At 55.3% G+C, this 47679-nt stretch carries 36 protein-coding genes and 5 tRNA genes; 12 read left to right on the top strand and 29 right to left on the bottom strand.

Annotated elements, in window-relative coordinates; genetic code table 11:
• Positions 1-334: 334 nt before the first annotated feature.
• The 3 genes from dhaK to dhaM all read left to right on the top strand — a co-directional run bounded on the left by dhaK (position 335) and on the right by dhaM (position 2973).
• Positions 335-1327 (top strand): dihydroxyacetone kinase subunit DhaK, encoded by a 993-nt coding sequence (gene dhaK, locus HMPREF0577_RS07730; protein ID WP_004013254.1) that lies wholly within the window; start codon positions 335-337, stop codon positions 1325-1327.
• Positions 1328-1331: 4 nt separating this feature from the next.
• Positions 1332-1955, top strand: coding sequence for a dihydroxyacetone kinase subunit DhaL (gene dhaL / locus HMPREF0577_RS07735; protein WP_004013255.1), 624 nt, complete (start codon positions 1332-1334; stop codon positions 1953-1955).
• Positions 1956-2043: 88 nt separating this feature from the next.
• Positions 2044-2973 (top strand): dihydroxyacetone kinase phosphoryl donor subunit DhaM, encoded by a 930-nt coding sequence (dhaM, locus tag HMPREF0577_RS07740; RefSeq protein WP_004013256.1) that lies wholly within the window; start codon positions 2044-2046, stop codon positions 2971-2973.
• A gap of 175 nt (positions 2974-3148) precedes the next feature.
• On the opposite strand, the gene HMPREF0577_RS07745 is transcribed toward dhaM, so the two are convergent.
• Entirely contained in the window at positions 3149-3523 is a 375-nt protein-coding gene (locus tag HMPREF0577_RS07745; protein WP_004013257.1) for a hypothetical protein, read from the bottom strand.
• A 741-nt stretch (positions 3524-4264) separates the two neighbouring features.
• Here HMPREF0577_RS07745 and HMPREF0577_RS07755 point away from each other — a divergent pair.
• Positions 4265-5764 carry an alpha/beta hydrolase gene (locus HMPREF0577_RS07755; RefSeq protein WP_004013259.1) on the top strand — a complete coding sequence of 500 codons (1500 nt, stop codon included), beginning with the start codon at positions 4265-4267 and terminating at the stop codon, positions 5762-5764.
• Between the two features lie 326 nt (positions 5765-6090).
• On the opposite strand, the gene ppdK is transcribed toward HMPREF0577_RS07755, so the two are convergent.
• The 11 genes from ppdK to HMPREF0577_RS07810 form a co-directional block, all read right to left on the bottom strand.
• Positions 6091-8832, bottom strand: a complete 2742-nt coding sequence (gene ppdK / locus HMPREF0577_RS07760) for a pyruvate, phosphate dikinase (RefSeq protein WP_004013260.1) — start codon at positions 8830-8832, stop codon at positions 6091-6093.
• Positions 8833-9006: 174 nt separating this feature from the next.
• Positions 9007-10836, bottom strand: a complete 1830-nt coding sequence (locus HMPREF0577_RS07765; protein ID WP_004013261.1) for a hypothetical protein — start codon at positions 10834-10836, stop codon at positions 9007-9009.
• Between the two features lie 104 nt (positions 10837-10940).
• Positions 10941-11435, bottom strand: coding sequence for an RNA polymerase sigma factor (locus HMPREF0577_RS07770; protein WP_004013262.1), 495 nt, complete (start codon positions 11433-11435; stop codon positions 10941-10943).
• A gap of 161 nt (positions 11436-11596) precedes the next feature.
• Positions 11597-14344: an ATP-dependent Clp protease ATP-binding subunit gene (locus HMPREF0577_RS07775; protein ID WP_004013263.1), complete on the bottom strand. Its 2748-nt coding sequence runs from the start codon at positions 14342-14344 to the stop codon at positions 11597-11599.
• 81 nt (positions 14345-14425) lie between these two features.
• Entirely contained in the window at positions 14426-14911 is a 486-nt protein-coding gene (dtd, locus tag HMPREF0577_RS07780) for a D-aminoacyl-tRNA deacylase (protein WP_004013265.1), read from the bottom strand.
• Between the two features lie 60 nt (positions 14912-14971).
• Positions 14972-15328, bottom strand: a complete 357-nt coding sequence (locus tag HMPREF0577_RS07785; RefSeq protein ID WP_004013266.1) for a DUF2516 family protein — start codon at positions 15326-15328, stop codon at positions 14972-14974.
• The gene (gene ygfZ, locus HMPREF0577_RS07790) at positions 15325-16572 is read right to left on the bottom strand and encodes a CAF17-like 4Fe-4S cluster assembly/insertion protein YgfZ (protein WP_036342618.1); all 1248 of its coding nucleotides are present in this window, start codon (positions 16570-16572) and stop codon (positions 15325-15327) included. The genes HMPREF0577_RS07785 and ygfZ overlap by 4 nt, the downstream gene beginning before the upstream one ends.
• A gap of 55 nt (positions 16573-16627) precedes the next feature.
• Complete coding sequence (locus HMPREF0577_RS07795; RefSeq protein WP_231282652.1) at positions 16628-17665, bottom strand: beta-carotene 15,15'-monooxygenase; 1038 nt, start codon at positions 17663-17665, stop codon at positions 16628-16630.
• Positions 17666-17923: 258 nt separating this feature from the next.
• On the bottom strand, positions 17924-18943 hold the full coding sequence (locus HMPREF0577_RS07800; RefSeq protein ID WP_004013269.1) for an NUDIX hydrolase: 1020 nt from the start codon (positions 18941-18943) through the stop codon (positions 17924-17926).
• The gene (locus HMPREF0577_RS07805) at positions 18940-21411 is read right to left on the bottom strand and encodes an RNA degradosome polyphosphate kinase (RefSeq protein ID WP_004013270.1); all 2472 of its coding nucleotides are present in this window, start codon (positions 21409-21411) and stop codon (positions 18940-18942) included. The genes HMPREF0577_RS07800 and HMPREF0577_RS07805 overlap by 4 nt, the downstream gene beginning before the upstream one ends.
• Entirely contained in the window at positions 21411-22046 is a 636-nt protein-coding gene (locus HMPREF0577_RS07810) for a hypothetical protein (protein ID WP_004013271.1), read from the bottom strand. Before HMPREF0577_RS07810 ends, HMPREF0577_RS07805 begins: the two co-directional genes overlap by 1 nt.
• Positions 22047-22205: 159 nt before the next feature.
• Here HMPREF0577_RS07810 and HMPREF0577_RS07815 point away from each other — a divergent pair.
• Positions 22206-22278, top strand: a tRNA-Lys gene (locus HMPREF0577_RS07815).
• 206 nt (positions 22279-22484) lie between these two features.
• On the top strand, positions 22485-23099 hold the full coding sequence (locus tag HMPREF0577_RS07820; RefSeq protein ID WP_004013272.1) for an isochorismatase family protein: 615 nt from the start codon (positions 22485-22487) through the stop codon (positions 23097-23099).
• A 71-nt stretch (positions 23100-23170) separates the two neighbouring features.
• Here the strand turns inward: HMPREF0577_RS07820 and HMPREF0577_RS07825 are convergent.
• The 3 genes from HMPREF0577_RS07825 to HMPREF0577_RS07835 form a co-directional block, all read right to left on the bottom strand.
• Positions 23171-23246: transfer RNA gene (locus tag HMPREF0577_RS07825), tRNA-Phe, on the bottom strand.
• A 30-nt stretch (positions 23247-23276) separates the two neighbouring features.
• Positions 23277-23350 (bottom strand) — tRNA-Asp (locus HMPREF0577_RS07830).
• Positions 23351-23378: 28 nt separating this feature from the next.
• Positions 23379-23451: transfer RNA gene (locus HMPREF0577_RS07835), tRNA-Glu, on the bottom strand.
• Between the two features lie 146 nt (positions 23452-23597).
• On the opposite strand from HMPREF0577_RS07835, the gene HMPREF0577_RS07840 reads away from it, so the two are divergent.
• Positions 23598-25211, top strand: coding sequence for a mechanosensitive ion channel family protein (locus tag HMPREF0577_RS07840; RefSeq protein WP_004013999.1), 1614 nt, complete (start codon positions 23598-23600; stop codon positions 25209-25211).
• On the top strand, positions 25208-26311 hold the full coding sequence (locus HMPREF0577_RS07845; protein ID WP_248613760.1) for an endonuclease/exonuclease/phosphatase family protein: 1104 nt from the start codon (positions 25208-25210) through the stop codon (positions 26309-26311). The genes HMPREF0577_RS07840 and HMPREF0577_RS07845 overlap by 4 nt, the downstream gene beginning before the upstream one ends.
• Before the next feature lie 62 nt (positions 26312-26373).
• On the opposite strand, the gene eno is transcribed toward HMPREF0577_RS07845, so the two are convergent.
• The 5 genes from eno to HMPREF0577_RS07870 form a co-directional block, all read right to left on the bottom strand.
• Positions 26374-27654, bottom strand: a complete 1281-nt coding sequence (gene eno / locus HMPREF0577_RS07850) for a phosphopyruvate hydratase (RefSeq protein WP_004013277.1) — start codon at positions 27652-27654, stop codon at positions 26374-26376.
• 174 nt (positions 27655-27828) lie between these two features.
• Positions 27829-28377 carry a hypothetical protein gene (locus tag HMPREF0577_RS07855; protein WP_004013997.1) on the bottom strand — a complete coding sequence of 183 codons (549 nt, stop codon included), beginning with the start codon at positions 28375-28377 and terminating at the stop codon, positions 27829-27831.
• 56 nt (positions 28378-28433) lie between these two features.
• The gene (mfd, locus tag HMPREF0577_RS07860) at positions 28434-31952 is read right to left on the bottom strand and encodes a transcription-repair coupling factor (RefSeq protein WP_004013279.1); all 3519 of its coding nucleotides are present in this window, start codon (positions 31950-31952) and stop codon (positions 28434-28436) included.
• Positions 31953-32006: 54 nt separating this feature from the next.
• Positions 32007-32630: an aminoacyl-tRNA hydrolase gene (gene pth, locus HMPREF0577_RS07865; RefSeq protein WP_004013280.1), complete on the bottom strand. Its 624-nt coding sequence runs from the start codon at positions 32628-32630 to the stop codon at positions 32007-32009.
• A gap of 78 nt (positions 32631-32708) precedes the next feature.
• Entirely contained in the window at positions 32709-33335 is a 627-nt protein-coding gene (locus HMPREF0577_RS07870; RefSeq protein WP_004013281.1) for a 50S ribosomal protein L25/general stress protein Ctc, read from the bottom strand.
• Between the two features lie 266 nt (positions 33336-33601).
• On the opposite strand from HMPREF0577_RS07870, the gene HMPREF0577_RS07880 reads away from it, so the two are divergent.
• Complete coding sequence (locus tag HMPREF0577_RS07880) at positions 33602-34348, top strand: nitroreductase family protein (protein ID WP_004013282.1); 747 nt, start codon at positions 33602-33604, stop codon at positions 34346-34348.
• A 32-nt stretch (positions 34349-34380) separates the two neighbouring features.
• On the opposite strand, the gene HMPREF0577_RS07885 is transcribed toward HMPREF0577_RS07880, so the two are convergent.
• From HMPREF0577_RS07885 to HMPREF0577_RS07895, 3 genes are all read right to left on the bottom strand, one after another.
• Complete coding sequence (locus HMPREF0577_RS07885; protein WP_004013283.1) at positions 34381-35352, bottom strand: ribose-phosphate diphosphokinase; 972 nt, start codon at positions 35350-35352, stop codon at positions 34381-34383.
• Positions 35353-35394: 42 nt separating this feature from the next.
• Positions 35395-36897: a bifunctional UDP-N-acetylglucosamine diphosphorylase/glucosamine-1-phosphate N-acetyltransferase GlmU gene (glmU, locus tag HMPREF0577_RS07890; RefSeq protein ID WP_004013284.1), complete on the bottom strand. Its 1503-nt coding sequence runs from the start codon at positions 36895-36897 to the stop codon at positions 35395-35397.
• 105 nt (positions 36898-37002) lie between these two features.
• A tRNA-Gln gene (locus HMPREF0577_RS07895) sits at positions 37003-37073 on the bottom strand.
• Positions 37074-37219: 146 nt separating this feature from the next.
• On the opposite strand from HMPREF0577_RS07895, the gene HMPREF0577_RS07900 reads away from it, so the two are divergent.
• The gene (locus tag HMPREF0577_RS07900; protein ID WP_004013285.1) at positions 37220-37741 is read left to right on the top strand and encodes a MarR family winged helix-turn-helix transcriptional regulator; all 522 of its coding nucleotides are present in this window, start codon (positions 37220-37222) and stop codon (positions 37739-37741) included.
• Here HMPREF0577_RS07900 and HMPREF0577_RS07905 read toward each other — a convergent pair.
• From HMPREF0577_RS07905 to HMPREF0577_RS07930, 6 genes are all read right to left on the bottom strand, one after another.
• Positions 37735-38754, bottom strand: a complete 1020-nt coding sequence (locus HMPREF0577_RS07905; protein ID WP_218563544.1) for a 4-(cytidine 5'-diphospho)-2-C-methyl-D-erythritol kinase — start codon at positions 38752-38754, stop codon at positions 37735-37737. The genes HMPREF0577_RS07900 and HMPREF0577_RS07905 overlap by 7 nt on opposite strands.
• A gap of 11 nt (positions 38755-38765) precedes the next feature.
• Entirely contained in the window at positions 38766-39677 is a 912-nt protein-coding gene (rsmA, locus tag HMPREF0577_RS07910; RefSeq protein WP_004013287.1) for a 16S rRNA (adenine(1518)-N(6)/adenine(1519)-N(6))-dimethyltransferase RsmA, read from the bottom strand.
• Positions 39678-39699: 22 nt separating this feature from the next.
• Positions 39700-40872 (bottom strand): resuscitation-promoting factor, encoded by a 1173-nt coding sequence (locus tag HMPREF0577_RS07915; RefSeq protein ID WP_004013288.1) that lies wholly within the window; start codon positions 40870-40872, stop codon positions 39700-39702.
• 83 nt (positions 40873-40955) lie between these two features.
• On the bottom strand, positions 40956-41936 hold the full coding sequence (locus HMPREF0577_RS07920) for a TatD family hydrolase (RefSeq protein WP_004013289.1): 981 nt from the start codon (positions 41934-41936) through the stop codon (positions 40956-40958).
• A 7-nt stretch (positions 41937-41943) separates the two neighbouring features.
• Positions 41944-43758 (bottom strand): methionine--tRNA ligase, encoded by a 1815-nt coding sequence (gene metG, locus HMPREF0577_RS07925; RefSeq protein ID WP_004013290.1) that lies wholly within the window; start codon positions 43756-43758, stop codon positions 41944-41946.
• Between the two features lie 15 nt (positions 43759-43773).
• A complete protein-coding gene (locus HMPREF0577_RS07930; RefSeq protein WP_004013992.1) occupies positions 43774-45552 on the bottom strand; it encodes a dolichyl-phosphate-mannose--protein mannosyltransferase in 1779 nt (592 codons plus the stop codon).
• 74 nt (positions 45553-45626) lie between these two features.
• Between HMPREF0577_RS07930 and rsmI the strand changes: the two genes are divergently transcribed.
• The gene (rsmI, locus tag HMPREF0577_RS07935) at positions 45627-46499 is read left to right on the top strand and encodes a 16S rRNA (cytidine(1402)-2'-O)-methyltransferase (RefSeq protein WP_004013292.1); all 873 of its coding nucleotides are present in this window, start codon (positions 45627-45629) and stop codon (positions 46497-46499) included.
• Between the two features lie 74 nt (positions 46500-46573).
• Positions 46574-47419 (top strand): Sir2 family NAD-dependent protein deacetylase, encoded by an 846-nt coding sequence (locus HMPREF0577_RS07940; protein WP_004013293.1) that lies wholly within the window; start codon positions 46574-46576, stop codon positions 47417-47419.
• Positions 47420-47679: the final 260 nt, after the last annotated feature.

Below are 47679 nucleotides of genomic sequence, written 5' to 3' on the forward strand. Positions count from 1 at the left end.
GGAATTCCGACAAACTGACGACTGGAATCCAAATAAATTGGCGACTAGATTTACGCTAAATTGACGACTAGCACCTCATGACCCCCAGAAACCCCCGCCGCACCGGCCGATGTACCGGAATCGGGACAAAATGCACAAAATACGCCCAAAAAACCGAGCTTTTAAGCAAATTCTCCCGACTCCGGTACACCCCAGCCACCAGCACCCCCAAAAAATTCCCGCAGACCAAAACCCCAAGACAAAATCCCGTTTTGCCGCTAATCTAAAGAAGGGGCAAGACCCACTCTCCGTTCCGGAGAGGAATCAACGAAGATACTCTAAATAAGGGGGACAAATGAAGAAACTAATCAACGGCGTCGAAGACGTCATCACGGATACTTTACGTGGGGTAGCCGCAGCCGACCCGCGTGTTGAAGTGGACGCAGACTTGAAGGTCATCTATCGCAAGGCGATGAAGTCCGGCAAGGTCGGCCTGGTGTCCGGCGGCGGTTCGGGTCATGAGCCGCTGCACGGGGGCTATGTCGGACACGGTATGTTGGACGCGGCCGCAGCCGGTGAGGTATTCACTTCCCCCACCCCGGAGCAAGTCCTGCTGGCCACCCAAAAGGCCGACCAAGGCGCGGGTGTGTTGCATATTGTCAAGAACTATACCGGCGATGTGATGAACTTCGATATGGCTGCCGAAATGGCCGACGCCGAGGACATCAAGGTGAAGTCCATTGTGGTCGCCGATGATGTGGCGGTGCAAGACTCGCTTTACACGGCCGGGAGGCGCGGAGTTGGCCTGACGGTGTTGGTTGAAAAAATCGTGGGCGCGGCCGCCGAAGCGGGTCGTGACCTGGATGGTTGCCTGGCGGTGGCACAGAAAGTCTGTGACCGGGGTCGTTCCATGGGTATGGCGTTGACCAGTTGCACGGTTCCCGCTGTGGGGCATCCGACCTTTGACCTGCCCGCTGACGAGATGGAAATCGGCATCGGGATTCACGGCGAGCCGGGACGCGAACGCGTCAAGCTGGAGGATGCCAAGTCGATTGCCCGACGCCTGGTAGAGCCGATTCTTGAGGACTACGATTTCAGCGGCGACCCGGTGATTGTGTTGATGAACGGCATGGGCGGCACGCCCCTGTCAGAATTATATTTGATGTACGCCGAGGTCAAAGCCCTGTTGGACACGAAGGGTATCGAAGTGGCACGCGTGTTGGTGGGTAACTATATAACCAGCCTGGACATGGCGGGCTGCTCGGTAACTTTGCTGTCGGCAGATACGGAGTTGTTGGAACTGTTTGATGCTCCGGTGGACACCGCCGGGTTGCGTTGGGGGATGTAAGTTCATGAGTAGCTTCTCTATAGACACCGCGAAAGCCTGGATGCAGGCCTATGCCCAGGTGTTAGAAGAAAACAAGGAATATCTCACCGAGTTGGACTCGGCTATTGGGGACGCGGATCACGGCACCAATATGGCACGCGGCATGAACGCGGCGGTGGAACCCGCGAATCTCGACCAGCCGGATTTGGCTACTTTATTCAAAAAGGTCGGCCTGGCTTTGGTTTCCAAGGTCGGCGGCACAGCTGGTCCGCTCTATGGCACATTCTTTATGCGGGCTGCCAAGGAAACCGGGGATGCGGGAAGCCTGGACGCTGCCGGTTTGTCGCGCGTGTTGCACGCCGGATTGCAAGGGGTGTTGGATCGCGGCAAGGCCGAGCTACAGGACAAAACCATGGTCGATGCTATGACCCCCGCCCTGGAGGCTTTCGATGCGGCGGCGGCCACAGGCTTGACGGCGGCCGCCACCGCTGCCGGAAAAGCCGCCCGCGCTGGTGCCGAGGCCACCACGCCACTGCTGGCACGCAAAGGGCGTGCGTCCTATCTGGGTGAACGCTCGGTGGGACACCAAGATCCGGGGGCTACTTCCAGCGCGTATCTCTTCGAGACGCTTGCGAAAGTCGTAAGCTAAACCAGAACCGTTTCGGGGTGTCCGCTGGTGGTTCCGGTGGGCACCCCGGTATTTAGCGCCAAATCATAACTGTTAGCAAGGAGGAATAATGACTCAGGTCGGTCTGGTGGTTGTCTCGCATTCCCGCGCCTTGGCCGAGGCCGCCGTGGAGCTGGCTCTCATTATGGTGCACGGGGATAAACCGCCGCTAGAAATCGCCGCTGGCACGGATGATGGTGGTTTCGGTACAGACGCGGTGGCGGTGATGGAGGCCATAATGTCTGCTAACCAAGGCGATGGGGTCGCGGTGTTTACCGACTTGGGTTCCGCGTTGACCTCCACGGATATGGCTCTGGAAATGCTAGCGGACATGGGAGAAGAAATCGAGGTGCGCGTGTTGCCAGCGCCTTTTGTCGAGGGGCTGACCGCCGCCGTGGTTCGGGCGGCTCTCGGGTCAGACCTCGACACGATAGAGTCCGAGGCGGTAAACAGCTTGGCTCCAAAGTTGGAACACTTGGGGGTAGCGGAGCCGCCGGTTGCGGGAGCGTTGCCAGGCGCGGCGTCATTAGGCGCCAGCGATTCGGAAGCCCCTCATGAAACCCCACCTGACGCCCAACAGCTTGTCCAAGTGGTGAACCGGGACGGGCTGCACGCCCGCCCCGCTGCGGCTGTGGCTTCCCTGGCGCAAACTTTCCCTGGTGAAGTCATGCTGGATAAATCCGGGCGCCGTGCCAACGCTAAGAGTCCCATCAGTATCGCCACTCTCGCGGTGGCTTGCGGGGATAATGTCCAGGTTTTGGGCTACGGGGAACAAGCCGAGGCGGCCGTGACAGCCATAACCAAGCTAATCGCCAGCGGTTTTGGCGAGGAACGCGGCAAAATCCCCCTCCCAGACACCACCTCTAATTCCACCCCGGACACGACCCCGGCGGCTGTCCCGGCCGCAGAACCCGACTCAAAGCCAGGAACAAACACTCCAACCCCGCCACGCCCCGTCTGGCACGCCCCTTGGGAAACCCCCACAGCCCTAAAACAATAAAATCAGCGACAAAACCCAAGGTCAAAGACCATCGACCCGCGCTGCCTCCAGGGTATTGCCAGAGTCCGGTGCCCTGCCGACGCGAATATCTCGACCAGGAACTTCAAGGTCGGGAGCTAGGCGTGGTTAAAACCTGGGGAAAATCCGCACCACCTCGAAATTCATACTGAATTCTTCATAAGGATTGTATTTTCTTTGCTGAAATCAAATATGCTATTCCCAGCGCCACGGAAATAATCAGAAAACCAACCGCATAATAAACGTAGGTAATAGTTGCAGGGCTTGTGCCCCATACTACAATCACACCTAAGAACAATCCCCAAGAAATTCGGGAAAGGTGCAACAACAGGGCTTGTTTTCGCCAAGCAGTATAAAGATAAGCCAAGAACATAAAGAACCCTGCAACAATCGCGAAAATACGACCCGCCAAATCCGCGTGGGCACAGGCCAAAACCAGCAAAGCAAATGATACGATAGTTATAAACCCTGCTGCAGACCCATCCAGAAATTCCCGATCCCCAGGCTGTAGAATATCTTTTTTCTTACTCATGCCATTCACACCCTTTCTCTCATTGGGGCTTTACCGTATACGTGTATCCGCCATTGGATCCGAAAGAAGGCAGAAATTCGGCCACAATCACCACACCGCTCCCGCCAGCGGCAGCATATGCCACTTCTCCCATGGACATTGTTATCAGCTTAACTACAGCTAACAGTTTGCTTATCTCGGCATTATTAATTTTCGAGGTAACTTGACTAGAACTGTACTTTGATAGCAGCTGCGGGGAGGCTTGAGCACTTATGGGACATGTTTGGCTAAAGCAAAGACTCAGAACCAACGTTGACACAAAAGCGGTTTTCTTCAGCGAAATCATTCCAATTATCCTCCGTGTTGTTATCGTTAGGGGACTTGGACACCCGCGACGCAAGACCGCCTACAAGTTGGATAAAATGTACCATACGGTGTTGTGACTGTCAACGCTTCGATGTGTATTTTATGCATGTTGAGATTGAAATAAGGCTGACCTTGCTTTATTGGTATTTATTTTGTCAGGTCATTTTCAATAAGAGAGATTATGCGCCATGTCTGCATGTAAACGAGTGTACTTCGAAGTTCCGACGAAGAACACGGAGAGATACCCGCGTCCGCCCACACGTATCCTCCCCTGTCCCAGATGCGCCGAGCTCAAACCCAATCCGCCCCCCGCCACCCCCCGTCTGGCACGCCCCTTGGGAATCTTAAAGCCGCTATTCCCCCAAAACACACCCTGGATTCGGTAAAATCAGGGGCGTGCAATATCATCCTGACTTTCTCGGTGCTGGGTTCGAGGCCGCCCGCCTAGACTTGGAACCAGACCAGTTTTCCACGCGTAGTATCACCCTGACCCGATATCTGCCAGCCAAAGACCCCAAGGCCGCACTACCAGACCGGGTCGTGCCAGACAATCTCGTGGTGGGGGGCGCCCCGAGCACTGATTCTTTTACAGTCCTGCCACCAGAGGCTTCCCCCCAACAGCCCGGGGAACCCGGCACTTGCTATCACGAGTCCAGCACTCGCAAGGGCGAGCTACCGCCACCCTTGGCCAAGCCCCTGACGCAAGCCCAGCAGCAAGACCCAGCATGTCTCCGCGAATACCTGAGCCGGGAACTGGACGGCCGGGATTTGCACACCGCCACCAAATGGCAGCTGGCGTCCAGCGACCCGAAATTTGTGCTGGTTTATGTCCACGGTTGGAATGATTACTTCTACCAATCACACCTGGCGCGGATGTTCAACCACCTGGGTGGGGCGTTTTACGCGCTTGACCTGCACCGTTATGGGCGTAACACGCCCCAGTGGCAGGGCAAGCCGTGGAATGGTTACACCGAAGATTTCACGAATTACGACCCGGAGCTAAATTGGGCGGTGGCTCATGCCCGCGAGGAGCATCCCGGTTTGCCGCTGCTGGTCATGGGACATTCTATGGGTGGGCTGGTGGTTTCGGGTTGGGCGGCGCGCCACCACAATGATTTCGATGGCCTTATTTTCAACTCGCCGTGGCTGGTTCACGATGTCAGTGGTGTCCCAGCCGGCGAGCAGTTACGGCGGCTTTTCGCGGATTATGGGCGGGCGAAACGCTTTGCTTTGCCCCAAGGCCCCGACATGGTGTATTCGGATTCCTTGGTGGGCTACCGGGCTATCGGCTCGCCGCTGCCGCGTCGCTTGGTGCCTTTCCAAAATGATCCGAGCGTGGCGGGGTGGATAATCAACCCCAAGTGGCGGATTTTGACGGGTGCCCCGATGGTGACGGGCTGGATTTCGGCGGTGTTCCAAGCCCATCGCTGGCTTGTCACCGAGGCTACGTTCCCGGATAAACCGGTGTTGTGTCTCAGCGGGAATCACCGCTTGGATTCCCGCTACCAGGCCGAAGTCACGCGAGTGGATGCTATCATGAAGCAGCGTCGTGATTTACGACGCACCCAGCATGGTGACTCTCCGTGGCGGCGTTTCTGGCAGGATAACGCCGCTTGGCTTCAAGACCCCTTCCGCACTGCGCGTTCTGTCCCCGGCGTGGATTCCGGCCAGCCGTACGCCTCAGCTTTGGTGGGTTGGACCGAGGCGGCACGCCACACCGACACGGTTTTGAACGGGGAGCTGATTGGGCAACGCGCCCGGGAATTGTTCGGGGATAACCTCACGTTCCGGTTGCTGTCGGGTTACCACGATTTGACTTTGTCCCAGCCGCTGGAGCGGGCACAGTTCTTTGCGGGAATCTCGGATTGGTTGGCCGCCTCCGGTATCCTCGACTGAGGTTTCCCGTCAAAGGGTGGCGTTTCGGGCACCAGTCGGGGTGGCTTGACTGGGTAGCTGCGCCGCGACCGCCGCTCCCGGCGGATTTCGGGTTTCCTTTCGGCTTCATGAGGTGCCAGCCAAAATTGTCGGCATCTCACCGGTTCTGTCTGCGCAACTCTAAACTTTTTGTGCCACTTAGTTTATCGGCTCTTTTTCGGCAAGAAAGCTTGCGCGCTGTGCCTACAAGGAAAAGGCATGCTACTGGGGCTTAGGCACCTCGCTTAGAATTGGTTTCCCCGCAGGCGGTGCCGGCGGGGAAACCAATTAACTCCTCATGAAACCGATTAAACCGACTTCAAGAAATCATCCGTCGAGGAATCACCCCCGGCTTTTTCGGCCACCGCCGCGCGACCTGCCTCGAGGCGAGCCACCGGCACCCGGAAAGGCGAGCAGGACACATAGTTCACGCCTACCCGGTGGAAGAACTGAATCGAGAGCGGATCGCCGCCGTGCTCCCCACAGATACCCATGGACAAATCCGGCTTCGTGGAGCGACCCCGCGCCACGCCTTCGGCGATAACCCGGCCGACCCCGTGCACGTCGATGGATTCAAAGGGGGATACTCCAAAGATTCCGGCCTCGACATACTGGGGGAAGAACACGCCTTCCACGTCATCACGGCTGAACCCCCAGGTGGTCTGGGTCAAATCGTTGGTACCGAAGCTAAAGAAATCGGCTTCTTTCGCTATGGTTTCGGCGGTCATCGCGGCGCGCGGCAGCTCAATCATGCAGCCGACCGGAACCTCGAATTGCACTCCGTATTCGGCCTGCACCGACTTGATGACTTCTTCGGCCTCATCACGCACAATCTGGAGCTCGCGGGTGGAACCAATCAGCGGCACCATAATCTCGGGATGCGGATTCTTGCCTTCCTTCTTCAGCTCGCAGGCCGCTTGTACCAGGGCGCGCATCTGCATCTGGAACAGACCCGGCAGGTAGATACCCAAACGTACCCCGCGCAAGCCCAACATCGGGTTGGCTTCGTGCATGCGGCGCACCGCTTGCAGCATCTTCGTATCGGCCTCGGGCAGTTCCTGGCCTTGGGCACGTGCCACGGCTTCCTTTACTTCCAGACCCAACAAATCCGGCAGGAATTCGTGCAGCGGCGGGTCAATCAAACGCACCGTCATGTGTTTGCCGTCCATGATTTGCAGCATTTCTTTAAAGTCACCCTTCTGCAGGGGCTCCAAAGCGTCCAAGGCTGCCTGGCGCTCCGTCGAGCCTTCCGGCGAGAGGATTAGTCGTTCCACCAAGGGGCGGCGATCGCCGAGGAACATGTGCTCGGTGCGGCACAGCCCAATGCCTTCCGCGCCGAAAGATAACGCCCGTCGGGTGTCTTGAGGGTTGTCAGCATTAGTGCGCACTAACAGTTTACGTACCCGATCAGCGTGGGTCATGGCGCGATCTACGGCTTTAATCAAGTCGATGTCATCCTCGTCGGCTGCCATTTTCAAGGCGGCCTCTAGGCCGTGGGACAGATAGGTGGTAACCGGGGAATCCATCACTGGGACTTTACCGAGGAATACTTCCCCGGTAGAACCGTCGATGGAAATCTCGTCGCCTTCACGCAGTACCTTGTCGCCCACGGTTGCGGTCTTCTCCACCGCGTCCACGGCAATGTTTTCCGCACCTACCACAGCGGTTTTGCCCATGCCACGCGCCACCACTGCTGCGTGTGAGGTTTTCCCGCCCCGAGAGGTCAACACGCCATTAGCTGCCACCATGCCGCGTAGGTCATCGGGATTGGTTTCCCGGCGCACCAAAATACAGGGAACCCCAGCTTTTTCCGAGGCTTCGGCCGCGTCATTATCGAAGACAATTTTGCCAAAGGCAGCGCCGGGCGAAGCCGCCATGCCCTTGGTGAATACCGCCGGTTTGGCCGAAGCATCGAACATGGGGAACATCAGGTTTTGTAACTGTTCGCCGGTGACACGGGTCAAAGCTTCATCGGTGGTAATCAGGCCTTCATCAACCAGCTGCGAGGCGATACGGAAAGCCGCCCCTGCGGTGCGTTTGCCAACCCGGACTTGCAGCATCCACAGTTTGCCACGCTCGATAGTGAATTCGATATCACACATGTCCTGGTAGTGGGTTTCCAGGCGACGCATAATGCCGAGTAGTTCGTCATAGGATTTTTTGTCGTGTTTCTCCAGGTCTGTCAGGGCTTCAGTGTTGCGGATACCCGCCACCACGTCTTCGCCTTGGGCATTCATTAGGATGTCGCCGTAAACCCCGGGGCGTCCCGAGGAGGGGTCGCGGGTAAAGCACACCCCGGTACCGGAGTCTTCACCCATATTGCCAAACACCATGGTCACAATGTTGACGGCAGTGCCCAGTTCGTGGGGGATGCGTTCACGCCGGCGGTAAATCCGGGCGCGTTCCGAATTCCAAGAGCGGAATACGGCCTCGATGGCCATATCCAGCTGGACGCGCGGCTCTTGTGGGAAGGGTGTGCCGGTTTCTCGTTGGACAATGGCTTTGAATTGTTCGGTCAGTTCTTTCAAGTCCTCAGTGGTCAAATCGGTATCAGCCTTGGTGCCGCGCTGATGCTTCATCGAGTCGAGCGCGTCCGAGAATAAATCCCCATCGATGTCTTGCACGGTTTTACCAAACATTTGAATCAAACGGCGGTACGAATCCCAAGCAAAGCGTTCATTGCCGGACTTAGCGGCCAATCCCAGCACGGATTTATCGTTCAATCCCACATTCAAAACGGTTTCCATCATGCCAGGCATCGAGAATTTCGCCCCGGAACGTACCGAAACCAACAGCGGATCCTCGGGGGCTCCCAGCCTCCGTCCCACATTTGCTTCAACTTCCCGTAAAGCCTTGGTGACTTGGACGGTCATCTCTTCGGGAACCGTACCGTCGCGCAAATATGCCCGGCAAGCATCAGTGGTGATGGTGAATCCGGGAGGAACTGGCAATCCCAGGTTGTTCATTTCGGCCAGGTTTGCGCCCTTGCCACCCAAAAGATCCTTCTGATCTTTATTGCCTTCCTCGAATCGGTAAACATATTTAGGCATAAATTAAGCCTCCATTATCGTCGTGTTTTGTGCGCCAAACGCGCCGCTCCCATCCTAACAATTTTTGGCGCTCTCGCCTATACGATACAAAAAGCTCTTTACGCAATCTTTACTTTGTGGTTCTGTCTGGCTCTAACGAATCCCGTTAGCCCCTCTATGCCCGACTCGGATTGCCTACTGTGTTTGCTTTCCGACACTCGTTACGGCCAGCACTGTCCACACTCGCCCCTGAGTGTCAACCAGGTGATAAACCGGCATGGAGACGATACTGCCGTCTTTTTGCTTTACAGGCGCATTAGCTAGCTTTGCTTCCACCAATTCGATTTTGCCGACAATTTTTGCTGGGGCTTTACCCAGCGGGTCGAATACGTCTATCGGACCGAATTTCGGGTCGTTTAGTCGTTCCACTGCTTGTTTTTCAGAGATAACCTGATAGTCCCCTACTTTGGTTTCTCTACCAAGATTGGCTCGAATCGAGGCCAGTCCTTTGGAGGAAACCACGGCTCTCCAGGTTTGAGTCTGGGTTTGTCCCGGCATTTTAACGGGCACATCAACAGTGGTCAGGCCGTCTTTTTGGACTGCCCCGACCTGAGTGCTCACCACGGTAGCGCCTAAGGATTTGGCCACCTTGTTAACTTCTTCCACAGCCTGTTGCGCGGAGGGGGCTTCCCCGGCCACTTTCATCACGCAGTTGGCGGGACTCGGAGAGGGCGACTGGGTCACCTGTGATTCCGCTATATCGGTCTGGTCTGGAGTGGTAAGGTTTTCTGCGGTTTCATGAGGTGCTGGCTCGCTCGGCGGTTCTGTGTCCGAATTCCGGCGGGTCAAAACCCGCAGTTCACCAATCTCAACGGCTTCATCTCTCGGGGCTATACCCGGGTAATAGTTGTAAACCTGGGTCTCGCCAGAAGCCACGCCAGGAGCCTCGGTTTCTTTCCCCGGTTTATCCGGATTAGTGGAAGTCCCGTGAGTGACAGTACTGTTAGGATTCGCCATACCGGGACGCACTGCCGGGGGCACGGCCTCGGTGGGGGTTTCTGTTGGCGTCACCTGCGGTTGCTTCGGAGTCGGTTTTACTTCCGGCAGTTCCGGGCGTGGCACCGGTTCCCCCTTGGGAGGTATTTTCGGGTTGGTCGGGCGATTCGACGGCGACGTATTTCCCCCGGAATTCCCGGATGGTTGTGTTGAAGAGCTGGGTTTCGGACTTTCGTTGCGCCTGCCCAGTTCCACATTTCCATCCCCGGGGGTTACCGGCACGCACTCCATCCGCAAAGCGGCGGGATTACTGAAGTCTAACGAGGTTAACTCACCCACGGTCACGGTCAGAACGGCTCCGCTGGTGTCTTTCACGATGAATCCGGATTCGTTCTTTTTAACCGCACCTTTAATTCCCAGAGAATCAGCTACTTTCTGGATTTTCCCAGAGGAAACCTCCGCGCCTTGGCTCAACCGGTAGACCGGAGCCTTGGTCGTGGCGGTCGAGAAATCTTCGGCCGCTACAAAGTCGACTTCACCGACTTCGGAAAGTCGTTCGGCCGCTCCCGGAATCGCGGGACGCAGTTTCGCTGCTTCCAAGCGAGGTGAACTTTGGTAGGTTGGTCGTCCGGAATCCTCGGGGTGTGGAACTGTGGTGTCCCCTTGACCGAGTGTTGCCCAGCCGGTCAATCCCACTGCGGTAACGGTGGCTGCAGCACTTAACCCCCACCACCACGAGTGTTTCGAGGCACCGGCGCGCGGATGTAGCGCCACCACATTATCGGAGGCAACAGTTTCAGCTTCAACTACCCCAGCGTTCGCTGCTGGCGTAAATTCTAAACCTTGTGCTGACATTTTCGCAGCTATCTTCGCCCGCAAAGCCGTTATATCAATTTCGAGATTCTGGGCAGGGTCAAGCTCACTTAGGGCATGAAGTCCCTCGGTGTGGCTTTCGCGGTGTTCCACGTCCCTGTCCTTTCTTGCTATCTCTAGGTTTTCTCGGTTCGGCTTGGGCGTTGGCGGATTCATGAGGTGCTAGCCGTAATATGCTCAAAACTTCTAGTACCCAGCTCTCCTGTTTCTCAAGCCTTGCAATTAGTATCTGTAAGCAACACGGCGTTTCTTACAGGCGATTAAGTATTCCGTGCTATCGCCTCTTCCAGTCGTTTCCGCGCCCGTGACAGTGCCACATCAGCGGCGTTTCGAGACACTCCCAGATAATCCGCCAGGGCTTGTCCGGTCAGCCCTTCCCAGGCAACAGCGAGAATGATTTCTCGGTCGCGCTCGGAGAGTTCTGCCAGCACGGTGCGCATCCCCTGGTTTTCCATCACCAAGCTCGCTGGGTCATTGCTATCCACCGAGTCCAGGCTCTCCGTAGCATCCCCCAGCGGCAAAGATTTCTTTTTCCTAAACCAGTTGGATAGAGTCAACCCGGCGGTCTTGTACAGCCAAGGCAGCTCTGCGCCGTCAGGGACTTCATCTCTTTTGCGCCACAGCACCACAAAAGTTTCTGCCGCTAAATCTTCGGCTTCCGCGTAAGCACCACGCCGGTACAAGAATTTGACTATGGCCTTACCATGTTCAGAGAATACCGACTCGAACCACTGTTCATCATGCGCGGCGGTCATCTAGAGAAATCCTCCGTAAACAGGTACCAGGGGTCGAAAGGCTCAAATCCAAAGCCTACCTACATTTCTAGGTATTTTACCGTTTTATGACCTAGCTGCTCAATCGTTTGGAGCTAGATTCTCCAAACGATTGAGCGCCTGCGTTCACTCAAGTCCGATGCCTAGCTTGGTTCACCAGTACTTCCCGGCATTCCACCGCTACCACTATTGTCCTCAGAGGTGTCCCCAGCGTTTTCCGGCTGGGATTGGGGACTCGCCGGACTCCCCACTGTCACCGCTTGAGAGTCTTCAGCTTGTTGCGCGGCGAGTTCAGCTTCCCGAATGGTGGCGGCAGTTACATCCTCAAGTCGGTGACGCTTCGAGGCACGCCCTTCGGGCAAGCCGTCTTGACCAGTGAAAGTGAAGGTGGCGGCATCGTCGAATTCCCAGTCGATACCGTTTACCTTGTCCTCCGAAGCATGTTTGATAAACTTCGGATCCACATCGGCAAGCACCGTCTGTCCTTCGTGCAGCTCGTTGAACAGGATTTTTTCGGACAACACGTCTTCGATTTCGCGTTGCACTGCCCGACGCAAGGGGCGCGCCCCCAGAGTCTTATCAAATCCCTTGTACGCCAGCAAAGCTCGAGCCTCCGGGGTCAGTTTGATAGCCATGCCTTGTTCCAGCATCCGATCATCGAGTTTCTTAATCATCAAATCGACAATCTTGAGGATTTCCTCCTTTTGCAGCTGCGGGAACACTACGACTTCATCTACACGGTTCAAGAATTCGGGGCGGAAATGCTGTTTGAGTTCTTCTTGTACTTTGCCTTTCATCCGCTGGTAGTCGGTGGCCAGCTCCCCGCTAGCTTGGAAACCGGTCAACACCCCCTTGTTGATGTCGCGGGTACCCAAGTTCGTGGTCATGATGATAATCGTGTTCTTGAAATCCACCAAGCGCCCTTGGGAATCGGTAAGGTGGCCTTCCTCCAACACCTGCAGCAGCGAGTTGAAAATATCGGGGTGAGCCTTTTCTACTTCGTCAAACAACACCACGCTAAAGGGTTTACGGCGCACCTTTTCTGTCAGCTGCCCGCCTTCATCGTAACCTACGTACCCAGGCGGGGAGCCAAACAAACGTGACGCGGTGTGCTTCTCGGAGAATTCAGACATATCGAGTTGAATCAAAGCATTTTCGTCCCCGAACAGGAACTCTGCCAGCGCCTTGGCCAGCTCGGTCTTACCTACCCCGGTGGGGCCTGCGAATATAAACGAACCGCCGGGACGCTTGGGGTCTTTCAAACCGGCACGAGTACGGCGAATCGACTGGGACACAGCTTTCACCGCTTCGTTTTGACCAATAATCCGCTTATGCAGTTCGTCTTCCATGCGCAACAGCTTCGATGACTCCGCTTGGGTCAGCTTAAACACGGGAATTCCGGTGGCCATCGCCAAGACTTCAGCAATCTGCTCCGCATCGACCACTAACTTGGTTTTATCTTCACCCGAACGCCACTGTTCTTCCTTTTCGGCGCGTTCCGAAGCCAGCTTCTTTTCTTCGTCGCGCAGGCTCGCGGCTTTCTCGAAGTCCTGAGCATCGATAGCAGCCTCTTTCGCACGTCGGGTTTTCGCAATTTTCTCGTCTACTTCTTTGAGTTCCGGGGGGGCAGTCATTCGCTGAATACGCAGGCGTGCCCCCGCCTCGTCAATCAGATCGATAGCTTTGTCCGGCAAGAACCGGTCGGAAATATAGCGGTCGGCCAACTGCGCGGCACTAGCAACTGCCGCGTCGGTAATCATCACCCGGTGGTGGGATTCATACCGGTCGCGCAGCCCCTTCAAGATTGCCACGGTTTCTTCCACGCTGGGTTCCTCGACTCTAACAGGCTGAAAGCGCCGTTCCAAAGCAGAGTCTTTCTCAATGTACTTGCGGTATTCTTCCAGGGTGGTTGCTCCGATGGTTTGCAGTTCCCCGCGCGCCAGAATCGGTTTCAAGATGGACGCCGCATCTATAGCACCTTCAGCCGCGCCGGCACCTACCAAAGTGTGAATCTCGTCAATAAACAGGATAATGTCACCGCGAGTACGGATTTCTTTCAGAACTTTTTTCAACCGTTCTTCGAAATCACCGCGGTACCGCGAACCCGCGACTAATGAACCCATGTCCAAAGAATAAAGCTGCTTGTCCTTCAGGGTTTCGGGTACATCCCCACGCACAATACTTTGGGCCAGACCTTCAACTACAGCGGTTTTACCGACCCCGGGTTCACCCACCAAAACCGGATTGTTCTTGGTGCGACGCGACAGAATCTGCATCACCCGCTCCATCTCTTTGGTGCGCCCAATAACGGGGTCAAGTTTGTTTTCTTGCGCTGCCTGGGTCAAGTTGCGCCCAAATTGATCCAGCAGCGCCGAGTTGCCGCCCCGGGGGTTGTCGGCACGACCCCCGCCAACGCCAACCACGTCACGGTCACTACCCGGCGCATTTCCTCCCTGGAATCCACTGAGCAATTCGATAACAGTTTGGCGCACGGTGTTCAAATCCGCCCCCAGGTTCACCAACACCTGCGAGGCCACCCCGTCACCCTCGCGCAGCAAACCCAGCAGAATATGTTCGGTGCCAATATAGTTGTGCCCCAGCTGTAAGGCTTCACGCATCGAGTATTCCAAAACTTTTCGCGCCCTCGGAGTAAAGGGAATGTGCCCGGTGGTGGGTTGTTCGCCTTCCCCAATAATCTCAATAACTTGGGCACGCACAGCCTCGAGGGAAATCCCCATGGTTTCCAGGGCACGCGCGGCTATCCCGTCACCCTCATGAATCAAGCCCAACAGTAAATGTTCGGTGCCAATATAGTTTTGGTTCAAGCGCCTGGCTTCGTCTTGCGCCAACACCACCACGCGACGCGCCCGATCCGTAAATCTTTCAAACATTGGTTCCCCTCGTTTCTCTCACTTACACTCTAAGCCACCGCGCGGTGCTTTGCCGGCCTTGTTCACTACTGGCGGAGCGCTCTAAAACTCCAACAGTATGGTAAAAGGACCGTCATTGGTAAAGCTAAGCTGCATATCCGCCCCGAATACACCTCGTTCCACGCGCATCCCCATGCTTTCTAGCGCGACGCAGACCTCTTCTACCAGTGGGGCTGCGGTTTCCCCTGGAGCGGCACGAACCCATGAGGGGCGGTTACCTTTGCGGGCATCTCCGTAGAGCGTAAACTGACTGACGACCAGTACTGGCAGTCCCAAATCCAGGGCGGAAACTTCTTTGCCGCGCGCCTCGGCCAGTTTTTCCGAACCGGCCACATCCGTGTCATAGGCTCCCGGACCATCAAAAATTCGCAAATTAGCTACTTTACGTGCCACGGTCTGAGCCTCTTTCGGGGTATCTGTCGGGGTGACGCCCACCAATACCACCAGTCCTGGCCCTTCAAAACTGCCAGAAACCTTCCCTTCTACACTGCAACTCGCGCCTTGGGCACGTTGCACCACCGCTCGCATCTTGCCTCCTGTACTGCACTAATTCCCAATCCGAACGAGTGATTCCCCGCCCAATCCACTTTACCAGGGGGTGGGAGGCCGATTATTCGTGCCTCTCCCACCTCGGCGGTTTTGCCGCCAATACGTCACGGCGGGACGCACATCGGCTAGGTACACCCCCGGAATTATCAACGCTGTTAAAGCCCCAAACAATCCCACAGGACCAGCGGGAGTGAGTGCCAGAAAAGAAATCACTACAGCCAAACCATTCAGCAAGGCCCAAAAGTTACGGGTTCGTTTCCCTTCTGAAATAAAAGCTTGCTCCGGGGTGGTCAGCGTGTGATACAAGGCATAGCCAGACAGCACCATCACCACCGCTACCAAGGCAAACACCAGCCACATTTGCACATAGTTGATGATTCCGAACAGGCTTATCATTGCTTGTTTCCTTTCATTCCGATACCAATCCCCCGCTTGCCCTGCGGGGTAGTGCCTTTCCCGAAATTCCCTAAACCACCCAGTTTCCGTCCGTTTCCCCCGCGATGTGCCCGCATCCCTAGACCGGTGGCAAGCTTGGTGGCATCGAAACGTTTCGGGTTGTCCCCGCTGGGGTTCACGATTATAGTTTGCGCCGCGCGCACGGGATTTCCCTCCGGCCCAATCAGTTCCAGCAGCGCCTCGGGGTCGGTTTGCCGTTTCACCACGCCCAGAGCAATCTGACCGTCAGTGGGGTGATACGCCACCGAGGTCAAATTCCCCACCGGTTCTCCCGTCATAGCGAGTCGCAACTCAGTTCCTATCCGAGGCAACTCCTCGCTTGTCCCGTCTAAATCCAGAAACACCAGCCGGCGGGGTGGCCTCCCCCGGTTCACCAGTTTCGCGACGGTTTCTTGGCCGGTATAGCAGCCTTTATTCAAGGACACCGCGCTGCGCAGCCAATCGAGTTCGTGGGGCAGCATTCCAGGCATCCCTTCGCGTCCCAGTCGGGGTCGCCACCGGGCAATCCTCACGGCTTCCCATACCCCTAAATCCGCTTCTACCAGGTGGTTTGCCGCAGCCTGAGCTTCGAAGGTGGGGATGTTTTCCGGGGGTATCACGGCGAGGATTCTTTTTTCGGGTTCATGAGGTGCCAGCCCGGGATGCGATGCTTCGGGAAGAGTATAGACCGTGGTCTCTCCTACGGGTCGCGGCCAGGGGTCAATCCACACCACCTTCGCGAGTTCACCCAGACTGGCACCTAATGAACCCGCCAACACCACCGCCCCAGTGTCGCGCAATCCTAGCGAGGAACCCAGAAACCCGAGCACCACAAATTCTTGGCTACAATCAGTAATTTCCACCTTGCTTCGGAACCGCATTGCGTCCAGGAAAACCCGGGTAGCCTCGGGTACTTCCGTTAAAATCCAGGTATTATGACCGTCATCAACCAGGTAAAAAGCCAGTTCAATGCGCCCTTGCACATCTAGAACCAGGGCTTCGCTACCAACCCCTGGGGCGAGCCCAGCCAGCTTCTGGGTGGTAACGGTTTCCAGCCAGGATAACCTCGAATCACCGCTGACTCGTATCACTCCCAGGGGTACCCGCACAAAACCTGAACCGGTCAGGAGCTCATGGCCGCCACGATAGCCCGCCGACACTGGTAACCCTGGCCAGTCACGGTTTACTTGCGGATAAATTTCCACCTGTTCTCCCCTTTGTTTCCTAGAGTTCCCGTTTCTGTCCGACGATTTACTGATTTCAAGGCAAAACCGAGCCTTCCCCCACCAGCAGTCGAGCCAGTACATACACCGGAATCCCGGCCGCTAAAACCGGGATTAATGCCTGCGAGAAAACCGCACTGATAGTGGCCGGAGCCATGTCGGCACTAAACATCACCGTCAGCGACGCAAACATCAAACCGATTACGAGTCCCAGTACCACCCCAGAGGCTATAGCTGCAGGCAAGGCAGACAGGTGTTCCCCGGTGAAAATCATAAGATTTTCACGCATAACACTATACCAAACCATGATGAGTATCCCAGCGATAGCTCCGAAGAGCATAGAAAATGCCAGGGTGGTTCCCGCACGCGCTTTGACACTCCAGTTGGCGCTAATCCCCATTCCGGCGCATCCGCCCAACAAGGTTAAAGCGGCAGGAACCAGCAAGAAAAACCACATCGCATCCTTTTCCAGGACAATCCACGCCCCGCTGGTAGAGACCACCAGTAAACCCGCCACATTTCCCGACACAGATAACAGCAAATCGTGGCGGGGATAACGCCACATTTCAACTCCAAAAGCCGCCACTATCCCCAGCCCCACTATTTCAGTCACTATCGAAAAATCCCCGAAAGTTCTCGCGGCAAGTACCACGAGGATTCCCACCCCTCCAACCAGAGCCGCCGTAGCAGTGGGAGCCGGCAGGCGAATCAGGCGAGCCCACCCGAAAGCAAAACTCACCACACCAATGGCAGTTGCTACCGTCAAGATTTCGCGGGGCAACAAAAACAGTACCGCCAATAACAGGCACGCCACAGCAGTGACGATTTCAGGATGGGCACACAACACCCGACCCACGAGACTCTCAGGAACTTTCGGCAGCTTCTCCAGATGCGCCTGGGCGTGAACGCTGCGTCGGTCGCGCCGTTTAATTACCACCGTGTCGGTCATAGCTGGGCTTTGTGGACTTGGTTTCACCACATTTCGTGACGCTGATTCAGAACTTTGCTGATTGTCATACCCCGTTGCATCCGGACGGGGCACGGCCGACGGTTGGAACGGGGTTGCAGCATTCATGTTCAGATTATTTCACACAATCGTTGGGGTTTCACCTTTGGCGAAACGCTGGAGAGCCGGTTCTAAAAACTTCGCAGGCTCCAGTTACCTGGAGCCTGCGCGACATCAGCACCGCAAAGCGCCTGTCGGCGCGAAGGCCGCTCGTAGCGGCAGTTAATGGAGCCCGGGGCTTTCGCGACACCGATGTCTTGATTAAAAGATACCCCACTGTGGAGTGTTTCGCCAGTGCTTTGAAAAATAAATTAAAAACTGTGGGGTTTAACCTGACAATTCTTGTTCTAAAGGCGCTAGCGGTAAATACCGTTCCATTCCCAGTAACTTTGCTTCGCCTGCCTGCGAGTACCCAAAGTGCGACACCATGATTTCAGCCAAACCCAGTGGACTCCAATTGGCTTCCCTTTTACCCCGAAAGCTCTCGCCAGCTGTCTGTTGTATTTGGGCTACGAGAGACTCTAAAACGGGACGGTGACTGCAAATCACAACCCCGCTACTCATGAGCCCTTGGGAAACACAAGCTGACAGTAAAGCCTGCGCCGTTTCCGGATGCGACGCAAAGCCCGCCTCGCTAAGTGCCGCCGTATATTCAGCGGCGATTCCAGTCGCCTCCAGGTATGGTTCCACGCTAAGCGCGGCGCGTTTCCATGGCGAGGTCACTACCCGAGACACTCCGAAAGCCGCCAACACGGGCACCATGTCTCGAGCTTGTCGGCATCCCTTTTTCCGCAACGGTCGCAGGGCGTCATCGCCCGCCCAGTCCTCGCGAGCCTTAGCCTTGGCGTGACGAAACAGTACCACCGGCGCACTGCAGCCCCACCCGGCAGCTAGCAACTGCCCGGCGCGCCGAGCTAAACCCCGATCAAACTCTTGGGTCAATAGCTGCGCGGCCTGGTCAATTCCTACCCAACGCACTTCGTCGATTTCTTTTTTAGAAGCCGGATGGACGTGGGGACGAGCCCGCAGAGCGGGCGTGTCACGCGGAGCGGCCAGCCAGTAGGTAACCTGCTTGTCGATGCCGTCCACCGGATAGTTAGTCACTGCCAGGCGCGAGCCCAGGCACACCTGATAGCCAGTTTCTTCTGCTATCTCGCGTACGGCCGCAGCCGGAAGCATCTCATCGGATTCAAGTTTGCCTTTCGGGAAGGACCAATCGTCGTATTTCGGACGGTGCACCACCAGAATCTCGAAACCTACAGGTTCGGGAGCCGGACGCCACACAATCCCTCCGGCTGCGTAAATTCCATAGCGGCGTGTACACCGGGGGTGGGACGAATCTGTCATGGACAGTTTCTCCCTACCACGCGTGACGAAGTCTGTGCCATCAGGGTTTCTTGAATGTCTTCGAGGCGGTTGCCGGCATCGTCGGCAGTAACACGCACCCACTGCTGGTCGGGCATGAGTCGCCAGGAAGATGTCAGGTCAGACACACCTTTACGCACCACTTCTATCAGGTATTTGACCTGCTCCGGGTTGATTATACGTACCAAGGCTTCCACGCGACGATCGAGGTTGCGGTGCATCAAATCCGCCGAACCAATCCACACCTGCGGATTGCCATCATTAGCGAAGGCATAGACCCGAGAGTGTTCCAGAAAACGCCCCAAAATTGACACGACGCGGATGTTTTCGGAAAGTCCCGGGATTCCCGGTTTCAGCGAACAAATCCCGCGAACCTGGACATCGACTGGCACCCCGGCCTGCGAGGCGCGATAGAGCGCATCGGTCATGCGCTCATCCACTATTGAATTCGCTTTGAACAGAATCCAGGCGGGTTTACCAGCCTGGTGGTTGGCAATTTCTTGTTCTATCCCGGCCAGTAGCCCGTCACGGATGGAACGTGGCGCCACCAGCAAACGGTGGAAAGTCGAACGTGGTGCATAGCCAGAGAGCTGGTTGAATAAACGGGTCAAGTCTTGGGCCACATCGCGGTTGACTGTCAACAAACCAAGATCTTCATAGCCACGCGCGGTTTTGGGATGATAGTTACCGGTGCCCACGTGACAGTAACGTTTCAAACCGTCGGGTTCTTGACGCACCACCAGGCACAGTTTGCAGTGGGTTTTCAGCCCTACCATGCCATAGACCACGTGTACCCCGTAGCGTTCCATTTTGCGAGCCCAGCTAATGTTCGCGGCCTCATCAAAACGCGCTTTTATTTCCACAATCGCCACGACCTGTTTTCCGGCGCGCGCCGCATCAATTAGGGCCTGAACAATTGGGGAATCCCCCGAGGTTCGATACAGGGTTTGCTTGATAGCCAACACATTGGGGTCATTGGCAGCTTGCACCACGAACTGTTGCACCGAGGTAGCAAAAGAGTCATAGGGCAGGTGAATCAGTACGTCGTGCTCACGAATCGCCGCGAACAAATCCTGGGATTTAGCGGATTCTTTCTCGGCCAAACCCGCTGGAGTCACCGGAACATAGGGGGGATACTTCAGTTCGGGAATATCCAAATTATGAAGATCGTTGAGCCCACGTAAGTCCAACGGGCCGGCCAAACGAAACACATCCGAGGCACCTATCTCGAGATTTTCGGTCAAGAAATCCAAGATATAGGCTGGCATTTTCTCGGTTACTTCCAGGCGTACCGCCGGTCCAAACCGACGTTTAGCCAGTTCGGATTCCATCGCGGTCAAGATGTTTTCCGCATCGTCTTCTTCTACTTCCAAGTCTTCGTTGCGGGTAACCCTGAAAGGATGAGATTCCACTATTTCCATCCCCGGGAACAGGTGGTCAAGATGGGCAGCAATAATCTGCTCCATGGGTACAAAATTGACAGCCTCTCCACTCAGAATTCGCTCTGACGGGTCATTTTCCACGCCCTGTTCGCTTAACGGTACAAAACGCGGCAACTGCGCTGGTACCTTCAGGCGAGCAAAGTGATCCTTGCCGGAGCTAGGATTTCGCACCAGAATCGCTAGGTTCAGAGCCAAACCGGAGATAAAAGGAAAAGGGTGAGCCGGATCTATAGCCAGAGGCGACAGAATCGGGAACACCTGGTTGCGAAAATACCGGTGCAGGGCGTTTTTCTGAGTGTCGTTGAGTGCCTCCCAGTCGGTAATCACCAATCCGGCCTTATCGAGTTCCGGACGGATAGTTTCTTGAAAGTAGTGATACACATTTCCGGTCATCTCATGGGAACGACGGCTGATTTCGCCTTCTAGCTGCCTCGGGGTTAACCCCGAGGATGACACGGTGGCAAATCCGGCGGCGATACGACGTTTCAGTCCGGCGACTCGCACCATATAGAACTCGTCGAGGTTGGAACAGTAAATCGTTAAAAACCAAGCACGTTCCAACAGCTTTAGCTGCTCGTCTTGCGCTTGTTCGAAAACCCGTTGATTGAAAGCCAACCAGCTTAGCTCTCTATCAGCGAAACGTCCCTTGGGGAGTCTCGGCATTCCTTTGGCGGTCAGTCCCGGTTCAGTTTGCAGCTGCAGGGGCGGATGGTCTTGAACTTTGGTTGAAATGTTCCCTCGACTGCTGGTCAAGGCATCCGTGCTGGCTATTGCCACAGACTGGGGCGGACTTTTTACTGATTCGTTTTGTTCTGGTTCCACAAAATCGGCATCATCGTATTCCTGGGATCCCGCAAAAACAGAGGCATCTTTAGGGAACATCTCTTCTGCCTTAGCACCTTCGAAAGGGAATTTACGTTCCTCCTCGACCCGGGTACCAGCCGGGGCTTCCGACAGCCCGGGCGGGGTGGCAAGTTCCGTTTCGGGATTGTCGTGATTTTCACTCATTAGCGCAAACGTCCTTCCCGGTAGAGGGTGGCGGAGTCAAAGAGTTCCTGAGCGGTGTTCATCAGGGCGTCGTCTCGCATCGTGACGGGATTAGCCAGGGGATTGGTGGGGTCTTCTTTCATCCACACTTCTTCACTGGCGGCCAACACTCGTAACACGGCTTGGGATTCTTCCAAGAAATCTGCAAAATCACCGGTGAAATCTCCAGTCATAATAGTGCCCAGACGTTTGTGCCACCCCAGAAAATCCAAGGTGCGCGCCCCCTGAACATCAATGAATTGAGAGAGTTTCGGGCTGGTCAAGCCCTGTTGGAAACGCCTGGACACGCCTTGGGGAAAACGTTTTATCCATTCATCTATCAACAGTAGCCGCCACAGGGTACCCGGCAAGGTTTCCGCCGGGGAATGCGACCACAGTTCCGCCAGGTCGTCAATCCCGTGGGTTTTCAGATAGCTCAACAGGCGCTCGCGGGTTTCCGCATCGGGGTCAGACCATTCTTCCCGGGGTGCTTTAATCAAAATACGTGCAGAGGTGTGCGCGGATTCACTAGACAGGGCGGGGTCTTCCTCACCTTCCAAATATTCCAGGGTCTCAGGGTCAATGATTGCGGGTCGGCGGGGTTTTCTCGTCTCCATAGGTCTTTCCTCCTGTGTCTAAAGCCTGGTTCAATTATGCGAGATTTTACTCAGATATGGGTGATTTTAGCTGCCCAAGAAATCTCAACCTGCATTTTTTACCCCCAAAATTTTGCCTCCAGTTTTGTTCCGCCAAACTTTCCGCTATAATCTTTCTTCGGGCCTATAGCTCAGTTGGTAGAGCAGCGGACTTTTAATCCGTGGGTCGGGGGTTCGAGCCCCCCTGGGCCTACTAAATGGATAAAATCACAGGTCAAAGCATTTCAAGGTCACGAAAACGGGGAAACACCCCAAACCTAAAGAACAACTAGATAAGCGACACTTAGCCTGCGGTTATGCTGAAATGTGTGCAAGTCCCCGGTTTCCCTTGTCTGAACCTACAATTCTTTTTCCCGAAACACCTATAATGGTGGCGAGCGAGAAACGGGAGGAATACCAATGGAAGAGAAATCCAGGAAACGTGCTTTACTGATTGTGGACGTACAGCCGACTTTTTGTGAAGGGGGAGCTCTCGCTTGTAAAGGCGGCAACGCCGTAGCCGAGAGAATCGCAGATTTCGTTACCGAAAATCAAGATGAATACGTTTTGCTCGTCACCACGCAAGATTGGCATATTAATCCGGGTTCTCACTTTTCCGATGACCCAGATTTCGTTGATTCCTGGCCTCCTCACGGGGTGGCGGGCACCCCTGAGGCCGAAGTTCACGATGCCATCGCCGCCTTACCAATCGATGAATCCGTGAAAAAAGGCCAATACGCGGCGGCTTACTCCGGATTTGAAGGGATTAACAAAGATGGTGCCACTTTGGAGGAAATTCTGCGCGCCGCCGAAATCACCGAAGTGGACATCGTGGGGATTGCGGAATCGCACTGTGTCAAGGACACGGCTCTGGATGCCATTGATTTAGGGTGGCCGACCCGGGTATTTTCTGATTTGACAATCCCGGTATCCGAGGAACTCGGCCAGGCTGCCCGCGAGGAAATGCGCGCGGCCGGTATTGACCAAATCCCCAGCGACGAGGCCTTTACAGAAATCCAACCGCTCCAGAAATAACCTGTAACCCAGGTTAGATGCCATCCAAAAACCGTCAGGTTAACCTAAAAAGTCCCGCCAGGCGGGACTTTTGGTGGCTCCGACCGGCGTCGATCCGGTGACCTAACGATTTTCAGTCGTTCGCTCTGCCAACTGAGCTACAGAGCCAGCAGTTCGAGCGATTTACACTCAAACCTGCGACCCTGACGGGACTTGAACCCGCGACCTCCGCCGTGACAGGGCGGCGCGCTAACCAACTGCGCTACAGGGCCTAACGCTTGCAGTCTTTACAGACTGCGGTACTCCCAACGGGATTTGAACCCGTGTTGCCGCCGTGAAAGGGCGGAGTCCTAGGCCGCTAGACGATAGGAGCGTCGCCTAACCTTTCGGATTAGGACTTGAAATAGTTTAAGGCATAAATCCCTTTTACGCAAAATCGAGTCCAGAGCCCACCCGTTACACAGCGCGCCCCGGGGCTTTCAAAGTCCTTTTCCCCCGGAAAACTGCTAGGTTTTAGGTATGTGTTTTTGGCCCGTTTCCCCATTGTTTCCCGGAGGATTAACTACTAGTGGAGACACTCCCAAAGTACCTCCACAGCCAAATCCCACCCCCACCACCCCAGTTGACCAGGTAATCGAGGCCTCCATAGACGTGGTGGCTGCACTTATATCCTGTTCAACCGGGGCGTTCATCATGCTGGTATCCACCCAATTAACGTGGTTTTTCTTACGACGGCTGGGTAGACTACATCCTTTCATCAAATACTTCGAACGCCGTTCACGTATTTCGGGCAGTATCGCGGCTTTCTTGCTGGGAGTGCATCTGGGCTGGTTGTGGTCGATGCACGGGGTTCCTGGCGCGTGGATAGATTTGGTGGGTCACACCCTGTTGATTATCACAATTCTGGGAGTTACCTGGTGGTTAATGCGCCTGTGCGCGGTACTCGAAGACCTCACCCGAACGCATCGCGAGAATGACAAAAAACCCAGCCGTCTCCTGACCCAAGCCCAGGTGTTGCATCGGGTACTCCAGGCCTTTTTCGCGGTGACCGGGGCGAGCGTAATCGCGCTTTCTTTCCCCCAGGCGCGCGTTGCAATGGGCTCGGTCTTGGCTTCGGCGGGGATTATCTCACTGATTGCTGGTATCGCCGCCCAGGGGTTATTGGCGAACATGTTCGCCGGAGTCCAGATTGCTTTTTCAGACTCGATTCGAGTCGGTGATTTGGTGGTGGTTCATGGCGAGTCGGGCACCATCGAGGAAATCACCTTGACCTACGTGGTGGTGTTGATGTGGGATGGGCGGCGCCTAATCTTGCCGTCCAAAAAGTTCACCGAAGATGCCTTTGAGAACTGGACAAAACGCGATGCCCAGCTACTGGGTACGGTCGAAATTCACGCGGATTGGCGTCTACCAGTGCCGTCTTTACGTAACGAGGTAGATCGTCTCTTGAATGACACTGATTTGTGGGATGGCCGCACTGCAAACGTCCAGGTGACAGATTCTTCGGCGGATGGCATGGTGGTTCGGGTTGCGGTCAGCGCCCCAAATTCGGGGGACTTATGGGATTTGCGTTGTTACCTGCGTGAACACTTAATTGATTGGATTCAAGCGGAGGCTCCCTATGCGCTCCCACGACAGCGTTTGGAACCCCAGCAGGTTGAAACGGTGTCTTTACCGGCGGATAAAATTGCGATGGAACGTCAGCTGCGATACTCGGTTATCGCCGAGAATCACGCGCAAAACGCACGTCGTCGCGAAGAGGCCGCCGAGGCACGCAAGGAAGCTGCTTATGCCACGGATCCTTATGGTGAGCCAATTCTCGAACAGTATGCTCGCAAATTGCTGGATAAGCGACGTTCTTGGCGCGCCAAAGCGCGGGATTTGGATCTCTCTACAGCCGAGACTGATGAATGTACCGATGATAGTGCCGCCGCCTTTGACGCCTCTGACTTGGCGCAAACGAAGGTATTCTCCCCCACCACCACGATTTCCACGGAACGTTTTTATTCGGGTTCCCCGGATGCCGAAAAGCGCCGCGAAAAACTCACCGGCGCAAGTCGCGATTCTAAATCTACGTCGAATTCCGAACTAGCGTCTCATGAATCCGAAACTTCATCCAAGGACGCGCCGTGACTAACCCAAAGTCTAACCCCGGAAACCGCAAGAAGCTCCCCGCCGCTTTACGCATGAAGCTGCGCCGGTTCCCGCTACCCGAACAAGTAACTCCCACCCCGCTAGCGTCAACGGATTACCTACGGATTGTTACTTTCAATCTGCACCACGGCAAGCCCCCGAGTGGATGGCCAGATGCGGATTTAGGGGGGTTGGTGGCACCTGCAAAGCAGCACAGCACCCCTCGTCAGTGGTGGGCTCACTTTCTGGCCAGTATGTTTGGACCGAGCACCGCTTCGGCGCGAGCCGTAAACGCGGCTGGCGCCTTAGAGGACACAGCAGCGGTGTTGCGAGAGCTACGCCCGGATATTATTTGTCTGCAAGAAGTCGACAAGGGACAGCGTCGTTCCGGCTACTTACCGGAAGCCGAGTTCCTGGCTAATGCGATAGGCATGCCATATTGGCGCATGACAGCGGCTTTTGCGGGTGCCATGTCCGGACTGCGCCGTCGGCCGGTGCATACGAATATTACCCGCGAGAACGGCTACGGTATCGCAATGCTCTCGCGCTGGCCGGTGAAATCTTGGCATGTGAAACGTCTGGGACGCGCCCGGTGGAGTTTACAGTGGGGTTCGGGGTTTTGGCGCGGATTTTCCAAGGGGTTTCTGACGGGTTTGAAGTCCCTACCGGCGGCGATGCCTGGGGTGCGCCTGATTCCCGGTGAAATGCGTGTTTTGCAAGCCGCCCTGATTTTGACGCCTTTCGGTACCATCGCAGTGGGGAACACCCATCTAGACACCCATCGGGGTACGGCACAAAGTCAGTTGCGTCGAGCCTGGCGTTCCGTGTTGGAATTATCGCGGCATTCAGGAGTGTTGACGGGGGATTTCAACTTGTATGCGGATGATGCCGCAGCCGCTTTAGGTCTTCTAGATCAGACAATGCGTCCCTCTTGGCACGGAGCGACCCAATCTTTTCCAGTCAAGGTTCCCCAAAAAACTTTTAATCAGTTGCTAGCGGCGGGCTGGGTGCCGGTAGCCGCACCCCGGGCGCTGCGGCTACCGGTTTCTAATCACTTGGCGGTGATCTATGACCTCAAACCTCGCCCGGTGACCCACTAGGCAAAAATGAACCGCCAGGTAATCCTGGCGGCTCATTTTTATGATTGCGTACAACTACCAATCTAGGCCGAGAAACGCGGGAAGGCATCTCGACCGGCATAAACTGCGGCTTCTTCGAGGAAGTCCTCGATGCGAAGCAGCTCATTGTACTTGGCGACGCGCTCGGTACGAGCCGGAGCCCCGGTTTTGATTTGCCCAGCGTTGGTAGCCACTGCCAGGTGTGCAATGGTGGTGTCTTCGGTTTCACCGGAACGGTGCGAGGTCATGGAATGGTAGCGGGCGCGGTGCGCCATCTCTACGGCGTCCAGGGTTTCAGTCAGCGAACCAATCTGGTTTACCTTCACCAACAGGGCATTGGCCACGTGGTTGTCGATACCTCGTTTGAGGCGCTCCGGGTTGGTGACAAACAGGTCGTCGCCCACCAGCTGCACCTTGTCGCCAATTTCGGCGGTCAGTTGCTTCCATGCTTCCCATTCTTCTTCCGAGAGGGGATCCTCGATGGAAACAATCGGGTATTTGGCAATGAGTTTCTCGTAGTATTTCACCATAAAGTCGGTGTCGCGGCCTTCACCTTCGAACTGGTACTTGCCGTCCTTAAAGAACTCAGAGGAGGCCACGTCTAGTGCCAAAGCGACATCTTTGCCGGGCTGGTAGCCGGCCTTAGAGATAGCGTCCACAATCAAGTCGAGAGCCTCGGCATTGGAATCGAGGTTGGGGGCGAAACCGCCTTCATCACCCAGACCAGTCGCCAAGCCCTTGTCTTTCAGCACGCCTTTGAGGGCGTGATAGACCTCGGCGCCCATCCGCAGCGCTTCTTTGAAGGAAGCGGCTCCGAGAGGCGCAATCATGAATTCTTGGATGTCCACATTGGAATCCGCGTGCGAACCACCATTCAAAATGTTCATCATCGGAACCGGCAGGACATGCGCATTGGGACCGCCCAGATAGGCGAAGAGCTGCTGGTCGAGAGAGGCCGCGCTGGCATGAGCCGCCACGAGCGATACTCCCAGGATGGCGTTGGCACCGAGCTTGCCCTTGTTGGGGGTACCGTCGAGATTAATCATGGCCTGGTCAATGGCACGTTGATCCAAGGAATCCATGCCAATGATTTCGGGCGCAATAGTCTCGTTCACAGCGGCGACAGCCTTTTGTACGCCTTTCCCAAGGTAACGAGACTTATCCCCGTCACGCAGTTCCACCGCCTCGAATTGTCCGGTAGAAGCCCCGGAAGGAACCGAGGCGCGGGCAAAGGTGCCGTCTTCCAACTCCATTTCTACTTCCACCGTGGGGTTGCCACGGGAATCGAGGATTTCACGACCATAGATGCTTTCAATGATTGCCAATTTAACTCCTAGCTGTCAGGATTCTTCACAGGCCAGAATTTTCTCCGACCCGGTTCTATTCTCGTGCATTTTTCCGGTTTTGACCAGCAGTAACCAATCAAAATCACGTACTTCTCACCATATTCCTCACAGCCCAGCCTTTTTTGGCCGAAAGTCCCAAGATTTATCGATGCTTTACTCTTGGGGAGTTTCCATGCGCGGCTGAGCCTGCCGTTGTTGAATCTGTTGCTCTAGAATACTCAGTCCGTATTGTTCTCGAGCCGAGCGCTCCACCCCGGGATTCCCTAAGGAGTTGAAAATCGTGTTCAAAAAGGCAGCGGTTTTCGGGTTGGTGACGGGCAGTCCCAGGTTTTGGGCTACTGCCGGATTGGCTGCCGCCTGGCATAGGCTCAGGGTCAGCACGTTTTTGGTCTGGACGGACAGTTCGGTTCCCGCCGGTATTTCAAAGTCTTTCACCGGGATATCTTCCCACGTTGGGCAGTGTTTCAAAGCTTCTTTGCCCCCATGTTTCAAGGCCAGCAGGGACTGCAGTACGGTGGCCCGATCCACCAGTGAAATCTGAGCCAGCTCGGCAGAGACTTGCCCCAGCTCCGCTTCGGTGATTTCTCCAGCCTGGCTCACGGCCGCCACTCCCGGTTTGGCCTCGCAGCCACTCAGAGTCATCCCTAATGCTGCTATCGCGACCCCGGTCGCTACTGCTTGAAATACCCGTTTGTGTTTCACTGTGTCTCCTTGCCTCTAACCTTTGTTTCTAGCTATTGACATCTCGGCCAATTTTATCAAAAAGGCTTTATTATCGCCGAAATAACCCCGCTAACCCAATCCATCAGTTCCACATCTACCACGGGAGTTTCCGACAGCCCCTCGCGTTTTACTGGTTTGGGGATGAACAGTTCACGAGTCGCCAGTTTGATTATGGCTCCGGGATGCAATCGCTTCAGCCTAGCTAATTGGGAATCGGCCAGTTCAACTGGCGTGAAACGAATAAACTTCCCCCGCACCCCAATCTCGCGCAGCCCGTATTTCCGCGCCAAATTTCGCAGTTTAGCCAGCTCTCCTAACCGCTGTACGGAACTGGGTGGCCGCCCGTAGCGGTCATCCATCTCGTCGAGCAGCTGATCAATTTCTTCGTCCAAGGTGGCGTTGGACAGGCGGGTATAGGCATCGAGGCGCAGCGATTGGGCTTCGAGATAATCTTCGGGAATATAGGCATCGACGGGAATCTCCAGGTTCACAGCAGTATCCTCGGCTGGTTCTTCCCCGTTATAGGCAGCGACAGCTTCACCAACCATGCGCACATACAGGTCGAATCCTATAGAGGCGATATGCCCGGATTGTTCGCCGCCAAGTAAATTGCCTGCCCCCCGAATCTCCAAGTCTTTTTGGGCAATGGCCATTCCTGCCCCGAGGCTCGTATTCGAGCCGATGGTTTTCAACCGCTCAAAAGCCGTTTCGCTCAAGGTATCTCCGCCAGGATAAAGGAAATACGCATAGCCGCGTTCTCGCCCGCGTCCCACGCGTCCCCGTAACTGATGCAGTTGCGACAGTCCCATCCGCTCCGCCCGGTCGATAATAATCGTATTCGCGTTTGTAACGTCCAGTCCATTTTCCACGATGGTGGTGGACACCAACACGTCGAATTCTTGGTTCCAGAAATCCATCATGACTTGTTCCAGCTGGGTTTCGGGCATCTGGCCGTGCCCTACCCGAATGCGAGCCTCCGGTACCAGTGACTGCAAATGCTTGGCCACCCGGGCAATGTCTTGTACTCGGTTGTGAACATAAAACACTTGACCGTCACGTAACATTTCGCGTCTAATGGCCGCCGCAACTTGTCGGTCTGAATACGCCCCCACATAGGTCAAAACGGGGTGACGTTCTTCGGGTGGGGTAGTCAGAGTGGACAAGCCACGAATCCCGGTAATCGCCATCTCCAGGGTGCGTGGAATCGGCGTGGCGCTCATAGCCAACACGTCCACATTGGTGCGCAGCGCTTTCAAAGCTTCTTTGTGCTCCACTCCGAAGCGTTGCTCTTCGTCTATAACCACCAGACCTAGGTCTTTGAAGCGAACTTTTCCCGACAAAAGCGCGTGGGTGCCTACAACTACCTCGATTTTCCCGTCCGCCAAATCTGCTTTGATACGTGTGGCTTCTTTGACGGTGGTGAAGCGTGATAGTGCTGCCACCGTAATCGGGAAGGCAGCGAAGCGGTTTTGAAATGTCTCCAAATGCTGGCTGACCAGCAGTGTGGTCGGGGCAAGCACCGCGACTTGTTTCCCGTCTTGCACGGCTTTAAAGGCTGCGCGCACCGCGATTTCGGTTTTCCCGTACCCCACGTCTCCGCACAGCAGCCGATCCATGGGCACCGGTTTTTCCATATCGGCTTTGACTTCATCGATGGTGGTCAACTGGTCGGGGGTTTCGACATACTCAAAGGAATCCTCCAACTCGCGCTGCCAGGGTGTGTCGGGGCTAAATGCGTGGCCTTTACTGGATTGACGCACCGCATAAAGTCGCACCAGCTCCCGGGCGATATCTTTGACGGCTTTCCGGGCTTTCTGTTTGGCTTTGTTCCAATCCGTTCCCCCCATCTTGGACAGCGTCGGGGTTTCCCCTCCCACGTATTTCGACAGCATATCGAGGGAATCAGTGGGAACCCACAGTAAATCTTTGGATCCTTGGCGTTGGGAAGGGGCATATTCCAACACCACGTATTCGCGCGAGGTGGCTTTATTCCCTTTTCCGATAGTGCGTTTTTCCAGTTTCACGAACCGTCCGATACCGTGTTGGGCGTGTACCACGTATTCGCCGGGGCTGAGGCTGAGCGGATCGATGGTTTTACGCCGCCGCGTGGGCAGTTTTACTTTCTGCTCGTGGTGGCGCGCTTGGCGTTTCCCCAAGGCCTCGGCTTCGCTAATCACCAGCAGTTTCGCCTCTGCCAGCGCAAATCCTTCTGTAATCGGCGCAACGGTGACCCAGGTTTTCCCACTGCGTTCGGGTTCGGCATCAAGGTCAGCGCTAACTTGAGCGGGGATGTCATTTTCTGCTAACAGCCTGTGGAGACGTTGCACCATTCCGTTGCTGGTGGCGGCAATCACCACGGTCCAGTGTTCTCGCGCTCGTTCCCGGATTGTACTGATTATTCCAGTTGCTCCGGTGGTGGGGAGTGGTACGGTTTCGGCTCCGCTGGTAGTGGCGGATTCATGAGTCGCAAATGGGGATATTCGCAAGGTTTTCATTCCTGCCTTGGCTTCGGATACACGCAGGGCATCCAAGTCGAGGAAAGAGGCGGTGTTTATCTCAAGGGGAATCTCGGATCCATCAGCGGCGGCCGACCAGGAAGCGGCTAAAAATTCCGCCGTGGTCTCGCCCAGTTCCACGGCGCGCGCCTCGAGTCGGGGTAAATCGGTGGCGACCAGTCTCGCGCCGGGTGGCAGTAGTTCGAAGAGTGGCTTCATCTCGGCCCCCAGTAAAGCACCGAGTGATTCTAAACCTTCGGAGTATATTCCTTGCGCCGCTAGGTTAAGAATCTCGGCAGCCTGGGGCAGTTGTGCAGCTAGACTGGCGGCGTGAACACGTGCGGTTTCGTCGAGGAGGAACTCGCGACACGCTGGAGCAGTGACCGATTGGAACTCTTGGTTAAAAGTGCGCTGATCGGAAACCGCAAAGGGACGGATGGAATCGATTTCATCCCCAAAAAGTTCGATGCGCACCGGGTGAGGGCTAACCGCAGAAAACACATCCACGATTCCGCCACGCAAAGAGTACTGACCTCGAGTCACAACTAATTCGGTACGTTCATAGCCCAAAGCCGCGAGGTCTCGAGACATCTCGTCGCGGCCGTAAGCCTTTCCGACCTGGGCTTTAAACAGTGGATAGCTAAGAATTTTTGTGTTGACCGGAGCCAACGCGGCGCGCATGGGTACCACCAGGAATTTGATGGGATTGTGTTCGGCGCTTTCCCCCACCTCCGAGTTTGTACCTTCTGTTCCAAAAGCTTCCGGGTGGGTGAGTCGATGCAGTGCCCAGATGCGACGTGCCATCGTGTCGGTGCGGGGCGAGAGTCTTTCATGGGGCAGGGTTTCCCAATCTGGGAAAACTTCTACCCCCCGAGTCCAACAGGATAAATCCCGAGCTAATTCTTCGGCTCCTCGTCCGCTAGGTGTCAAGATTACAGTTAAAGCAAGCGGAGGTAGTCCGGCTATAAGCGGGGCATAAAACCCGCTGGGTGCCACTATTTCCGAAGCCGCTTGATATGCCTGGCTCGGTATGAGGTCTAATAGCCCCCTTAAACTCATGGCTTCACCCTACTGTGTTTTCGATTTTTTCTTAAAGTAATCCCGGGCATTTCTTCAGGGATTGCCTAGGTGCAACCGCGCTTGTGCCTTAGCTAAGCCACTTTCGGCAACATCGTTGATACATTGTACCGCTCGGTCAAAAAATTCCTCAAGGTTAGCTTTTTCGGATTTCGGAAATCGTCCCAACACCCAGTTCACCACGTCCCCGCCTAGCTCGCGGCTAGGGGGGCGCCCCACCCCGATACGCAGCCGCGCAAAGTCTTTAGTTCCCAGCGTTTGCTGGATGGATTTCAGCCCGTTATGCCCTCCGTTCGAGCCCCCCACTTTAAGTTTGGCACAACGAAAGTTGAGGTCGATATCGTCGTGTACCACCACAAGATGTGCCGTGTCTATCTGATAGAACTTCAACAGCTGCCCCACCACCGGTCCGGAGGTATTCATATAGGTACCGGTATGTGCCACGATAACTTGCGGCGCGTCGATGCCGTATCCCAGGCGAATATCGGCCACTTTCGCCATGGCACCCCCGCGTCCCAGACTCTGGTTGCGATATTTTCCTCCGACACTTTCAACGAAACGGTCAGTGACCATATATCCGCAGTTGTGGCGAGTCTGGGCATATTCGATTCCAGGGTTGCCCAATCCGACCACGAGCCACGCGCCCTTCCCGTCTTCCATACGGGAAGGGTCTAAACGCGGCTCGTGTTTTGGGCTCATTTTGTATCAACTGGTACAGTTTTAGCCAAGCGTATCGCCCTACTCGGCTTCCCCAGCTCCCTCAGTTGCAGCGGCGTCTTCAGCCCCAGCGGCTTCTTCTCCACTGGATTCAGGAACCGCAACCTCTTGTGGGACAGCCACCGAGAGTACCACGGTTTCGCCATCGGTAACTGCCTCGACACCGGCGGGTAGTTTCATCTCAGAGACCAGCAATACCTCGCCGTCCTGCATGCCGTCTACATTCACCTCGATGGTTTCGGGGATATCTACCACTGGTGCCAGGACTTCGACGTGGAGTAAATCCAGGTTCGCTACGGTGCCCACGGCGGGTTCTCCGACTATCACCACAGGAACCTCCACATTGACTTTTTCGTCGGCCTTCACCAACAGCAGGTCGAGGTGCATGAGGCTACGCTTCACGGGATGGCGCTGAATGTCTTTAACCAAAACCATAGCCGGCTTCTTCAAGCCCTCCAAGGATATAACCGCGTTGGGGTTGTCCTTTACCAGCAAAAACGTGTCGTGGTATGGCAAAACGACATGTACCGGATCTGCCCCGTGGCCATAAACCACGGCGGGAATCTGGTCGTTCATGCGAGCGCGACGAGCGAAGCCCTTGCCAAACTCGGTGCGTTCACTTACTTTCAAGATGTGCTTTTCAGCCATTAGTCCTCCTCTAGGGGTTTACTTCTGTGTTTTCCCGGCTGGACCGCTGTCAAGCAACCAAAGCGTCCCATGCCCGAGGGCATTAAAAAAACCCGTCAATGCGGGCGAGACGTCCCTAGTTGAACCAGGGGCCGCGTCGATAACGGGTGTGATTCCAATCTGTTTGGAGCCAACCCCTCGCCGAGGCAACCCCACAAATATAGCAGTTGCGAGGATTTTCCTCAAAATATGTGGCGCAAACACCCGCAAAATGCCATACTCATCCTATGAATGAAACCGTTGAAACTCTACTTAGCCACCGTACTATCCGTAAGTTTGAAAACAAACCTGTTCCGGAAGATCTGATGCACACCCTTTTCGAGGTGGCGATGCGTACCGCCACCTCTCGGGCAACCCAAAATGCCTCGATTATCCGGGTAAAAGATCAAGCCAAACGCCAACGCTTAGCTGAAATTGGCGACCAGCCTTACCAGGCCAAAGCTCCGGAATACCTGGTGTTTATTGCGGATTGTGCCCGCGCTGCAGCGGTTTTACAAGACCTTGGTCATGACCCGGCCACGGCTGGCAGCCTGGACTATTTCCGTGAGGGCTTCACCGATGCGGTGCTGATGTGCCAAAGCGTGGCCAGCGCAGCAGAGTCCCTGGGGTTGGGAACCACCATGCTGGGCAGCATTCTGAATCAGCCGGCTGAAACCATTGCTGTCCTGAATCTACCTCAATACACTTTCCCGGTTTTGGGTCTAGTCTTGGGCTACCCCAATCAGAGCCCCGAACTCAAACCTCGCATTCCCCAAGATTTACGGGTTATGACCGATACCTACCAGGCTCCGGTTTCCTGGATAGATGCTTTAGCCCCCTATGACCAGGAAATGCACCGATACTACGACCTGCGTTCGACCAATCAACGTGAAGACACCTTCACGAACCAGATTGTGAAAAAGATGGGGGAATTTAGCCACAAGGATTCCCTACTAACGGCGGCGCTAGCCGCCCAGGGTTTCCATCTGGGCTAACGCTTTCACCCGAACTAGCACCTCATGATGTCCTACTCAAACAACGCTGCAACGGATCCTTCCTCAAAAACTTGCCGGATGGCGCGCGCCAACAGGGGGGCGATAGGCAAGACTACGAGCTGTGGAAAACGCTTCGCGGCGGGAATTGGCACAGTGTCGGTGACGATAATCTCTCGCGCCCCGCATTCACTCAAACGCTTCGTGGCCGGGTCAGACAGCACTCCGTGCGTGGCAGCCACCAAAACATCCTTTGCCCCAGCCGCTTTGAGCACCCCCACGGCTTCCGCGATGGTGCCACCGGTGTCAATCAAATCGTCTACCAACACGCAGGTGCGTCCTTCGACCTCACCGACGACCCGGTTGGCCACCGCCACATTGGGGCGGGTGGTATCTCGAGTTTTGTGGATAAAGGCCAGCGGATTGCCCCCCAGTCGATTAGCCCACTTTTCGGCCACCCGGATACGCCCGGCATCGGGGGAAACCACGGTCACTTTATTCAACTCCACCCGGGTGCGCACATAGTCAATGAGCACCGGCATGGCCATCAGATGATCCACCGGGCCCACAAAGAAACCCTGTTCCTGCGAGGCGTGCATGTCCACGCTCATCAGACGCGAGGCTCCCGCAGTTTTATACAAATCCGCCATAAGACGCGCCGAGATTGGTTCACGCCCCTGGTGTTTCTTGTCTTGCCGGGAATAGGGATAGAGCGGAGCCACCACGGTGATGCGTTTAGCTGAGGCTCGTTTCAGAGCATCAACCATAATCAGTTGTTCCATAAACCACTTATTCACGTCCCCGGAAATGGATTGGATGCAAAACACATCGCAACCGCGTACGGACTCGTTATATCGCACATAAATTTCCCCGGAAGCAAAGTCATAGATGGTGGTGGGGAGTACCTCGGTATCGAGGGCTTTCGCCACGTCCTCGGCCAGTTGGTGGTGGGAACGTCCCGAGACTATTACCAGTCGTTTCCGTGGCGTTTCGAACAAATCTGCCATCTCTATTCCTGTCTTTATCCTTGCTTGTGATGTAGTTGTAATTTATTTGTCCCCAGAATTAGAATCTGGGGCAAGACTCTCGGCGGTAGATTCAGCTTCGAGCGAATTTGTACCGACTGTTCCAATCTTTTCGGTGACAGCACGAGCCGCATCCGTATCGGGGCGATGTTCAACCACCCAATCGGGAATAATCCGCATGTCAAGCTGGTTTACCGCCAAGGCACCGGCAGGAATATCGTGACGCACAATAGTCCCCCCACCAGTATAGACACCATCGCCGATATGCACCGGAGCGATAAAAACATTGTCCGCCCCAGTGCGACAATACGAGCCCACCGTGGAATGGTGCTTGTTTACCCCATCGTAATTGGCGAAAATCGTGGCAGCCCCAATATTGGTGGCTTCACCGATAGTAGCATCCCCCACATAGGACAGATGCGGAATCTTAGTGCCACGTCCAACTTCAATATTTTTGGTTTCGCAAAACCCGCCCACTTTGGTTTCCGGTCCCAGTCGGGTACCTGGCCGTAGATAAGTGAAAGGCCCAATATTGGCTCTATCCCCAATTTCAGCTGAAATCGCGTGTACCCGACAGACTTCCGCCCCGTCTCCCACGCTCACATCAATCAAGGTGGAATCCGGTCCAATTCGGCAATCCTCACCAATAACCGTGTTTTTCCGCAATTGTGTATTGGGGTAAATCGTCGTATCCATCCCTATGCTGGCATCGGCGTCTATCCAGGTGGAGGCCGGATCAATAATCGTCACGCCGTGCAACATCCAATACCTAGTGCGGCGGCGATTGTATTCGGCGCGCAGTTGTGCGAGCTGCGCCCGGTCATTACACCCCTCAGCCTGTGCTGTGTCAGCCAGCACCACAGAGGAGACTCTTCTCCCGTTCTCACGTGCTACTTTCAGCGTGTCAGTCAGGTAAATCTCGCCCTGGTTATTACTAGCGGATAGTTTCGGCAAAGCCTCCGCCAGGAATTCGGTATCGAAAGCATAAATCCCCGCATTGACTTCTTTAATCTGCTTCTGGGCATAAGTAGCATCCTTTTCTTCGACAATGCCCGCTACTTGCCCGGCAATACGTTGAATCCGACCGTAGCCGAAAGGATTCGCTATCTTCGTGGTCAGCAAGCACAGAGCCGAGCCCTCATCCTCACAGGTTTCCGCCAGCGATAGTACGGTAGAGGACTCCATTAGGGGCACATCTGCCGAGGTCACCACCAGGGTGCCTTCCTGCCCTTGCCCGATTTCTTCGAGTTTTTGCAGCGCACACCACACGGCTCTTCCGGTACCAGGTATTTCGTCTTGGTCGGCAATAATTATATCGGGACAGACCTGTTTCGCTTCGGCTGCTACCGCGTCACGTTGATGTCGCACTACCAGCACGATGCGTTCTGGCTTAATTTCTTGAGCGGTGTGTATGGCGTGCGACAACAAGGTTCGCCCCGCAAAAGAGTGTAAAACCTTTGCTTTCTTTGATTTCATGCGAGTTCCTTGACCCGCCGCCAAGATAACGATGGTGCTGATTTGAGTCAAAATGCCCTCCGTTCAAAGCTTGTGGTGCCTCCGGGTATGACCCGGCGCTCGGACAAAACTATCCTACCGCCTCTGGAGACGACACTGTACTCGGGATACAAAAAGTTCCGCCCCCAGGATTCGAACCCAGACTAAAGGTACCAAAAACCTCTGTGCTGCCATTACACCAGGGCGGAAAGCGAGATGAAATCCTAGATTTCATCCACGGCTTCCTATTTTGCCATTTTTCTGTTTTATTCCCAAGTCCACAGTCTAGTTTGAACTAAAGAATCTCTATCTCAAGATATCATGGGAGGAAAGTGCTACCTGAAAGCGACTAACTATGAAATCTGTTGATAAAAACGCACCGTACTCCGATGAAGTCGACGAGATTCTCAGCGCCTGGAAGAATCTTATCCCCGAGGCCGACTTAGCGCCTCTATCAGTGTTTTCGCGCTTAACACGCCTCTCACGACACCTGGATGTGGCCAGACGGGCGGCTTTTTCCCGAGTAAATCTAGAGCCTTGGTCTTTCGATGTGCTCTCAGCGCTACGCCGAGCCGGCGAGCCTTTCGCCTTGACTCCCGGAGCGTTGATGCAGCTTTCCCTGGTGTCTTCGGGGACAATGACGAATCGAATTGACCGTCTCGAGGAACGCGGTCTGGTTACCCGCCTGCGCCATCCCGATGATCGCCGTGCCGTCTTGGTGGCTCTAACCGATGCTGGTCAACAGTCTGCCGACGCGGCGATTACCGAGTTGCTCGCGATTGAGCGGACTTGGCTGGGAGATATGTCAGAGGATGACATAACACAGCTTGCTGATTTATTGCGGAGTTTGCAGTATTCTTTCGACAATCCTCAATAATCTGGTCCGGTGGTTTTTATCACCGTCTTCACGAGGGGATTGTCTTGAAGTTCCGCGTAAACCTGCGCGGCTGCTAATGCATCCGCGCACAGACAGGCCACCGTGGGTCCCGACCCCGAAATGATTGCCGCCAAGGCTCCGGCTTGCACAGCGGCCGTTTTCACAGCCTGCAGTTCCGGGCGCAGGCGCAACGCCGCCGCCTCCAGCTCATTGTACAGTTCAGCGGCAAACACCCGTGCTGGGGCTTCAAATTTCATTAAGAATTCCTTTGGCAATGAGTCTGGCAGGACGGGGAGCTTCGCTCCGGATAAAGCCCGCTGCCGGTCAAGTTCCCCAAACACTTGGGGGGTAGAGAGCCCAGCACTCGCAATCGCCAGAATCCAAAACCGTTTTGTACCGTTCGGTAAAGGCTCTAGGATGTCCCCGAAGCGGGTTCCCACCGAGTTGCCTCCCAGCAACAAAGCGGGCACATCTGCCCCAAGACGCGCTGCCACTTCTAGCTGGCGCTCCTGACTCAAACCTAGTTGATAGAGTCGGTTCACCCCTACTATTGTCCCGGCGGCATCCGCCGATCCCCCGGCCAATCCCCCGGCAATCGGAATCTTTTTGTCAACCAAAACCTGGGTGGGGGGAAAATCCACCCCGCTGGTTTCGCGCAGTAACCGCAGGGTTTTATACACCAGGTTCCCCGGCCCATCCAGATGTTCTTCCGAGCCTAACCCTGACTCTAGCCGGGTCTTTACCGCATCAATTCCCTCATCTTGGATTGTGTTTCCTCCCGATTGTGTACCACTTATCCCAAGGGGCTGAATTGTGAGGGTCTCCCCCAGGCTCAAGCACTGAAACACCGTTAACAGCTGGTGGCGAGGGGCATCAGAATCGGCTATAACCGACCCGACACGCAAATAAAGATTCACCTTACCAGGAGAAAACACGCTAACACTGTCGGGTTCCTGCGCCACAATTCGTGCTCCTCGCACCTTATCTGTGCAGTTGTTTTGTTTTGATTTCATGAGGTGCTGGCTCATTTCCCCACCGTTTCCGTGGATTCCACCCGAGCTAAATACGCAAAATCCGCCACCCCCAGATTCTCGGCGCGAAGCCCCGGGTCTATCCCGGCTTTTTCCAGTAATCCGGCCGCCGTATCTGGCGAACCACAGAGCCTCGCCAGGGATTGACGCAGGGTTTTGCGGCGCATCCCGAAGGCCGCCGTAATGAACTCAAAGCTACGCTGCCGCAGGGCTTCCATCTCGCTGGCATTCAAGGATTCAACACCCGGGAAAAGACGCGGTGACTCACGGCGGAATTCCACTACGGTGGAATCCACATTGGGGATGGGCATGAATACCTGCCGGGACACCCCAAAGGCACGTCGGGCGCACCCCCACCAGGCAAGTTTCACACTGGGAGCCCCATATGCCGAATCCCCCACTCTGGCGACCAGGCGGTCAGCTACTTCGGCTTGTACCATCACCTGGGCACGGTTAATTTCGGGCATAACTTCTAGGATATGCAACAGTATAGGCGTGGCCACGTTATAAGGCAGATTGGCTACCAAGGCCACCGGTGGCGGCCAGCCAGTATCTGTCATTACTCGCGACGTGGAATCCAGGTGCAGCGCATCAGCACAGCTTACGTACAGATTTTCGACTAGCCCCTCATGAACCCGCACAGTGGTGGGCAAAGCGGCAGCTAGACGGGAATCTATCTCTACCGCGATAACCCGTGCCCCAGTCTCTAGCAAAGCCAGAGTCAGGGAACCCAGACCAGGACCGATTTCCAGCACCACCTCGGCGGAGCTTAGCGATGCCCCAGCAGCGATGCGGCGCACCGTGCCGGGGTCGGTCACAAAGTTTTGTCCCCGTTTCTTAGAGGGTTTAATGTCTAGCGCCAGGCACAGCTCACGAATGTCTCGAGTCCCCAGCAGTTCAGTCACAAGCTCAAGTTTAGCTTGGGTCTTAGCGTAACCCGAGCTTTCGGGTACAAGCCGGCCATTGTCCCCATCCGGAGCGAGCCTGGAGAATCTTGGCGCGATGGGTTTGTTCTTCGGCACTGGCATCGCTGGGCAGACCGCTGCCACCCACGGAAAGCCAGGTAGAGAGAGTGAACTGGTACATGCCATAGAAACCGTTGCCAGTATTAGTGCCGGGACGTCCCCCGGACTCACAAAAAGCCAGTTTGGACCACACGTCATCGCCCACCGGAATCGCGGCGGCAGCGGGACGTTCTTTGGTTCCCACCGTAACTTTCTGGCTGACAGGCTGCGCCAGGATTTTCTCGCTTTGCACGGTTTCCGACTGCACTTGGCCATCAACAGAGCGCACGAGTTTCACGATTTCTTTCTCTCCGTTCTCGCCTTTTTGGGTCACGGTTTTATCTCCCTGATATTTGGAGTCGTCCTTAGTGGTTTCGGTCTGGAAGGGAATCGGCTCCTTGAGGCTAACCTGTTCCTCAGTGACCCGCTGGACTTGAATCAAGGGCAGGTTCTGGGGCGAGAACTTGACGGTCAGGATATCTTTTTCCCCCACGTTAAGCTTTGCCCGCTGCAAAATATCCGCGCTATTTTCACCGGTAAGTGCGCTAATCTCCTGGGTGTTTCCATCCGCAACCAGTTGCAGTTTATCTCCCGGCGCGAACAAAGGCAGGGGATTGCCGTGATGGTCTTTACCCGCCGTAGCCTTAAACACAACCTCTTTATCAGGCCAATTGGCCTTAATTGCAGCCGCTGCGCTGAGTTCAGTGGTGGCAGCACTGGCTTCCTGCCCGTTCAAATCCACGGTAACCTCGCGGGAAGATTGAATCTTGATGGTCATCCCGTTTTTCAGGGCAGCAGCGCGGCTAGGCTCAACTTTGTCTTGTTCGTCAAGGGAAATCTTATTTTCCTTCAAGGCATCAGCCACGGTCGCACCCCACGAGTACAGAATCTTGGTTTTCCCGTCCAAGTTCAGGTTCACTGACTTACGCGCGAGGGCAAAGGCGGTGCCAATCCCGGCAGCGACCACCGCAATCATCAGCAAAGCCGCCAGCATCACAACCAAGAGATGTTGGGAACGCGATGCCACCGCGTCAGCAGAGAGGTGGCGCGGAGCACGGGGAGTAATTTTACGTATCAACTTAGTCATCTTTCGCATCGGTGAAATGTTACCAAAACGTTATAAAATTATCCAAATCGTTATCTATTTTGCCACATTAGTTAACAGCTGTCACTACTTTCTCACTTTTCGGAGTTTTTTAAGCCAATTCCATAGACTTCCCCGGCATTTTCACAGATTTGACAGCGCAGGGTATCCGAATCCACCCCCGCAAGTTGCGCTAAGAAATCCGCTGTGTGCCCGACTAAATAAGACGCGTTGGGTCGGCCCCGGTAGGGCTGCGGGGTCAAATATGGCGCATCGGTTTCCACCAAACATAGCTCGCGGGGCATCACCAAGACCGCCTCCTGTAAGTCACGGTTGGCAGGATAGGTAACATTGCCGGCGAAACTGGCGTACCACCCGTTCGCAGACAGAATTTCTGCCAACTCCCGGTCGCCCGAAAAACAGTGAAACACGGTGCGGCGCGGAGCCCCCACCCGGAGCAATAATTCCACGCAGTCCGCATGCGCCTCGCGGTCGTGAATCTGCAGGGGCAAATCCAGGGATTTGGCCAACTCTATATGCGCCGCAAAGGACTGTTTTTGGGCATCTTTCCCAACCTCAGCGGTGCGGAAATAGTCCAGGCCGGTCTCACCGATTGCCACGACTTTGTCTATGCGACGCGCGGCTTGTTCCACTGCAGTCAAGGCATCTGCCAGGGGAACTTCCTGCCAAGCCTCGCGGATTTGAGCGACGTTATCTGGCCCGGTTTCGAGAATACCCTCGTGGTGCGGCGCTTCATTGGGATGTATCGCCACCGCGAAGAACACCGAATCGAAAATCGGAAGTGCGAATCTTTCGCGCTGTTCGTCCAGGGTTTGTACCTCTACCAGGGAACACTGCGAAACCACCATCGCCTCCACCCCGGCCATGCGGGCACGGCGAACCTGCTCCTCGGCGCTAAGCCGTACTCCCGAGGTATCCGAAATAAACTCTCCCGGAAGGAGTGGCAAATGGGTGTGGTTGTCGACCAACGCTGCCCGACCAAACGTTCCCCCCTCAGCGGGGGCGAGTTCTGGCCGGGGAACCGGGGGCCACAAACGCGGCTTGTGTTTACTCACAAGCGGTCTATTTGCCCAGCAAATCCGCGTAGCGGACGATTTCTTCGTCCACCACGGATTCGTCCAGCTTTTCGAAAACCGGCACCGGCTTCGCCACTTTTTGACCGACCGTTACCGGGTGACGCTCCCAGGTGGGGGTGTCCGTGTAATCTCCGGTGATAATCGGATAGGTGCGCGGCGAGCCGTCGTCGTTCGAAACATCCAAATCCACGACTTCTTCAATTCGGGGCATCGGAGCGATATTACCCTCTCCACCCAACACCCGGTCGATGGTATTGCAAGAAGTTGGCAAGAACGGAGACATCATGCAATTCAAATCGGTGACTACCTGAGCCAGGACATGCAAAATTGTCCCTAAACGATTACGCTGCGATTCGTCTTTTAGCTTAAAAGGCTCGGTCTGTGCCACGTATCGGTTCGCCTCGCCCACCAAACGCATTACTTCACCCAGGGCGGCTTTCTGGTGGTGCGCCTCTATCAGCCCACCCACTGTGTCAAAACCAGTGGCGACCATATCCAATAATTCTTGGTCAATGCCCTCTAACTTCCCAGCGGGAGGAATCTCGCCGAATCGCTTGGATATCATCGCAGCAGTGCGGTTTACCAGGTTGCCCCAAGCGGCCACCAATTCCCCATTAGTGCGACGCACAAACTCAGCCCAGGTGAAATCTGCATCCTGATTTTCTGGTCCAGCCGCCGAAATGAAATATCGCAACGCGTCGACCTGGTAGCGTTCCAGCATGTCGCGCACGTAAATCACGATGCCCTTAGAGGTAGCGAATTTCTTGCCTTCCATGGTCAAGAACTCCGAGGACACCACTTCGGTGGGCAGATTCAAATGCCCCAAGTTCCCCGGGTCTCCCCCTCGGCTGCCTTCTCCGTTATATCCCAACAGCTCGGCGGGCCAAATCTGGGAGTGAAACACAATATTGTCCTTACCCATGAAATAGTAAGACAGCGCCTCGGGGGAGTTCCACCACTTGCGCCATGCTTCGGGGTCTCCGCTGCGGCGAGCCCATTCAATCGAGGCCGACAGGTACCCGACCACGGCATCAAACCACACATAAAGCCGTTTGGGTTGATCTTCCCAACCGGGGATGGGAATCCCCCAGTCAATATCGCGAGTCATGGCGCGAGGCTTAATTTCCTTCAAGAAGTTCTTCGAAAACTTAATCACATTGGGTCGCCAGGTTCCGGTGGCTTCCCGCTCGTCGAGCCACTTAGTCAAGGCTTCAGCCAAAGCCGGCAAATCCAAGAAGTAATGTTCGGTTTCCACGAATTTCGGGGTTTCTCCGTTGATTTTGGAACGCGGCTTAACCAAATCCGTAGGATCGAGCTGATTGCCGCAGGCATCACATTGATCGCCACGCGCCCCTTCAGCTCCACAAATCGGACAGGTACCTTCGATATATCGATCGGGCAAGGTTCGTCCGGTAGAAGGTGATATCGCTGCCCGAGTAGTCTGTACCAACATGTAGCCATTGTCGCGTACCACCTCAAACATGGCACGCACGGTCTGGTAGTGATTACCTGTGGTGGTGCGGGTAAACAAATCATAGGAAAGCCCCAGTTGCACCAGGTCTTCTACAATCAGCCGGTTGTTTTTGTCGGCAAGTTGGCGCGGAGTCAAGCCTTCTTTTTCCGCTTCGACCAGAATAGGCGTACCGTGCTCATCCGTCCCGGAAACCATCAACACCTCATGGCCTTTCATGCGCATGTAGCGCGAAAACACATCCGAAGGAATTCCGAAACCAGCTACGTGTCCAATGTGGCGCGGCCCATTAGCGTAAGGCCAGGCCACGGCTGAGAGTATATGTGTCATAGCTCAATCCTATGCCTAAATCCACGAACTAAGCCACATCCGCCAATAAAACTGGTGTTGCGGCATGGTCATCCCCGTCCAGATGGGAAAGAAATACACTGCCACCAGAAAAATCAGCGCCACTATAAACAATCCCAAATAAATCTGTACCTGGTTCACGGGGAAAGAACGAGGCACCAAATTGTACCGACCAACCCAATTCTTGTCGCTGCAGATACGCCACTGTCCCATCATGACTCCCAGCGTATAAATCACCGCCAACACCACGAAGGGGGAAATCACCACGGTGTAAAAAGTGAAAATAGTACGGTTGGAGTAAATCATCCACGGGCCGAAAGTCGCGAAGTATCCGGCCAATACCAGCCCCGCGCGCCAATCCAGGAACACAAGGCTGCCCATTATCACCACCACTAAGGCCAGGGCTCCAAACCACCACAATAGCGGGTTACCCAGCGAGGTCACGGTTTGGATACACTGGTCTTTTCCACAATTTCCCGCGACTTTCTGGTAGTAAAAAGAAGTCGGACGCAGCTGCAACAGCCACCCCCACGGGCTGGCCTTATAGGGGTGATCCGAAACCAAGGTGGTGTGAAAATTCAGAATCTGGCGGTGGTATTCTAGCCAGTCGCGCCACCCGCTGCCCCCGGTGTGCCCCCAACCGTTAGGGTTTAGGAACCATCCCAACCACGAGCCCACGTAAACTACCGCTGTGATTGGCACCAGGTTTAAAAAGGCCGGGATTCCCCCAGTCAGAACCGAGGAGCTAATCCAGTAAGGTTCTGTGGCCCAGCGGGCGGAAAGCTCGCGGATGAACACGAAAATCCCGAATACTGCCACCACGTAGAGTCCCGACCATTTCACAGAAGTTGCCAATCCCCAGGCTATTCCAGCAGCGAATAGCCACGGGCGCCACCAAAATACGGGTCCAAGCAGGCTCCCCTTCCTTTGGGTTTTTTCGGTTTCTTGGGGGGACTTCCTGAAAGACCTAGGTAAGGGCGAGAAAGACCATGTTTTTTTGGTTTCTTGGGGGATTGCTACAGCTGGCGACCGGTACCGCGCCGGGTTAGCAGCCGCCGGTACTTTCTCGGGTTGATTCGATGTCATCAGATTGGCGGCTTGGGTTGGTGCGATTTCATGAGGTGCCAGCCGCAAATCCGGACGCTTTGCCCGCAATCCCAGCGTACGGCGGGTCTCATCAGCCCTCAGCAGCGCCGTCAACAGTTTCGGCCGGTAGCTCAGCTGGTCTCGAACCAGGAATACGACCCCCAACAGGATGAACAACTCCAACAATATATCCAGTATGGCCGTGCGAGACAGGGCAATCTGGACTCCATCCAATGCCATTAACACACTAGCCAAGGTGGCCATTTTCCCATTTCCAAACAGATGCCACACAATACGCCCTACCAGGAAAACGCAAATACTACCGGCCAGGCACACGGCCAGACGCCACCCCCAGGGATTATTTCCTAGCAGCTCAATTCCAAGGCCTATCAGCCATTTCCCGACACTGGGATGCACTACGAAGGCTCCTTCGGTAGGCAGGGTCAAATGTCCACTAATGAAAATATCGTCGTATTCTTTGGGCCACTGTACTTCGTAACCGCGTTTAATCAACCCATAGGCATCCTTGACATAATAGGTTTCATCGAAAACCAGGGTCTTGATGGCACCCAGTCGCCACAATCGTGACGCAAACGCCACCAGCATCACTACTAGCGGTCCGTAGCACCCCCACCGTGCCGCCGGAGATTTCGGAAGAGGCAACGCCCCAAACTCAGCACGCAGGAACATCGGGGGGTGCTTCATTTTCACTCTTCAAGTCTAGTCAGAAATTTGGGGCAGTATGCTAATTCGTGGAAAATGAAATGATGAATTTTCCCAGTCCTTTCGAAACAGTGTCTTTGGTTTTAGCGGCTACACCGATTGGTAATCTCGGTGATGCTTCGCCGCGTCTTGTCCAAGCCCTGCTTGAAGCCGAGGTTCTGGCCTGCGAAGACACTCGACGCTTACGGGACTTAGCCAGGCGCTTAGAATTGAACTTGTCCGGGCAACTTTTGGCCTACCACGAGCACAATGAGGTCGCAGTTACCGAGGATTTACTGACGGCAGCACGCCAGGGAACCAAAGTACTACAGGTAACCGATGCGGGAATGCCGGGGATTTCCGACCCCGGGTTCTGTCTTGCGCGCGCGGCCACTAGAGCCGCCGTGCCTTACACCGTCCTACCTGGCCCCTCGGCACCGCTCCTGGCTTTAGTAGCTTCGGGACTCCCCACCGACAGTTTTCGTTTTTGTGGGTTTCTGCCTCGTAAAATCACTTCTTTGTACCAAACGTTACAATCCCTATCCGCCGATACTTCCACCCTGATTTTTCTGGAATCTCCACGCCGAGTCCTCGCTACTCTCGTGGCTTTCCTAGAGATTTTCGGCGCGAACCGCCCGGCTGTGCTCGCCCGGGAGCTCACCAAAATTCATGAGGAGCTATTGGGTTCTACCCTCGGTGAAATCCACGCTAATTTGGCTTCAAGGGATGAAATCCGGGGAGAAATCGTTTTGGTGGTGTCCGGTGCGCCGGCACATGAGACCGCGGAAATCACTCCCGAGATTCTCGAAAAACTTGACCAGCTGGTACAAAATGGCATGCGTGCTAAGGATGGAGCAAAACTACTCTCGCAGTGGTTCAAAGTTGGAGCCAAGGCGCTCTACGAAACTCACATAACTCGCCGACACGATTCATGACCATATTCCAGATGGCACCTCATGAAGCCACCGAAATCGCCACTGCCAAGACGCACTCGGGCTAAACTGAAGCTATGGAGCCCTTGGACGCGCACACCGAAACCCAATTGGAAACCCTCGCCGAATGGATGCGTGGACGCAAGACCGTGCTGGTAACCGGCGCGGGTATGTCCACCGACACCGGAATCCCAGACTACCGCGGCCAGGGCAACACCACGATTCCTTCAGTGGAATATGACCAGTTCGTCTCCGACCCGGTATGGCAGCGCTGGGTGTGGGCACGCAACCATCAGACCTGGCAGACCATGCTGAAACTCGACCCTGCCCCGGCGCATCTGGCTCAAGCACGTCTGGAACGCGCGGGTCTGTTGACCGGAATTGCGACCCAAAACGTAGACGGTCTCGATTTCAAGGGCGGATGCAAAACTGTCTTCGAGATGCACGGCACCTTCTTGAAGGTCGAGTGCGTGGATTGCGGAGCAGTTACTGACCGAGCCCCCCTGCACGAACGACTCACAGCGGCGAATCCGGACTACCCTTTGGATCTTGACCCGGCACATGTCGCGATTTTGGCTCAAGCCGATCGCGAGGCCGCGTTGGCTTGCAACTTTCACACAGTGCCCTGCGAGACTTGTGGGGGTTTGTTGAAGCCGGCAGTAGTGTTTTTTGGTCAGTTGTTGCCTGAAACAACCATGAATCGCGCCCGCGCGGCCGCAGCGGAAGCTGACGTGGTGCTAGTGGTGGGCAGCTCACTGGTGGTAGGCACTGCCTCTTTCGTAATGCAGGCAGGCTTAATTTACGGTGCCCCACTAGTAATTATCAATCGTGGTCGTACCCAGTACGACCACATGGCCGATTTGCGTATCGAAGGCGGGGCCAGTGAATGTTTGACCCGGTTGGCGGATTTGCTGGGGGCTTAGCCTGCGGGTGGGGGCACTACGCTACCGGCAACATAACGCCGAAGCCACGAACTATTTCTGGGCGACAACGGCGCACTCGGGACGAGCTTTTGATTCGTTTTCGTACCCACCTGCATGAAACCTGACTTTCCCTGCCTGTACCAACAAAACAACACTAATTGCCCAACCAAAAAGTCAAGTCAAAACGACTTTTATCCCATCTTCCCTTGAAACACCAACGAAAAACCAAGAAAAAATCAACACTTTCTGTCCACTAAGCC

It is taken from the genome of Mobiluncus mulieris ATCC 35243, from assembly GCF_000160615.1.
GTDB classification, from domain to species: domain Bacteria; phylum Actinomycetota; class Actinomycetes; order Actinomycetales; family Actinomycetaceae; genus Mobiluncus; species Mobiluncus mulieris.

Bases quoted from the DNA above. Each gene is read 5' to 3' on its own strand.
- dhaK (WP_004013254.1), top strand. From the start codon at position 335: ATGAAGAAACTAATCAACGGCGTCGAAGACGTCATCACGGATACTTTA.
- dhaL (WP_004013255.1), top strand. From the start codon at position 1,332: ATGAGTAGCTTCTCTATAGACACCGCGAAAGCCTGGATGCAGGCCTAT.
- dhaM (WP_004013256.1), top strand. From the start codon at position 2,044: ATGACTCAGGTCGGTCTGGTGGTTGTCTCGCATTCCCGCGCCTTGGCC.
- HMPREF0577_RS07745 (WP_004013257.1), bottom strand. From the start codon at position 3,523: ATGAGTAAGAAAAAAGATATTCTACAGCCTGGGGATCGGGAATTTCTG.
- ppdK (WP_004013260.1), bottom strand. From the start codon at position 8,832: ATGCCTAAATATGTTTACCGATTCGAGGAAGGCAATAAAGATCAGAAG.
- HMPREF0577_RS07765 (WP_004013261.1), bottom strand. From the start codon at position 10,836: ATGAATCCGCCAACGCCCAAGCCGAACCGAGAAAACCTAGAGATAGCA.
- HMPREF0577_RS07770 (WP_004013262.1), bottom strand. From the start codon at position 11,435: ATGACCGCCGCGCATGATGAACAGTGGTTCGAGTCGGTATTCTCTGAA.
- HMPREF0577_RS07775 (WP_004013263.1), bottom strand. From the start codon at position 14,344: ATGTTTGAAAGATTTACGGATCGGGCGCGTCGCGTGGTGGTGTTGGCG.
- dtd (WP_004013265.1), bottom strand. From the start codon at position 14,911: ATGCGAGCGGTGGTGCAACGTGCCCAAGGCGCGAGTTGCAGTGTAGAA.
- HMPREF0577_RS07785 (WP_004013266.1), bottom strand. From the start codon at position 15,328: ATGATAAGCCTGTTCGGAATCATCAACTATGTGCAAATGTGGCTGGTG.
- HMPREF0577_RS07795 (WP_231282652.1), bottom strand. From the start codon at position 17,665: ATGAATGCTGCAACCCCGTTCCAACCGTCGGCCGTGCCCCGTCCGGAT.
- HMPREF0577_RS07800 (WP_004013269.1), bottom strand. From the start codon at position 18,943: ATGACAGATTCGTCCCACCCCCGGTGTACACGCCGCTATGGAATTTAC.
- HMPREF0577_RS07805 (WP_004013270.1), bottom strand. From the start codon at position 21,411: ATGAGTGAAAATCACGACAATCCCGAAACGGAACTTGCCACCCCGCCC.
- HMPREF0577_RS07810 (WP_004013271.1), bottom strand. From the start codon at position 22,046: ATGGAGACGAGAAAACCCCGCCGACCCGCAATCATTGACCCTGAGACC.
- HMPREF0577_RS07820 (WP_004013272.1), top strand. From the start codon at position 22,485: ATGGAAGAGAAATCCAGGAAACGTGCTTTACTGATTGTGGACGTACAG.
- HMPREF0577_RS07840 (WP_004013999.1), top strand. From the start codon at position 23,598: ATGTGTTTTTGGCCCGTTTCCCCATTGTTTCCCGGAGGATTAACTACT.
- mfd (WP_004013279.1), bottom strand. From the start codon at position 31,952: ATGAGTTTAAGGGGGCTATTAGACCTCATACCGAGCCAGGCATATCAA.
- pth (WP_004013280.1), bottom strand. From the start codon at position 32,630: ATGGAAGACGGGAAGGGCGCGTGGCTCGTGGTCGGATTGGGCAACCCT.
- HMPREF0577_RS07870 (WP_004013281.1), bottom strand. From the start codon at position 33,335: ATGGCTGAAAAGCACATCTTGAAAGTAAGTGAACGCACCGAGTTTGGC.
- HMPREF0577_RS07880 (WP_004013282.1), top strand. From the start codon at position 33,602: ATGAATGAAACCGTTGAAACTCTACTTAGCCACCGTACTATCCGTAAG.
- HMPREF0577_RS07885 (WP_004013283.1), bottom strand. From the start codon at position 35,352: ATGGCAGATTTGTTCGAAACGCCACGGAAACGACTGGTAATAGTCTCG.
- HMPREF0577_RS07900 (WP_004013285.1), top strand. From the start codon at position 37,220: ATGAAATCTGTTGATAAAAACGCACCGTACTCCGATGAAGTCGACGAG.
- HMPREF0577_RS07905 (WP_218563544.1), bottom strand. From the start codon at position 38,754: ATGAAATCAAAACAAAACAACTGCACAGATAAGGTGCGAGGAGCACGA.
- HMPREF0577_RS07915 (WP_004013288.1), bottom strand. From the start codon at position 40,872: ATGCGAAAGATGACTAAGTTGATACGTAAAATTACTCCCCGTGCTCCG.
- metG (WP_004013290.1), bottom strand. From the start codon at position 43,758: ATGACACATATACTCTCAGCCGTGGCCTGGCCTTACGCTAATGGGCCG.
- HMPREF0577_RS07930 (WP_004013992.1), bottom strand. From the start codon at position 45,552: ATGTTCCTGCGTGCTGAGTTTGGGGCGTTGCCTCTTCCGAAATCTCCG.
- rsmI (WP_004013292.1), top strand. From the start codon at position 45,627: ATGATGAATTTTCCCAGTCCTTTCGAAACAGTGTCTTTGGTTTTAGCG.
- HMPREF0577_RS07940 (WP_004013293.1), top strand. From the start codon at position 46,574: ATGGAGCCCTTGGACGCGCACACCGAAACCCAATTGGAAACCCTCGCC.